Here is a 57576-nt window from a genome sequence, read left to right on the forward strand (position 1 = left end):
GAGCAGCCGGTGTTCTTCTCGTTCAACCGATTCGACGCGCATAACCCTGCGCCGGCCGATGAGCTGTTCCAGTCGTTCCCCAATCTGCATTTCATGCTGCCCGAGGTGGTGCTCATTGAGAACGAGCGCGGCGCATTTCTGCAGGTGAACTCTCTTGGCCCGGTGTACGCCGGCCGCGTCGAGCGTTTCGCGCGCCTTGCCCTGACGGCGCCGCGACGCACGCGACGCACCGTTTCGTACCAGCTGGAGCTTGATTCGCGGTCTGCCTGGGAACAGGCGGTGGGAAGCGGGCTTGACGCCATCAAGGAAGGCCGCGTGGAGAAGGTGGTGCTTTCCCGCCGCTTGAAGTTGCGCGCCGATGAGCCGTTCTCCTCGAAGGACCTGCTGGTGAACCTGATCGACGGCACTGCGCACGGAACCGTGCTGCTGTACCGATATGCCGACGTGTTCTTCTGTGGCTGCACTCCCGAGCTGCTCGTGCGGAAATCGGGTTGCGAGTTGGAAAGCATGTGCTTGGCCGGAACATGCCCGGCATCGCCCGATACCGCTGAGAACGAGCGTCTTGCACAAGGTTTGCTGAACGACGCGAAGAACCGCGCCGAGCATGACTACGTCGTGCGCTTCATCCGAGATGTGCTGGGCCGCACGTGCTATGCGGTCGATGTCCCGAAGCAGCCGACCATCATGCCGTTGACGCGTATCCAGCATCTGATGACGCCCGCGCACGCAAAACTGCTCGAAGGCGTTGACCTGTGGTCGATGATGGGCGATCTGCATCCCACGCCCGCGGTTTCGGGCACGCCGGTCGGCGAGGCGAAAATGCTCATCCGGCAGATCGAGGCCTATAACCGCGGTTTCTTCGCCGGCGCCTGCGGCTACGTGGATGCTGCGGGAGACGGCGAGTTCAGCGTGGCGCTGCGTACCGGCGTGTTCGACGGCGAGATCGGCTACGTGTACGCCGGATGCGGCATCGTCGACGGCAGCCGTGCGGCGGACGAATACGACGAGATCGCGCTGAAGCTGAAAACCGTGCTCTCGGCATTCGACGGCGAAGCCGGCGCCTCCTCGCCTGCCGCGCAAACCAGCCCGCAAACCACGACCGCAGGGGAAGGAGAAGCTCGATGACCGTCGCCGACCCGCGTGCAACCGCGCGCTTCCTGGGAGCCTTCTTCGACGAGCTTGCGAAATGGGGCGTGGAAAACGTGGTGATCAGCCCCGGATCGCGCTCTACCCCGCTGTCCATGACCGCCTACGAGCTGTCTTGCCGCGCTCCGCAGCGGATGAGCACGTACGTGGACATTGATGAGCGTGGTGCTGCCTTCCTGGCGCTGGGCATGGCGAAGGCATCCGGCCGTCCGGCGGCGCTGGTGTGCTCGTCGGGCACGGCCATAGCCAACTATTACCCAGCCATCCTTGAGGCGGAGTCGTCGCGTGTGCCCCTTATCGTGCTGACGGCAGATCGCCCGCCGCAGTTGCAGGGGCTGGGCGCTCCGCAAACCTGCGACCAATCGCATGCTTACGGTACGCACGTGCGCGCCTATCGCGGTATGCCTTTGCCCGCAGATGACGAAGGATCGCTGCGCTTCGCCCGCCAAGCCGCCCGCGAGGCGTGCATCGCCGCGCTCGGTTCGTGCGAGCTCCCGCAAAACCCTTCGTCGGCGGCGACCCACGTGTCCCAGCGCCTTGCCGGAACCTGTTTCGGCGGTCCGGTGCACCTGAACTTCCCGTTCGACGAGCCGCTCAAGCCCGACGTGACGCTGCCCGATCTGTTCGATGCCGGCATTCCCTGCACCGAGGCCGCTGCGGCTGGCGAAACCCTCGGGGCAAAACCCGCCCGCAAGCCGCTGCTTCCCGTCGGCATTGCGCAGGTGCTCGGAGGCATGGAAGGTGCCGCGGCGGCGCAGCTTGCCCGCGAGCTGCTCGCCAACAACGTGTTGCTGCTGGCAGGCGAAGGCTCCTGCGCCACGCATAAGGAGGCGCAGCGCGTGCTGGCCTTCGCGCGCGCATTCGCCATCCCTGTGCTCGCCGACCCGCTCTCGGGACTGCGTTCCCTCGACGACCCGCTGGTGATCGGCAACTACGACAGCGTGTTCCAGCCTGGCGGCATTTCGCCCGACGACAGCCTGAACCCGCAGGTCATCGTGCGCTTCGGTAGATATCCCGTGTCGAAGCGCGCGACGCAGTGGGCTCGTGCACGCGAGGATGCCGGCGTGCTGCAGGTTGTGGTCGATCCCCTGGAAACGCGCGACACCAACGCCGCTACCACGGTGTTCGTCCGCATGAAGCCCGCCGATTTCGCGCAAAGCATGGAGCGCGCGCTGCGCACGGAGGACGGTCCTGCGGCCGCGGACGCCAACGACCTGTCGTTCGCCAACGCATGGCAGCGGGTGGAGGAAGCCGCCGCGAAACGCATCGCTGCGGTGGATGCCGGCGAAGAATCCGGCGCCGACGGCTTCGAGGGCGCTTACGTTCGCCGCGTACTGGAGCTTGCCCCCGAAGGCTCGTGCCTGTTCGCGGCAAACTCCATGAGCGTGCGCGCCGTGGACACCTTCTACCTGAAGGGCGGCAAGCAGCTCACCGTGCTGGCGAACCGGGGTCTGAACGGCATCGACGGCACGGTTTCCACGGCCATCGGCGCCTCGCGTTACTTCGGTCGGACCACGCTGATCACCGGCGACCTGACCATGCAGCACGACCTGAACGCCTTGGCGCTGCAGCGCGAACTGCGCATGCAGCGGCAGCTGTCCGGCATCGCGAGCGGCGCAAACCGCACACCGGAGCAGGATGCCGAGTGCGATACCCGCGAAACAAACGCTGGCGTCCAGGGCATTACCATTGTGTTGCTGAACAACAACGGCGGTGCCATATTCGACATGCTGCCGCAGAAGTCGCAGGAAGCGTATTTCGAGCGCCTGTTCCTCACGCCTCAGGACGTGGACTTCCAAGCTGCTGTCGCCGCATTCGGCGTGCCCTACAGCAAAACGGCCACGCTGGCCGAGTTCGACCGGGCATATCGTGGATCGCTGGACGTGCCGGGCATCAGCTTCATCGAGGTGCCCGTGCCGCTGCAAGGCCTGCGCGAGCGTTACGCCGGTTATTGGTAGACGCCCAGCGCACCTTCATCGTAAGGCAAGGCTTCGTACCCTGACCTTGCGAGCATGCTGTGTTGTACGCAACGCATACAACAACGAAATCGCAATAGGACCGAGGAGGCGCTTATGCAAATGCTGAACGAGCAGTCGGAAACCGCCTGCTTCGACGTTGACGGAGTCCGATATCGTTACCTGTATATGAAGGAGGAAGATCCCGCCCGCGGCCGCCGCCGCTCTCTGGTGCTGTTCGTTCATGGATTCGCGCAAAACGCGCTGTCCTGGTTCCCTGCAAGCCGCATCATCTTCCTTGAGCGCGACGTGTACGGCATCGACCTTGTCGGCCACGGAGGGTCGGCGGTCCCGTTCCACCCCGCGCCGTACAGCTTGATCTCCATGGGCGAGGCGCTGCTTGCCCTTATCAAGCTGATTCCGGGAAAACCCCTGGTGGTTGGCTATTCCATGGGCGGGCGCGTTGCGCTTTCTGCGCTGCTCGAGGCAGGCCCCGCCGCTTTCGCCAAGCAAACGAGCGGTTTGCTGCTGGAAAGCGTGGGCATGGGGCCGAAAACGCAGGCGGAACGCGATGAGGCAATCGAGCGCGATGCCGATACGGCGCGGCGCCTGCGCGAGATGCCGCTCAAGGACTTCATGACCTATTGGGAGAACCTGCCGCTGTTCGCATCGCAGAAGGCGCTGCCGAAGAAGGTCCGCGCCGCGGTGCGCGCCAACAGGCTTGCCAACGATTCCGAGGCGTTGGCGAAATGCGTGGAGTGCGCCGGGCAGCATCGCATGCCCTCGTATCGCGAGACCACGGCGGCGCTGCGCGACCTTGGCCTGCGCGGCTACCCCGCCCTGTACCTGGCCGGCGAGAAGGACGTGAAGTACAGCAAGCTTGCGAGGGGCTTGCACGAGGATGGGATCATCAGAACGCGCATCGCGCCGAAGGTGGGGCATAACGTCCATCTGGAAGCCCCGGATGTTTTCGCCGCCTGCGTGCACAGCGTGGCGACGCGCTAGCAAGGGGTCAGCGGCCTAATCGGGAGGGCCCCTCCCAACCGCATCATGGGCGCTTGCCGCGAACGTCTTCCGAAACGCTTGCGGCAAGCGCCCCGTTTCGTTCGCTGCATCCCGCACCATGTTCCCGTGCATTGCCCGATCAAGCGGTTGACGTGGTGCGGCTTTGCTACAATACTCTCGCTGGAAACCAGCGTTCCCGCATATCCGAATCATCTCGAAACAGAGGCTCACCGGCTATGGACGACGACAAAAAGCAAGGTATCGAGCACCAAGATCAGCTACCCGATATGTCACGGGGCGAACTGGACGCGGAAATCGGTCGCTTGCTCGGGACCTACCCTGTTGTGCGCTTTCTCGATGAGGAGGACATCGAGAAAGAAGATTCCTGCCTTCTGTACGGCAGCTCGTGCGTCTGCATGCGCGGGGTGTGCAAGGATATCCTACGCAACGGGGGCTCCCGAACCGACAGGGTTCTCATGGGCGATCTGGTCTACCGCGCGTCGGCGCAGCATGTGAACGTCGACGGCAAGTCGGGCGTCCTTATGTGCGCTCAACCCATCGATGAGATCGCCGGCAGCATGCTCTCCGAAGAGCTGCTCTATCACGATGCTTTGTCGGGTGCTTACAACCGGCGTTTCTACGAGGACAACCTGCGCAACCAGCACATGTTCGCCGGCGTGGCGGTTTTGGACCTGGACGATTTCAAGCTGGTCAACGACACGCTGGGCCACCACGCGGGCGACGTCGCCATCAAAACGGCCGTGAGCGTGCTCAGAGGCTGCATCCGGTCCAGCGATATGCTCGTGCGCTACGGCGGCGACGAGTTCGTGCTGGTCATCCCCGGTATCTCCGCCGATGTGTTCGCGCGCAAGCTGCACGACATGGGCGATAAGCTGGCCGAAACGCCCGTTCCCGGGTATGAACGCCTCAACCTCACCGTCAGCATCGGCGGCGTGCTGTCCGAGGGGCGCACCGTCGAGGAGGCGGTACGCCAGGCCGACGGCCTCATGTACAAGGCGAAGGGCCGCAAGAACCTCGTCATCACCGATTCCGACGACCTCGATCCTTACGAGTTCCATAAACCGTTGCTGCTGGTGGTGGACGATTCCGAGATGAACCGCGCCATCTTGAGCGAGATGCTCAAAGAACAGTACGAGATCATCGAAGCGGATTGCGGCGAAGCGGGCATCGCGTGTTTGGAGCAGCATGGAAGCGGCATCTCCATCGTGCTGCTCGACATCGTCATGCCCGGCGCCGACGGCTTCGACGTGCTTTCCCTCATGTCGCGCAACGGCTGGATCGACGACATCCCCGTCATCATGATGTCCAGCGAGGATTCCGACGACTCGGTGCTGCGCGCCTATGAGCTGGGCGCTTCCGACTACATCAGCCGCCCCTTCGATTCGCGCATCGTGCGCCAACGCGTCAGCAACATCATGCGCCTGTACACCAAGCAGCGGCGTCTTTCCAGCATGCTCGCGCAACAGTTCTACGAGCGCGAACGCGAAAGCCGCATGCTCGTCGACATCATGGGCGGCGCCATGGAACTGCGCAACGGCGAAAGCGGGCCGCACGTGCAGCATGTGCGCAAACTCACCGAGATGATGCTGGAGCATCTGATGCGCAAGACGGATCGCTATCACATCAGCTCAAGCGAGCGTGCCACCATCGCCGCCGCTTCAACGCTGCATGACCTGGGGAAATTGTCCATTCCCGATAACATCTTGAACAAGCCGGGCCGGTTGACGCCCGAGGAGTTCGAGATCATGAAGACCCACACCACCATCGGCGCCGACATGCTGGAGGGCATGGTGCAGTACCGCGACAGCGCCCTGGTGCGCGCGGCGCGCGATATCTGCCGTTGGCATCACGAGCGCTACGACGGCGGCGGATACCCCGACGGGCTGAAGGGCGAGGCCATCCCCATTTCGGCGCAGGTCGTCTCGCTGGTGGACGTATACGACGCCCTTACCAGCGACCGCGTGTACAAAAAGGCGTTCTCGCATGAGAAGGCCATGCACATGATCTTGAACGGGGATTGCGGCGCGTTCAATCCGCTGCTGATCGATTGCCTTATCGATCTGCAGGACCGCATCGTCGCCGAGAAGGACGAGCAAGGTCCACCCCCCCCCTATTTCAGTGAATGACACGGAATGCGAATGATGATAACAACACGCCGGTAAGGAAAGGCTAGGTAGGCCATGAGTGCGATTGAGAACGCGTATAACCAGATAGGAGCAGATTTCGACGATGTGCTGCGTCGCTTCACCAGCGAGGAGCTCGTCGTGCGCTTCTCCGAGAAGTTCTTGGAGGACGGCAGCTTCGAGCAGCTGGGCGAGGCGCTGCGAAACGATGACGTGAACGCTGCGTTCCTTGCCTCCCATACGCTGAAGGGCATCGCACAGAACATGGGCTTCACCGGCCTGTACGAGCCGTCGAACGCGCTGACCGAGGAGCTGCGCGCCAACCCCGCCGATCTTACGCGGGCCAAGGAGCTGCTCGTTCCCGTAGAGGCCGAATACGGTAAGACCGCGCAGGCCCTGCGCGCAGCCCTATAGCAGACAGGTGCGCCGCTTGGCTGCGCACCGAACGAAGAACCGGCCCAGATGCTCCGTACGATGCTGATATCGTGCGGAGCGTGCTTATGTCGGGCGAATTCGTTACCATTGTTACGTACACGTAAAACTTCGCGCAAACCCTTGCGTTTTCGCGTAGCAGCGGAAGGAATCACATGAGCGACATCCAGTGGCAACCTGGAAAGCAGTACCGCGAGATCGTCTATGAAACGTACGAGGGCATCGCGAAGATCACCATCAACCGCCCTTCCAGGCGCAACGCCTTCACGCCTCTCACGGTGAACGAGATGTACGACGCGTTCTCCGTGGCGCGCGACGACGCCTCCGTCGGCGTCATCATCCTCACGGGCGCCAACCATGGCGGCCGTCATGAGGACGAGGCGTTCTGCAGCGGCGGCGACCAGAAGGTCCGCGGCAACGGCGGCTACGTCGGCGAGGACAACATCCCCCGCCTGAATGTGCTCGACCTGCAGCGCCTGATCCGCGTGGTGCCCAAGCCCGTCATCGCCATGGTCAACGGCTACGCCATCGGCGGCGGCCACGTGCTGCACATCCTGTGCGACCTGTCCATCGCCGCGGAAACGGCGAAGTTCGGCCAGACGGGCCCGAAGGTGGGCAGCTTCGACGCCGGTTACGGTGCGGGCTATCTGGCGGCCATGGTCGGCCAGAAGAAGGCGCGCGAGATCTGGTACCTGTGCCGTCAGTACACGGCTCAGGAGGCACTCGACATGGGCATGGTCAACAAGGTGGTGCCCTTCGAGCAGCTTGAAGAGGAAACGGTGCAGTGGGCGCGCGAGATGCTGCAGTTCAGCCCCACGGCGCTGCGCTTCATGAAGGCGTCCTTCAACGCCGCCACCGACGGCCTGGCCGGCCTGCAGCAGTTCGCCGGCGACGCAACGCTGCTGTACTACACCACCGCCGAGGCGATGGAGGGCCGCGACGCGTTCAAAGAGAAGCGCAAGCCCGATTTCTCCAAGTACCCGAAGTTCCCGTAAGTCGTTTCAGCAGTTCAAGGCAAAGGTAGGCGCAGAACCCTCATGATCGGCGTATTCGAAGGCATGGTGCGGCAGAACCCGCAGCGCACGTGCTTCACGTTTGTCGACAAGGAAGGGAACGTGGAAGCGTTCTCATATAGGGAAGCCCGCATGATGGCGGCGGGTCTGGCCAGCCTGTTGCGTCGAAGGGGCGTCGAGCCGGGCGATGCCGTGGTGGTCGATTTGCCGAACAACCCGGCCTTCGTCATCATGCTGCTTGCGGCAGCCTATGGCGGGTTCTCGCTCGTCACCATGAACACGCGTCTGACCGATGCCGAGAAGCAGGCGCGACTGCTCGACCTGCAGCGCTCCCGCGCCATGACCGTCGCCTACACCGTCGATACGGCGAATGCGGGTCGCCTGCTCCAAACCGTGGCCGACGAGGCCACCGGCACCGCCGAGACGGCTGCGCACGGTCGCGGCCATGCGCAGCGCACGGCCTTCGCGGCGCGCACCAACATCGCCACGGCCGAGGCCCGCACCACCCGCGCGCTCGGCCGCGCGGGCCACGGGCGCCAGGCGGCGGCGCGCCGTCGCGAGGACGTCGCCCGGCAGGACGCGGTGGAAAGCGTCATCCATTTCGCCGAACGCGGCGCGCACGTGTTCGACCATGGCGCCGTGGCGGTGGTCATGTTCACGTCCGGCACCACCGGCCGCTCGAAGGCCGTGCCCCTGACCTGGGACAACCTATGCAATTCGGCGGCGGTCTCGAACGCTGCGCTCAATCGCCGCGGCGAAGGGCTGTGGCAGGCGGCGCTTCCCCTGTACCATGTGGGCGGCCTGCAAATGGTGGTGCGCAGCTTCCTGAACGCGAACCCGTTCATCCTCTACGAGCGCTTCGATGCCCGCCGCGTGCTGGCCGATGCCGCCCGTCGCGGAGCCACCCACATCTCGGTGGTCGACAAGATGCTGCAGGACATGCTGGCGGCGCCGAACGCCGATCAGCTGCGCCGCTACGTGTGCATCCTGCTGGGCGGCGGCCCGCTGAACGCGCAAACGCTCGGCAGCGCTTTGGCCGCCCGCGCCCGCGTATACGCCAGCTACGGCATGACCGAGACGTCAAGCAATATCGCGAACTCCCTGGTGACGCCCGGTTTCACGGGCGGCATGCAGCTGCTTTCCGGCTACGAGGCCCGCATCGTGGACGCCGGGCCCGACGGGTTCGGCCGTCTTGCCGTGCGAGGCCCCGGGCTGTTCTCCGGCTATCTGAACGCGCGCGCCGCCTATACGGCCGACGGGTTCTTCCTCACCGGCGACACGGCGGCCATCGCGCCCGATGGCAAGCTGTACGTGAAGGAGCGCACCGACGACATGTTCGTCTCGGGCGGGGAGAACGTCTACCCCGCCGAGATCCGCGAGAAGCTGCTGCGCGTGCCCGGCGTGGCCGACGCGTACATCTTCGGCGCGCCCGACGAGAAGTGGGGTCGCCGCCCCGTCGGCTTCATCGAGCGCGACGCGGCCTTCGACCCGAGCAAGTCCATGCCCGCACCCATCGTGTCAGGCGTCGCTGGAAAGCGCGGCCGCACCGTTTCCGACCGCATGTTCGCCCAAGAGGCGGCGCGCAGCGTGGCCTCCCAGCTGTCGCGCGTGTACCAGCCGAAGCACCTGTTCGTGCTGGACAGCTTCCCGCGCACGGGCATCGGCAAGGTGGATCGCTCGGCCTTGCGCAGCCTTTACGACCAGCGCATCGAGGTCAAGCGCGTGAACCTGTACCGTATCCGCCTGCCGTTCCGCAAACCCTTCGCCACGGCGAAGGGGACGCTGTCGTTCCGCGAATCGCTGCTGGTGGAAGTGGTGGACCATGCCGGGCGCACGGGCTTGGGCGAGTGCGCTGCCTTCCCCACCGACTGGTATCTTCCCGAAACGCTCGATCAGGACCTTCGCATCCTGCAGGAGCAGCTCATACCCTTGGTGCTGAACACCGTGTTCCTGCACCCCTCCGAGGCCGATGGCCTGCTGGCGGCGTGCCCGGGCGCCGATGCGCTGCCCATGGCGCGCGGGGCCATCGAGCCGGCGCTGTGGGACCTGTACGGCAAGATCGTCGGCCAGCCGCTGTGGCGGCTCATCGGCGGGCAGGCGCCCGAAGACGGCCGGCCCGCCTCAACGTCGGCGGGCGCCGCAGTGCCCGTAGGCTCGGTTTCCGACACGCTGGCGGCCGTGCAGCGTTGCGTGGACGATGGATACACGCGCGTGAAGCTGAAGGTGACGCCGGGCACTGCGCCGTTTTGCGTGCAAGCGGTGCGCGAGGCGTTCCCCGACTTGGTCATATCGCTTGACGCGAACCAAAGCTTCACCGAGCGGGACCTCGACGTGCTGCGCGGGTTCGATGCGCTGGGCATCGCCTGGATCGAGGAGCCCCTCGACCCGCGGCGCGCGCCGGCAAACGGCCCGCACGACCTGTTCGCGCGCCTGGCCCAGCTGCAGCGCCGCATCCAAACGCCGGTGTGCCTGGACGAATCCATCTTCACCGCAAGCGATCTGGCGAAGGCGCTCAAGCACCAGGAGTTGAAGTGCTTTGCGCTCAAGATCGGGAAATTCGGCGGCATCCAGCCTGCGCTGCAGTTCGTCCGCATGGCGAACGCGCGCGGCATGAGCGTGTGGATGGGCGGCATGTACGATACCGGCATCTCGCGGCGCGTCCATTCCGCGTTCCAGATGCTGCCCGGCGTGATCGACGCGGGCGACGTCGGCGCCACCTCGCGCTATTTTGACGTCGATGTCACCGATCCGCCCTACACGGTGGAGCGCGGGACGGTCACGCTCGAACGTCGAGGTCACGAGCATGGTCTGGGCTGCGCGCTCGATCGGTCCGCCTTGTCGCGCGTGCTCATCGACCAGCAAACCTACGAATAACCTGCGCCGCTCCCGGCGGCGCTATAGCGGCTCGAGGCGGCATCGCGTTCTCGGGTTGCCGCGATTCCGGCGTCCGGCATCGCCTTCCGTATAAGCTGCCGCTTTGACGTGCGCGGCTTCCGTGATGCCGCCCGGCTTCGCGCTCCGTCCCGTCGTGTGAATCGCATCACGCAAAACCGCGCATACACCCGAGGCATTATTCATTTGCATCGGAAAATATCCCATACGAATCCTTTACAAAGCCATGTGTGGGGTATAGTGAAACGGACTGTTTTTTCCGATGAGGAGGGTTTGATGAACAACGCTAACGAAGCGGCAGGCGCTTCTATGGCCGCTTCCGGCACGGTGGCAACCGGGTCCGGCGCGCTGCATGATATGGAACATCACGGCAAGCTGGGCATCTTCCGTCTAGTAGCGTCGGTCATCACGCTGATCCTCGGCGCCGGAGTGTTCACGCTGTCCGGCGACCAGGCCGCCCATGGCGCCAGCGGCGCCGCCATCCTCACGGCTTGGGGCATCTCGGCGGTGGGCGTGCTGTGCCTGGTTATGACGTTTTTCGCGTTGTCGCGCCTTAAGCCCCAGCTCAAGGGTGGCATCTACAGCTATGCGGCCGCCGGCTTCGGCGACTTTTTGGGCTTCAACAGCGCTTGGGGCTACTGGATATCGGCCATCCTGTGCACCGTCAGCTTCTCCGCGCTCCTGTGCGGCGCCTTATCCTACTTCTTCCCCGTCTTCGGCGCGGGCAACAACTTGCCGTCCGTCATCGTGGCCAGCTGCATCATCTGGTTCTACGCGTTTCTGGTCAGCCGCGGCGTGAAGGAGGCTGCGGGCGTCAACCTGATCATCACCATCAGCAAGTTCGTCCCCATCTTCGTCGCGCTCACCGCCATCATCTTCTTCCAGAAGTTCGATGTGAACATCTTCATGGAGAACATGGCGCACGGCTCGATGGAAGGTATGACGTTCTTCGAGCAGGTCAGCGGCACCATGATGGTCACCATCTGGGTGTTCCTCGGCATCGAGGGCGCCGTGGCCATCTCCGGCCGCGCCAAGAAGGATAGCGACGTCGGCAAGGCCACCGTCATCGCCTTCGTCTGCGTGCTCACCATCTACCTGCTGGTCTCCACCCTGTCCATGGGCGTCATGCCGCTGTCCGAGCTGTCCGAGCTTTCCAACCCGGCGCTTGCCGGCGTCATGGAGCGCGCCGTGGGCCCGTGGGGCGCCACGCTCATCAACGGCGGCGTGGTGCTGTCCCTGGTGGGCGCCATGCTCGGCTACACCGTGCTCTCCGCCGAGTGCCCCTACGAGGCGGCAGCCCAGGGCGGCTTCGTGAAGGCGTTCGCCCGCGTGAACAAGAAGGGCGCGCCCATCGTCACGCTGGTCGTCACGAACCTGGTCATCGAGGCGTTCCTCGTCATCATGCTGTTCTCGGACAGCACGTACCAGTTCTTCTATGCGCTGTCCGCCGGCATGATCTTGCTGCCGTACCTGCTTTCGGCGGCGTATTTCGCGAAGGTCGCCTTCACCGAGGCCGGCTCCTTCAAAGGCAAGCTGGGCGTTCCCGTGCCCGTTTGGCGCGTGTTCGCCATCCTCGGCGTCATCTATAGCGTGTTCCTTGCGTGGGCAAGCGGCGCCGTCGGCGTTACGCTCATGTCCATCCTGTATGCTCCTGGCATCTTGGTATATATCAAGGGTAAGAAGGAGCGTAGCCAACCGTTCTTGGACAACACCCGCGATCGCGTGGTGGCCGGGGTCATCATCATCGCGGCCATCGTGTCGATCGGCCTGCTGGTCACGGGAACGGTTTCCATTTAACGCAAGCCGCATGATATAGATCGGAATCGGAAGAGGGACAAGACAGTGGAACTGCTTGAAGAGCGCATCAGGCGCGACGGTGTGGTGAAGTCGGAAGGCGTTCTGAAGGTTGACGGCTTTCTGAACCACCAGATGGACATCAACCTGTTCAACGAGATGGGCAAGGAGCTCAAGCGCCTGTTCGCCGACGCGCCCATCAACAAGATCCTCACCATCGAGGCGTCGGGCATCGGCATCGCCGCCGTGGTGGCGCAGCATTTCGACGTGCCGGTGGTGTTCGCGAAGAAAAGCCAGTCCATCAACCTTGACGGCGACGTGTACTCCACCAAGATCCAGTCGTTCACGCATCAGCGCATCTACGACGTCATCGTGTCGAAGAAGTTCCTGAGCGCCGACGACCACGTGCTGCTCATCGACGACTTCCTGGCCAACGGCTGCGCCCTGAACGGCCTTATCGACCTGGTCGAGGAAGCGGGCGCCACGGTCGAGGGCATCGGCATCGCCGTGGAGAAGGGCTTCCAGCCCGGCGGCGACGACCTGCGCCGTCGCGGCTACCATTTGGAGTCGCTGGCCATCGTGCAGTCCATGAACCCCGAAACCGGTGAGATCGAATTCCGTCGATGAACATGCGCATGAAGCCCTTCGACCACGACGAGCTGCTCAAGCTTGACGGCGATGTCCCGTTCGTCCGTTCCGTGCCGTACGGCATCCAGCATATCCTGGCCATGTTCGTGGCGAACCTGGTGCTGCCCCGGGATATGGAGGTCAAGGTCGCGGCTTCCCCAGAACCGCAGGACGGCTCCGAAAAGTAACGGTTCCGTAAAACGCGGCCTAACTTTTGGATATAGCGTAAAGGAACCCCGTGTATGCGTGTTCGCATGCCACAATAGAAGAGCTACGTGATTAGCAAGCCTCCGGCGCGCCGGAGGGCTGGGAGGCGGGCCAAGTGCCCGCTTCTTTGATATGCACCCAACATAAGGAGACCCGCTTTTATGCACATAGGCTTAAGCCTGATTCTTGTCGTTTTGTTCCTGGCTATGAACGCGTTTTTCGTTATCGCCGAATTCGCTTTGGTGCGCGTTCGAAAGTCCCAGCTCGAGCTGGCCGTCGAGCAAGGCAAGAAGGGTGCGAAAAGCGCCATGCACATTGCCGAGAACGTCAACCAGTACCTGTCCGCCTGTCAGCTGGGCATCACGTTGGCGTCGCTGGCATTGGGCTGGTTGGGCGAGCCCGCGTTCTCCGCGCTCATCCGCCCGCTGTTCGAGATGCTGCACCTGCCCGAGGCGCTGATCAGCGTGGTGGCCGTGGCCATCGGCTACTTCGTCATGACCACGCTGCACGTCGTGGTGGGCGAGCTCATCCCCAAGTCGTTCGCTATTTTCGCCACCGAGCGCTACGCGCTGTTCACGGCCGGCCCGCTCATGGCGTTCTATAGGGTCACCTATCCCGTCATGATCCTGTTCAACGGCATCACCAACGGCGTGGTGCGTCTGACGGGCCATGACCCGGCCAACGAGCGCGAGGTGTACACGGGCGACGAGATCAAGCTGCTCATCGACGAGTCCACGGAAAGCGGCCTGATCGACCCCGAGCAGAACGAGTTCGTGGACAACATCTTCGACTTGGGCGATAAGGACGCCGAGGCCATCATGACCCCGCGAACCGACTTGGTGTGCATCGACCTTGAGGACTCCCTGGAGGAGAACATGGCGCTGGTCACGCGCTACAAGTACACGCGCTACCCCGTGTGCCGCGAGACCAAGGACCGCATCGTGGGCTTCGTGCATGTGAAGGACCTGTACCTGATGCAGAAGGGCTCCACCATCGATGACCTGCCCGTGCGCACCATCGAGGCGGTGCCCGAGAGCATCCCTGTGGCGAAGCTGCTGCAGGTTCTGCAGGAAGGCGCCACGAAGATCGCTGTGGTGGTCGACGAGCACGGCGGCACGGCGGGCATCGTCACCATGACCGACATCATGGAGCAGATCGTGGGTCACGTCGACGACGAGTACCGCCACGCCGACAGCGAGTTGGTGAAGAAGCTCACCGACGACACCATGATGATCGACGGCGGCATGGCCGTGGGCGACTTCGTGGAGCTCATCGGCTTCGTGCCCGAGGACGCCGAGGACTGCGAGACGCTCGGTGGCCTGATCATGGACGTGCTCGACCGCATCCCCTCCGAGGGCGAAAGCCTGACGCTCGAGGGCAAGGAGGTCACGGCGAAGCTGACGGTGGTGCGCATGGACCGCCATCGCATCGACCGCGTGAAGCTGGTGCTCACCCCGAAGCCCAAGCAAGAAGTAGACGAATAGCGCGAAGGCCTCCCAACCGGGAGGCCTTCGTTTTGCTGTGCGTTCGCGAGTTCGGGCGCTGCTACTCGACCTTCACGCCGGAGAAACGCTCGGCGTTGTGCCACAAGATGTTCTCCAGCTCGTCGCCGGTGAAGCCGGCGGTGGCGAGCGTATGGAACTCCTCGGCGGGGTCCCACATGGGGAAATCGCTGCCGAACATGATGCGGTCGGTGCCCCACATGCGCGCGAGCTCCACCGTGCGGCGCTGTCCCAGGAAGAACTGCGAGCTGGACTCGTCGAGGAACACGCGGTCGTTCATGGCAACCTCGTGCAGGATGTCATAGCCCACATCGAAACGCGACCAGCAGCCGAAGTGCGCGGCGTCAACCACCAGATCGGGAAACGTGCGCAGGATGTTCACCAGGCGGCGCGGGTGCGAGTAGTCGTAGCGGTAGTCGCCCGTATGGATGACCACGGGAAGCCCCAGCTGCTCGCAGATGGCATACACCTCCATGAGCTTCGGGTCGTCCATGTTCACCTTTTGCGTGTCGGGATGGAGCTTCACGCCGTGCAGGCCCAGCTCAACGGCGCGCTGCAGCTCGGCTGCCGGGTCCTCGAAGTCCTGCTGCATGGTGGCGAAGCCGATGAACTCGGGGTGCTCTTGGCATTGCTGCGCGATGAAGTCGTTGATGGCGGTGACGGCGTGCGGGGTGGTTGCCACCGAATGCACGAGGAAGTGCGTGATGGGTGCGCGGTCCTTCGCCGAAAGCAAGCCATCGGCCGTGCCGTCGCCGAACATGTCCACGCTATAGAAGTCGCCAACGGCATCAACGGCCTTCGAGGCGATCTTGTCGGGGTAGATATGCGCATGCGCATCGATAATGGCCATATTGCAACTCCTTGTTTCGACAGTTTCCCCGATTGTACGGCAGCGCGCAGGTGGGTTCGCCGGGCATTTCGGGAAATCTGCCGGTATCGCAATCATGCTTTGGCTACCGGTCTGCTGCGCATCATGCGGACGCTGTCATACGAGTAGATCTTCTGGGCGGTTTTGCAGAAAAAAGGGTCGGATTTGCCCGTCCCTCCCGGACTTCTGGGCGGTTTGAAGGGGCTGTTTTGCTTCGCCGAAGGTAAAACCCCAGGTCACAATCATGCTGAAAACCAAATTACCTCGAAATCGCCTGCAAAACCGCCCAGAAGTTTGGAAGGTGCAGCCTCGAAACGCGCGCAGGGGGCGCGGCTGGTGCCGCGCCCCCCGCGCTTGCGGGTTGCGATCCACGCGAACCCGCTCATATCCGATTGCGGCCTAGTTCAGGCCGTACTCCGCCAGAAGCGCCTGGCCGCCCATGGTGGTGGGGGCGGCGTCGCCGGCCTCGCCCAGGAAGCAGGACGGGCGCACGATGGCCATGCGCTTGCCGTTCTCGCTCTTCACGCGCACCACCTGCATCTTCGTGCGCTCGGCCAGCTCCAGCTCGGCCTTGCTGAAGTGCGACAGCACCAGCAGGTGCTTGGCCTTCGCCACGCCGCCCATGAAGTCGCGGCGCTCGGAGTCCATGATGCGGTTGCGCTCGCCGTCGGTGCTGATCACCTCGAAGGCGTTGCGCTGCGGGAAGAAGCCATCGATGCAGCCGACCACGAACATGTTGTCGTACTCGGTGCCGCACAGGTTCTGCGGCAGGCAGATGTGCACGACGTGCGGGTCCTCGGTCCACACTGGGTCGGAGATGGCGGCCTGCTCGAGCTCGAGCAGGGTCTTCGCCGTCTCGTCGCCCACCATGTCGGCGGCGACGGCCTCGAACTCGCTGATGCCCTCGGCGCCGATAGCCTTCATAAGGCCGAAGCCGCGGCGCGTGGCGTTCTTCTCAAGGAAGTCCTGGCCGGAGCGCCATTTCTCGGCCAGCGTGCGGGCGCGCAGGAACGGCTCTTTCGCGCCGAAACCGGCGTTGCCGATCTGCTGAAGCGCCTGGTAGAGCGTGAGACCCTCGGCCTCGGCGAAGTCCTGCAGGCCCATCCAGGCGTCGGAGTTCGTCAGCGCGTTGTCGAAGCCGCACCAGCTGCGCCAGGCGATCGTGTCGGTGGGGTCGGCCAGCAGGGCCAGCTTCGTGTACGCCACAAGCGCGCGGGAGCGCGTGGAGTCGCGCGGGTCGCCCGCAAGCGTGCCGGCAGCGCCGGCGGCGGACACGTTGAAGCCGCGGCGGCGCAGCATCTTCTCCACCATGACGGCCCAGCGGCGGTTGGGGACGACGACGCAGGTGAGGGCCTCGCGCGCGTCTTCCTGGCCGTCCATCAGCTTGCGCAGGTACTTCGTCAGGCCGTTGAGCTCGTCCTCGGGCGTGTTCCACTTGATGGACTGCACGCCCTGCGGCAGGCCTTCGGCCCCGGCGGCGCGCTCGATGGGCGTGACGGTGCCGGCGATATAGGCGCTATCCATGTCGCCCTCGGTGCACAGCGCATCGGCCAGCGCGATGACCTGCGGGTTTCCGAACGCGCCCTGCAGGTGGAACACCTCCACGTCGCGGCGCACGGCCTCGAACTTCAGGAATCCCTCTACGTAGGGGTGGTTGCCGCGCTTGGACATCATCTGGTTGGGGTTGCCCGTCACCATGATCTGTTTGTCGGCCAGCAGGCACAGCACCGTCTGCTCGGCGTGGGAGAAGTTCTGGAAGTCATCGGCCAGCACATAGGCGAAGCTGCCGCGAGCACCCTCGCCGGCATCGCTTTTCAGGAAGTCGGCGGCCAGCATGGGGACCTCGCCAGCCAGCATGGCGCCGCGCAGCTTCAGGATGCGCGTGGCGTAGGCGAGCAGATTGTCCGCGGCGGTGCCGGCGTTCCATTCCTCGCGCGGCTCGTAGCCGGCCATCTTGCGGTCCAGGAAGCCCAGCATGCTGCGCAGCTTGCGCGGATGCTCGCCGATGGTCTTCAAATCCTCCAGGAAGAAGTTGTACTCCGCGCTGTTCAGGATGCGCGGCACGCGGCCGGTGGCCTCGCGGGCGGCGGGCTCGTCGAGCACCGACACGGCGGCGTCGAGTGCGGTGCTCACGCGCACCGACAGGGCGGCGCCGACGAGGTTTGCGGGAAGGGCGCGGCGCAGACGCTTGCGGAAGGCCTGCGCGGCGAAGTTGTTAGTGACCGCTACCAAGATGGATGCGGGAGCTTCCCCGTTCTGGATAAGGTGCGCGCAGCGCGCCACGAGCGCCTGCGTCTTGCCGCTGCGCTCGGCGCCCTCGACCTTGGCGAGGCGCCCATCGAATGCGGCGATGGTATCTATCATGTGAAACTCCCTTCGGTAGCGGCTATTTGGGGCCCCGTCGCCTGCGCGTAGCACGCGGCGGGGCGGTTTTCAAAAGGTGGCGAAGGCGTTGCCGCGCATGCGGCGCCTTCAGGGGAGCGCGGCGGTTCGGCGTCGGGGCGCGCTCGCGGGCCCCGCAAAAGGCCTTTAGGCCTCGAACACCTTGCTCGTGCCGTCAGTATACTCCACGGTCCACGTGCGGTACGTCGGCGTGAACGTAGGCTCATCAAGTTCGAACACAAGCTCCGGCGGCTCCATGCCGCCGCCGTCGACGGCGCCTTCGCCCGCAGCGGCGCGCGCGTCGGCCTCCACCAGCTCGGGCGACTCCAGGAACGCCTCGGCCGCGGCCTCCTCGGCGGCGGCGCGCTCGGCCTCGGCAGCTGCCTCGGCCTCGGCGGCGGCAGCCTCCTCGGCGGCCTTGCGCTCGGCGAACGCGGCGGCGCCGGCTTCCACCTGCGCGGCCCAATCGTCGTCGGAGGGCATGCTCACGCGGGCGATCGAGCCGGCATCGCCCAGCTTGCCCTCATTGTAGGCGTCGCGCACGAGCGAGAGCATGTCGGCGGCGTCCTCGGCGATGCCGCTCACGTCGTCCATATGCAGGCGCACGGGCAGTGTGCCGTTCTGCAGGTCCACCTCAAGCCACGTGAACGCAAGCTCGCTTCCGTCCTCCATCTCCTTCTGGCGCTTGTTGTAGATGAGCGCCTGGTTGCCAAGCTTGCGGAACTGGTTGCGGAACCAATCGCGCATCACGTCGTTCCACAGCTCATCGGAGCCTTCTTCGCCCGCCGCCAGGTACTGGCGCGTGCCCAGCTTCACCAGCATGCGCATGGTGTTCTCCACCGGGGCGCCCTCGCCTGCGGCGGCGTGCGTGCGCACCAGCGTCGACCCCACGTAGGCGTAGCTGCGGCCGATCTCCAGGCGCAGATCCTCGGAATCCACGCGCTCGTCCAGGTCCAATATCAGCGTCATCGAAGGCCTTGGTTTTGCCATGTCCTGTACCCCTAACTCTTCGTTCGGCGAATGCCCGGCGGGCTACCAGAATCGGGCCCGCCCCAGGTCATCCGCCTGTGTCCTCTTCGCTAAGCAAAGTATAAATGCCCTGTTCAGCGCAAAATCATCCCGCAAGGATGATATGCGCGCGCTCATACAATCCCACCCTTATGATTCCCGTCCGGCGCACCGCCGTACCATCGGATCATCGCATTGGGAACGCCGCGCCGTAGCCGCATCCGGCCCGGCCGCCACCTCCTCCCTCCCTTCCCCCTTGCAGGCGGAGGCAGGGTGCCGGCACGGCGCCGCGTTCCCAATGCGGGAGACGAAGGAGAAACGAATCAGAAAAGGAGAGGAGGGGCATATGGCGAAACTTTCTTTGACTCGCCGCAGCTTCCTGAAGGCGTCCGCTATGGCGGGTGCTGCCGCAACCGTGGGGTTCGCAGCAGCGCCGTCCGCGGCTCTGGCCGAGGGTGCTGATCCGACGGCCGGTGAAGTGAAGCGCATCCGTTCTTGCTGCCGCGCTTGCGGTAAAGTTGAGTGCGGTACGTGGGTTACCGTCCAGGACAACAAGGTGATCAAGGTTGAGGGCGACGAATCCAACGCTCACAGCCGCGGCCACTGCTGCGCGAAGTCTCAATCGTCGATGCTCGCACTGTACCATCCCGATCGTTTGCGCTACTGCTTGAAGCGCACGAAACCCAAGGGCGAGGACGATCCCGGTTGGGTCCGCATTTCCCTGGCCGATGCCTTTGACGAGGCTGGCGCCAAGTTCAACGAGATCGTCTCCAAGTACGGCGGCGAAGCCAACTTCGCCATGGGCGGCACGTCCCGCGTGTGGGCGCAGCCCCCGTACGGCACCCTGAAGTCCATCTTCCCGACCCCGAACGCCCACCTGGCGTACGAGATCTGCAAGGGCCCGCGCCACTTCGCCGGTATCCTGACCGACGAAATCGGTTCGCCCTGGATGGAAGTCGAGCAGGGTCCGCTCGTGTACGTGCAGTGGGGCACCGCAGCTGAGTATTCCAACTACGACTCCACGAACCGTACCGTTGTAGACTGCAGCCAGCGCGCTTACAAGCATATATTGGTTGACCCGCGCATGACGCCGCTGGGAAAGGAAGCCGACCTGTGGCTGCCGCTGCGTGTTGGTACCGACCTGTGCTTGTCGCTGACGTGGCTCAAGTGGATTCTGGACAACGAAGCTTACGACGATCTGTTCGTTCGCCGTTGGACCAACGCCCCGTTCCTGTGGAATCCTGAGAAGGACGGCCGCACGAAGAAGGGCTGGTTCCAGGAGATGAACGGCGGCATCGACATGGAGTCCCGTATCCTGACCGAGGCCGACGTTGACCGCGAATGGATCAGCCAGTGGTGGGAGCCGGCGCCGGAGCAGTACAGCTACCGCCGCTTCATCTGCTGGGATGAGAACAACAACAAGCCGACCTACTGGGACGCCGAGGCCTGCCAGTGGGAGGGCGAGAAGCACAAGATCCCGACCACCGGTACGTGGATCGAGCACCCCTACAAGCCCATCATCGCCGACGCGTGGCTGCCCGACCCGTCGCACTTCGCCGACCCGGCCGACCCCACGTACGACGCGTACTGGAACGAGGGCAACGAGGGCGGCAAGAAGTCCAACCCCATGGGTCTGCCGAAGAACCCCGCGCTGTTCCCCGGCGGCGTTGACATCAAGCTGAAGAACGGCACCACCATCAAGGCCGGCACCGTTTGGGAAGCTTTCTCCGACAGCCTTTCCGAGTACACGCCCGAGTACTGCGAGAGCGTGACCGAGGTTCCGGCTGAGAAGGTTGTCGAGGCCGTGAAGATCTATACCACGCGCCTGAACCCGCTGCATGGCAACGGCGGCATCCACTATCAGCTGGCTCCCGACCAAACGGGCCACGCGGTGCAGAACTCCCGCGCCCTGCAGATCATCGCCTGCATCACCGGCAACTCCGACGAGCCCGCCGGCAACCGCGGTTCTTCCAAGGCCGAGGTCGACGGCTGCTGCGGCCGCGCGAACATGCTGGTCACCGACCACGAGCCGCGCGACTGGGGCATCCGCGACGGTATTGGCACCATGGAGCTGGGCAACACCCCGCGCGACCTGTCCATCGAGGACCAGATCCCGCTGATCCAGAACTTTGTGCAGTACCTCATCGACGAGAAGTCCCCGCTGGCCGAGCGCTACGGCAACCATGTGCCCACGCACGACGAGGCGCACTGGATTGCAGAGCGCAAGGGCGGCGCGTATAAGAGCTCGCGTTCCTGGCCTGGTCTGAAGACCTCGTTCCAGAGCAACGAGAAGCAGATTTCCGCTGAGCGCTTCCCGCTGCTGCGCTACTGGAACCGCTGGGCTGACTCCGCAACCATTTGGGACTCCATCAACGGCATCGACACCCCGTACCAGATTCACGGCGGCGTGTGCATGTCCGGCGACTTCATGAACGAGTCCAACCTGCTTGAGGCTTGGGAAGCACTGACTCGCCTGGACTTCTGGCTGGACTTCAACCTGTGGAGCTGCCCGAACAACGGCTGCGCCGACATCGTCATCCCCGTCCTGCACTGGCTCGAGGTCAACACCGGCCGCGTGTCCCAGGGCGCCGGCGGTCTGTTCGGTGCTGGTCAGCGTGCTGTCGAGCCTATGGGCGACTGCATCTACGACCCGGTTGCCGTTATCTGCCTGTACAAGGCCATGGGCGTGGTGTGGAACAACCGCGACCCCGAGTACGACGAGTGGAATAACCTGGACTACAACAACTTCGTGCAAATGGGCGGCAACGTCACGTACGAAGAGCAGGAGTACCGCGTGCTCAAGGACGCCACCGACTGGTGGAAGACCGAAGAGTTCCCGGACGGCCCCGACTTCCCGCAGTACGCTGCGAAGTTCCAGAAGGAAGGCTGGTTCGACTGCCGCAAGTGGCATCCCGAGCGTTGGGGCACGTATCGCCGCTGGGAGATGGGCTACCGTCGTCAGCAGGGTGGTTACAACCTGTACGCCGCCGTCGACGAGAAGTGCGCGTTCATGACCCCGACCGCCAAGGTCGAGATCTGGTCCACCATCGCCGAGACGTACATCCCCGACAGCACGAAGACCTTCGCGGAAACCTGCAGCCCGGACCGCGCCGCCTACGACGGCAAGATCCCGGATATCGACAAGTTCCCGCACTGGTTCGAGCCGAAGAACTCCAAGGTGGAAGCTCCGCGCTACTACCACAAGGACCAGGCCGACCAGATCAAGACGAGCGACTCCTACATCAATGACAACTACAAGGGCGATCATTTGATGGAAGAGTACAAGGAGAACCTGCAGAAGTACGGCGACGACCACGCGTTCATCATGACCACTGGTTCCCGCCAGCCTGTGTACTTCCACTCCGAGCATCGTCAGCTGCCGTGGTGCCGCGAGTTGTGGCCGTCCCCGCGTGTTGAGATCAACCCGAAGGACGCTGCTCGCATGAACATCGAGCAGGGCGATTGGGTCTGGATCCGCACTCCGTGGGGCGCTGTCCGCGAGGTTGCCGACCTGTACTACGGCATCAAGGAAGGCACCATCAACGCGAACCACGCCTGGTGGTACCCCGAGATGGACACCGCAAGCCACGGCTTCGAGCTGGTCGGCATCAACTGCTGCATGGACAAGTACGCCCAGTGCTGGGTGTGCGGCGCCTCGCAGCTGCGCGGCATCCCTGCGCTGATCTACAAGGCCACGCCGGAGAACTCCCCGTTCAAGAACCCGGTGCCGTGCGATCCGAAGGGCAACCCCGCCATCACGAACGCCAACGACCCGCGTCTGAAGGAATGGCTGTCCAACGACCCGCGCTTGGCCGACGCCAAGGTGGAGCTGACGTTCGCCAACATGGATGCGAAGGGCTGCCAGCCGTCCATCCAATCCCCGGAGGCTCTGGTCACCGGCAAGCTGCCCAAGGGCGAGCGCGGAAGCGATGCCCTTGGCCAGTACAGCAATAAAGGCCAGCTGAGCGACAAACTCGGCTCTTACAAATAAGGAAAGGAGGTAACAACCCATGGCAAATTACGCGATCATCACCGACCTGAACCGTTGCACCGGCTGCCTGGCCTGCACGGTCGCCTGCAAGGCGATCAACGGCGTCGACGTCGGCAACTTCTGGATCAAGACGCTGCGCATCGGTCCGCACCCCATCGAGGGCGGCTCGGGCGATTACCCGGACGTGGAGATGTACTTCCTTCCGGTCCAGTGCCAGCACTGCAAGAACCCCGAGTGCGTGCGCGTGTGCCCGACGGGCGCATCCCACATCCGCGAGGACGGCACCGTGCAGATCGACAAGTCCAAGTGCATCGGCTGCCGTTTCTGCGCCCTGGCCTGCCCGTACGGCGTGCGTTACCTCAACGAGGAGGAGCGCGTCGTCGAGAAGTGCACCATGTGCGAGCAGCGCATCAGCCAAGGCGAGCTGCCGCAGTGCGTGGCCCAGTGCGGCGCCCGCGCCCGCTTCTTCGGCGACCTTGACAAGGGCGTCGACAACTTCGAGGGCCCGGCGCATCCGGACAGCCCCGGCTGCCAGTACGACGAGATGACCAAGACCCGCGTCAAGCTCAAGGACTACGTCGAGGCGTACAAGGAAAGCGATATCCATCATCTCAAGGATGCAGGCAACAAGCCCAAGCTGATGTACCTGCTCCGCGAGGGCCGAAAGTGGAGGGAGTAGACTCATGAATCCGGAATGGCCTCTAATCCTCTTCACCTTCTTCCTGTGCCTGTCCGGCGGCATCTTGGGCGCACAGGGCCTGCTCACCGTGCTCGGCAAGGGCAAGAAGATGCAGAACGTGGCGCTCATCGCCGCGCTGGCGACGCTTGTGATCGGCGGCATCTGCGTGTTCATGCACCTGCAGCATTGGGAGCGCATCTTCAACGCGTTCGGCGCGCTGCTCGCCGGTAACGGCTACGGCGTGTCCGGCATCACCCTCGAGCTGTGGGGCTGCGTCGTGGAGTTCATCGCGATCGTGCTGTTCTTCCTGTTCGCCCGCCGCGCCGAGGACGGCGTCGCCCCGAAGTGGGCCGGTATCCTGGCCATCATCGTGGGCCTGGCGCTTCCCATGGTCACCGGCGACTCCTACCTGATGCCGTCGCTGCCCACGTGGGACACCCCGCTTCTGATCGTGTACTACCTGACGAACACGGTCTTCATGGGCGGCCTGGCCGCGCTCGTGATCGCCGGCCTCACCGGCGACGTCGAAGCCCGCGACTTCATGGTCAAGACCGCTCTGGTCGGCGCCGTGGCCCAGCTGGTCATTGTGCTGGTGTACGCGATCGTGATCAACGGCTCCGCCGGCACGTACTCCGCCGACATCGCGTTCTACTTCGACCCGACGCTGCCTGACGTGCCCATGGTCGACCGCGCAGCCGTTGTCGGCAGCCTGCTGGCCGGTTCCAACGCCCTGATGTTCTGGCTGGGCGCCATCATCGTCGGCATCGTCGCCCCGGCCGCCATCCTGTGGTTCGGCAAGGCGAACGAAGGCCAGCAGCTGGCCATCTACGCCGGCGGTGCAGGCGTGTGCTGCATCATCGGCGGCATCATCTGGCGCGTGCTCCTGTACTCGGCGGCGGTGCATATCTTCGCCCTGTTCTAGGAAACGAAGGCGCAAGGCCGGTTCTGGTCGGCCGGCCTTGCGGGCGAGTTGGCGGGAAAACGCCAGCTCGCAAGCTGAAAAGGCGTGTTGGAGGGGGCTTACCTGAACGCCCCGCTTTCGGCAACGGAAGCCCCCTCATATACGCGTTTTCGCAAAGCCCCGACCGGGGCTTTCACGCATAGGAAGAGGAAACGGAAAGACACGGAGAGGGGTCTTCATGAGCGAAGAGAAGAAGGAGGGCGCGCAGCCCGCCGTGGCGAAGGACGTCGGCGCGGCCGATGCTGTGCCCGCGCAGCCTGCTGCGAAGAGGGCGAAGGAGCCGATGAGCGTTTCGCGCCGCTCGCTGCTCATCGGCGTGGGCAGCACGGCTGCGCTGCTTGGTTTGGGCGCCCTGCGCTATGCCGGGCACGTGCCGCTGAACCGTCCGCCGGGAGGTCAGGACGAGGCGCACTTGGTCAGCGCCTGCATCCGCTGCGAGAAATGCTACGAGGCGTGCCCGCGTCACGTCATCAAGCCGGCCAAGATCGAGGACGGCCTTCTGGGGATGCGCAGCCCGCAGCTGGACTTCAGCGCCGATTACTGCGACTTCTGCGCCGAGGAGAACGGCGGGGTGCCGCTGTGCGTGGCATCGTGCCCCACCGAGGCACTGCAGCTTCCCGCCGGCGCCGATGCGAACAACACCATCATCGGCCTGGCCGAGATCGATCCCAAGACGTGCCTGGCGTTCCGCGACACGGGTTGCCATTTCTGCTTCGACGCCTGCCGCGATGCCGGGTACGACGCCATTCAGCTCGATGGCAACGGCTACAGCCCGCGCCCGTACGTGATCGAGGACAAGTGCGTCGGCTGCGGCGCCTGCGAGAGCGTGTGCGTGTCGCTGCAGCAAGGCTCCATCGTCGCGGGAGCCACCGAGCGCGCCATCGTCGTCCGTCCTGCGTCCTCGCTGTAAGGGGGTTGTCATGAAATTGAGCAAGATCCGCACCATCGTGGCGGCCGCCGTGTTCTGCATCCTGGCCGTGTGCTTGATCGCGGGCATCAACATGGGAACGCTGTCCGGTTTCGGCTTCGATTCGTTCAGCGCGCTGTGCCCGCTCGGCGCGATCACCACCATGCTGGCCACTAAGACCCTGGTCCCGCGCGCCGTGTTCAGCATCGTCATCATGGCGCTGCTGGTGTTCCTGTTCGGCCGCGCGTTCTGCGGCTGGATCTGCCCCGTGCCCGTGCTGGGCAAGCTGCGCGCGTTCTTCCGTTCGCCGAAGAAGCGCCGCGAGCTTGAGCAGGCGAAACACGACGAGGCGCTCGATATCGCCAAGTTCGAGCTGGGCTGCGGCGGGAAGGGCGGTTGCGAGGGCTGCAGCGCATGCAAGCAGCAGCGCACCAAGCTGGACTCGCGCCATTACGTGCTGGGCGGCGCGCTGCTGTCCACGGCCATCTTCGGCTTCCCGGTGTTTTGCCTGGTATGCCCCATCGGCCTGACCTTCGCCACCGTGCTGGTGTTCTGGCGCCTGTTCGCCAACGCGGACATGACCGTTGCCGTGGTCCTTATCCCGTTGATGCTGATCATCGAGCTGGTGTTCCTGCGCAAATGGTGCACGCGCTTCTGTCCCATGGCCGGCCTCATGAACCTGATGGGCCGCTTCAGCCGCACGTTCAAGTCCGTCATCGACGACGCGAAGTGCCTGGAGACGTCGAAGGGCACGGCATGCAGCCGCTGTGCGATGGTGTGCGAGGCCGACATCAACCTGCGCCATCCGGACTACGGCGAGCGCACGCTGGCGGACTGCACGCGCTGCAACGCCTGCGTGGACGCGTGCCCGGCCAGCGCCATCACCATGCCGGTGGTCGCGAAGCGCGGGCAGAATGTGAAGCTGACGCCGAACGAGAAGTAACCATTCCGAAAGGCAAGCGTCCCTTGTGCATCCTCTTCGCGCCAAGGGGCGCTCTGCCGATCGCCGCGCGTTGGGCGCTCCCTCCCTCCAACATGCGGCGCCATCCGCCCCGGGCCTCATCGGACCGGGGCGGTTTTCTTTGTGGGAAAACCTGCAGGATCGCTAGGACGTGGCAAAATACGTTCCGTACCACGGGTAAGCGTGCTCAAGCCGTGCATTCGCGCATCCCGCGCCGCACGCGCCAGTTTGCCGGGGGTTCCAGAACACAATCGATATGCAGGGGTTTTGCCCGCGTGGGCCTCTGGGTTTTGTGCATATTTTCTCTGGCGCCGCTTCCGGTCCTTTGCATTCGATTGTCCGGTCAACGTGTGCGAAAGGATGCGGAATGCAAGGAAGATCATTGGTTGCGCTGTTGGTCGTTCTATACGCCAGCGCGTTTTTGGCAGGGTTCAACGAGAACCTGGTGAACATGGCGCTCATGTCCATCATGGGCGAGTACGGCGTCGATTCAGTTGCGGCGCAATGGTTGGTCACGGGCTATATGATCGTGGCCACCATCGTGGTCATGTGCATGGCGTTTATGTACCGCCGCTTCAAGTTGCGCCCCCTGTACTTCGCCGCGGCGGCGTTCACGCTGGTCGGCTCGCTCATGGGGCTGTTCGCCACAAGCTTCGAGCTGCTCATGGCGGCGCGTCTGGTGCAGGCCGCGGGCTCGGGCATCTTCATCCCGCTCATGATGAACACGGTGCTGGTGGTCGCGCCGAAGCACAAGCTGGGCACGTTCCTGTCCATCGGCGGCTGCATGATCACGTTCGGCCCCGCTCTGGCCCCGACGGTGTGCGGCGCGCTAGTCACCTCGTTCGGCTGGCATAGCGTGTTCGCGGTGCCCCTTGCCGCCATGGCCGTGCTCGCCTTGGTGGCGCTGTTCGCGGTCGAGAACATGGGCTTCTCCCCTGCTCACCTGGACATTCCGTCGACGGTGCTCTCGGCGGTGTTCCTGTGCGCGCTGAGCCTGGGTCTTGTCGAGCTGACCATCGACGTCGCGCTTGCGGTCGGGTCGCTTGCGGTGGCGGTGGTCACGGCGGTGCTGTTCGTGTTGCGCCAACTGCGCTGTGAGCACCCGCTCATCGACCTGACGCCCATGAAGAGCCGCGCGTTCTGGCCGTCGGTGGTGCTGACCACCATCGCCATGATGGGCAGCTTCAGCATGAGCGTGCTGCTGCCGCTGTACCTGGAAGGCGGCACGGGCCTGACGGCGTTCGCGGCCGGTTTGCTGATGCTGGTCCCGGTGTTGGCGAACGCGGGCACCACGCTTTTGGGCGGCCGCATCATGGACGCGCGCGGCGAGTGGCCGCTGCTCCCGGCGGGTTTCGCCGCCATCGCCGTGGGCTTCGCCGTGATGGCGGCGCTGGCCCCCACGTTGTCGCTGCCGGTGGCGTTCGTCGCGGCGTTGCTGATCATGGGCGGCACCGGTTTCATCTTCTCGCCCTCGCAGACGGCGGGCCTGCGCACCCTGCCTCAGGAGATGAACCCGTTCGGAGTTGCCATCTCCACCACGTTTGTGCAGATCGCGGCCTGTATCGGCCCTTCGCTGTACACGGGCATCATGTCCACCGCCCAGGCGGGCGCCTTGGCGGCGGGCGTCGATGAGGCGCTTGCGACCGCGCAAGGCTTCTCGATCGCCATGGTGGTTGCCGCGTGCATCGCCGCGGCAGGTTGTGCACTCGCGCTGGTTTATTCGCGTGCCGCGGTGAAACGCGATGCGAAACGCGCACGAAGCATGTAAAATAGACGTAAGCGAATCTGCGGCGCGCCTTCACGGGCGCGCCGCTTTAGCGTTAACACACGAAGAGAAATGAGCGCAATCCATGGCTATCACCGGCAAGCAGGTCCGTCAGCTGCGCAGCATGGCGAACAACTTGAAGCCCACCGTCATCGTCGGCAAGGAAGGCGTCACCGCCAACATCCTCAAGCAGGTCAACGAGGGTCTTGAGGCCCACGAGCTCATCAAGGTCAGCGTGCTGTGCGAAACGGGCAGCCAGGCCGCCGAGGCCGGCCGCGAGATCGCCGACCAGGCCGAGGCCGAGCTAGTGCAGGTCATCGGCAAGCGCGTGGTGCTCTACCGCGAGACCACCCGCGACGACATCGAGAAGATCCAGCTGGTCAAGTAAGCAAGCTGGCAAGCTAGCGAGTAAGCAGGCAGGCGAGCTGGCAAACCGGCAAGCTGGCAAGCGGGCAAGTTGGCGAGCTGGCTAGTGAGCTAGCAGGCAAGCTTTCCAACATCGTTGCGCGGCTCTCGGCTGCGCAAAGCAAATCGGGCCCCGGCAAACGCCGGGGCCCGATTGCGTTCAGGGAGCGGCGAAGCCGCACAGGTCCGATCGGCTCGCCGTATTCGGCGTGCCGATCGGACCTGGTACGACGTCGCGGTGCGCGCCACCCTGCGGCGGCCGTAACTCGTTATGAGCGCCGCTACGGTGCTTTGGTCTTGCCCCGACGTTGCAAGCCCCTGCTCCGAGGTATGCGCACCCCCTCTCTAGCGTCGTACGCCCTCGGGTTCTGGGGTCAGGACCCCGCTTCGGCGCCGCACCGCCGGGTTCTGGGCGGTTTCCCGCCGCGCGCTTCTCTCGGACGCCGCGCCCCTCAACTTCTGGGTCGTTTCGCAGGAAAACGGGCCCGAATTTGACGTCTCTCCGGAGTTCTGGGCGGTTTCCTTGGCCCTTCACTGCGATTCTCGCCGGCGACTGCAGCATAAACCCAGGTCAGGAGCACCCGCATCGTCGGCGTCTCGTTCCGCAGCCTACGAAACCGCCCAGAACTTTGCTCGCGCTATTGGGGCGGCATGTTTCGGCCTAACGACTCGGGGGAAACCGAGCTCGGGCAGCTTCCCGCCCAGCTTCGCAGCCTACGAAACCGCCCAGAACTTCGCTTGCGCGCTAGCTGCGAGATCCTTTAGCGCGTCCTACCCGATATGCGCGCGTTGCCGAGATGCGCCGTCTACTTCAGGCACCTGCACAGCCATTGGTTGCCGGTGTTGGCGGCGTGGGGGCAGTCGATGCAGGTGGGCGCATCGCATAGCTGCGCGCTTTCGGGTGCGCCGCAGAAATCCCGCAGATCAAGCGCGGGATTGGCGATCTCGGGTTGCGTTCCGGCGGTGATGCCTTCCAGCGCGCCCGCCGCATCTGCCAGCTGCATCGCGCGCACCACCATGCTGGCGAACTGGCGCATGCCCAGATTCGTGGGGTGCGTGCCCTCGAGCGAGTCGTAATCGCGACCGAACGCGCGCACATCGGCGATGCGGCAGCCTTCGGCCGCGGCAGCCTCGCGGATGGCGGCGTTGTATTCGTCCAGGTGATGGCCGCGCAGGCGGTAGCAGAACTCGGGATGGTCGACGCCGTGCGTGCGACCGGGCAGTAGCGTGATGCAATACACCGCGGCCGCGGGCGCCGCCTCATGGATGTTGCGCAGCATGGTGCGATACGCTGCGCCGAAACGCTCCACGGCGTCGGCGGGCGCGGCGCCGGCTACCTGCTCGGGAACGCTTGCCGGGTCTATGCAGCGCGGCATGGCGTGGCTGCGGCCGGCGGCCTGCGCCTCGGCGCCGCCCCAGCCGTAGTCGTTGATGCCGATGAACACGAGCACCGCATCGGGCGCCTGGCCGTTGGGCCCCAGCAGGGCGGCAGCGCGTTCGGGGGTGCTGGCGGCGGGGAAGCCCGCGCCCTCGACCATGCTGCCTGACCAGGCGCTATCGGCAAGCACGGTGCCGCCGAGCGCGCGCACCGCGTGCGACCACCAAGTGTCCTCGGGACACAGCACGCCTGATCGCTCCAAGCGCTCATCGTTGTAGAACAGCGTGTAGCCATCGGGTACGCACCCCTCGAAAGTGCTGATGGAATCGCCCATGATGGAGAACGTTTTCGCGGGCATGCCCGACCGCCTTCCTTACATCATTCGTTTTTGCGCCTCGGCGCCGTGCGTCGGGCTGTTTTCGTCCAGTAGCACATGGTAGCAAAACCTCGCGCACGCTCTGTTAACAGTCTATGTAAGCTCGAATCTTAGGCTGGCTCCTCCAGCCTTTTGCCAACGCCGTATTCGCTATCAGAATAACCCCAGGTGAACCGCATAAAAACTTATGTGCAACCAGTGAATGCCGCCGTCTGTCCACTTGACGTTGTACGCAAAACGTTGTACAATAATACGAACCACGCACTCACACAAGTTGCGCCGGCGGAGCCCGGCGCAACGCTGGTAAACGCTGCGGGAAACAATGGCCGGCCAAGCGGCCGTCCGCCCGTTTCCCTGTGCAGCGAAGCGGGACGATCGGAGGTTGCAATGGGCGAGGCAATGGTCACCGGCCGCATGGCGCTCGGCAAGAAGCGCCGCGGCGGCCTTGTGCTGCAGCGGGAAGGCCTCACGGCCTCCCAGGCCATCAACCGCATGTACGACAAGCTCATCGAGAACGGCGACGCGTCGTTTCTCACGGGCATCGTGGCGGCGGAGGACGAAGCGGCCTGGGATAACGCCGTGGAGTTCGTCGATTCCCTCTCCGAACCCGTATCCGACGGCGCATCCGACGCCGCCGATGAAGCGCCATCGGCGCTGGCCGACCGCGCCTTCGAGCACGGCGACCTGCCGGCCGACGGCCCGGACCTTGCGGCCATCGCCCGCGCCGCGCGATTCTCCTCACGGGGGGTGATCTAGCATGCCTCAGGCCCGTGTCCTGCTTGGTACCGAAGTCGTCATGGACTTCATGAACGAGCGCCAACCGTTCTATCAGCAAACGCGCATGCTCATGGTGGCCGGCCGCGTGGGCGAGTTCGACCTGTGGGTAACCGCCCCGCAGGTGGTCGACCTCGTCTACCTGCTCTCCGAAGGCGGCAAGCCCGAGCTGCTGCCGCGCGCCATGGAGCGCATCCGCGGCCTGCGCACCTTCGTGCAGGTGGCGGACCTCACCGCGGCAAACGTCGACCGCATGCTGGCCTCGTCGGGGCAAAACCCCGAGGGTCAGCTCATGGTCAACGCCGCCATCGACCTGCGGGCGGATTTCCTGCTCACGCACGAACCTGACGGCCTGGAAAACGGCCTGGTCAAGGTCACGAACGTGCCGGGTATGTTCGAATGGCTGTGCGAGAATCGCGATCTGGACTACACGCAAATCGAGATTTAGCGAAGCCTTTTCGCTGTCACCTTCCTGTCACTTGACACTCTCAAGCGCCAGACTACAATCGAAATTAGCACTCAAGCTGTGAGACTGCTAACGCGCCCCGCACCTGCGGGGCGTTTCATTCGCTGGGGCATGCACGGCTCGGCGCTCCGCCTGCGGGCGGGCGTCGCAAACCGACATCGCCGCAGGTGAGCGAAGCGCCCCTCGCGCCGCGCGACAGGTCCCGCAGCGCCAAGCACGAACGGAAAGGAAGCGCCGCACCTATGCGCAAGTTCAAGACAGAGAGCAAGAAGTTGCTCGACCTGATGATCAACTCCATCTACACCAACCGCGAGATCTTCCTGCGCGAGCTCATCTCCAACGCGTCGGACGCCGTCGACAAGCTGTACTTCAAAAGCCTCACCGACTCCAGCATCCAGCTGACGAAGGACCAGCTGGGCATCGACGTCGCCTTCGACAAGGACGCCCGCACCATCACCGTGTCCGACAACGGCATCGGCATGACGCAGGAGGACCTGGACCGCAACCTGGGCACCATCGCCCATTCCGACTCCATGGCCTTCAAGCAGGAGAACGCCGAGCAGCAGGGTGACGACGTCGACATCATCGGCCAGTTCGGCGTGGGCTTCTACAGCGCGTTCATGGTGGCCAAGTCCGTGCGCGTGGTGTCGAAGGCCTACGGCAGCGACCAGGCCTGGGCCTGGGAATCCGACGGCGTCGAGGGCTACACCATCGAGGAGGCCCAGCGCGAGGGCAACGGCACCGACATCATCCTGACCTTGAAGGACAACACCGACGAGGAGAACTTCGACCAGTTCCTCAGCGAGTACGGCCTGAAGGACCTCATCAAGCGCTACAGCAATTACGTGCGCTACCCCGTGCGCATGGAGGTTTCGAAGTCCCGCCAGAAGCCCAAGCCCGAGGACGCCGGCGACGACTACAAGCCCGAGTACGAGCAGTACACCGAGGTCGAGACCATCAACTCCATGGTGCCGATCTGGAAGCGCAGCAAGTCCGACGTACAACAGGAAGAGTACAACGAGTTCTACAAGCAGACCTTCCACGACTTCACCGACCCGGCTGCCACGTTCTCCATCCACGCCGAGGGCGCGCTGTCCTACGACGCGCTGCTGTTCATCCCCGGCCGCGCGCCGTACGACCTGTACAGCAAGGACTACAAGAAGGGCCTGGAGCTGTACAGCTCCAACGTGCTGATCATGGAGAAGTGCGAGGACCTGCTGCCCGACCACTACAACTTCGTCCGCGGCGTCGTAGACAGCCAGGACCTCACGCTCAACATCTCGCGTGAGACGCTGCAGCAGAACAACCAGCTGCACGCCATCGCGCGCAAGGTGGAGAAGAAGGTCACCAGCGAGCTGAAGAAGATGCTGAAGAGCGACCGCGCCGCCTACGAGAAGTTCTTCGAGGACTTCGGCCGCGGCCTTGAGTACGGCATCTACACCAGCTACGGCATGCTGAAGGACGAGCTGGCCGACCTGCTGCTGTTCTACAGCGCCAAGGAGCAGAAGATGGTCACGCTGGCCGAGTACCTCGAGGCCATGCCCGCCGACCAGAAGTCCATCTACTACGCTGCCGGCGACAGCATCGACCGTCTGGCCAAGCTGCCCATCGTGAACACGGTGCTCGGCAAGGGCTATGACGTGCTGCTGTGCGCGAAGGACGTCGACGAGTTCTGCTTCCAGTCCATGATGACCTACGGCCCCGAGGCTGAGCAGGACGCCGAGGGCAAGGACATCGAGGGAACCGGCCCCAAGGAGCTCAAGAACGTGGCGTCGGGCGACTTGGACTTCGCCTCCGAGGAGGAGAAGAAGGAGGCCGAGGAAGCCGAGAAGGACAACGAGGCCCTGCTCGCCGCCATGAAGGAGCAGCTCGGCGACGCGGTCACGAAGGTGGCCGTGTCCACGCGCCTGACCGACGCGCCGTCGGCTGTCACCACCGAAGGCCCCGTGTCGCTTGAGATGGAGCGCCTCATGTCGCAGATGCCCGACGGCATGGGCGAGGTGAAGTCGCAGCGCGTGCTCGAGCTGAACGCGAAGCACCCGGTGTTCCAGGTGCTCAAGGACGCACAGTCCGCCGGCGACGCCGAGAAGGTGAAGCTCTACACGGAGATCCTGTACGACCAGGCGCTCATCGTCGAGGGCATGCCCATCGCCGATCCGGTCGCCTATGCGAACGCGGTCACAAAGCTGATGGCCTAAGCGCCCGCGTCGCCCGACGGTCCGCGGCCTGCGGGCTCTTCGTCCCGAGCAGCGCCCCGCCAGCAGTCGACGTCCGCCTGCCACCTGCCGAAACCCATTCCGAATGTGAAGCCTGCCGGCCCTCAACAGGGCCGGCAGGCTTTTTGTATTATGATGTTCACGCTATGCAGAAGAACATTCACGACATATTGCAGATGATCGAAACGCCGCTTATCAGCTTCACGGTGGTGGTGCTGAGCTGCGCGTGCTTTCTGCTGTCGCTGTGGGTCATCATGATCATGGTTAGGCTCGTGGTGGGATGAGCTTGCAACGGCACATCTCGCGCGTCGGGCGGCGGGGGTAGGCACCGCTATGTGGCAGCGCTTCACTTGGTATGACGTCAGGGTCATCGGCCATTATCTGGGCATGCTGGTGCTTTTCTCGTCCGTGGCGCTTATCGTGCCGTTGGTCACCGCCATCGTGTTCCGCGAATGGGTCCCCGCAAGCCATTACCTGCTTTCCATAGGATTGTCGCTCATAGTCGGCTCGGCGTTGCGCTTTTTGCGTATCGAGCCCGGTCGACTGAACCGCCAGCAGGCGCTGGTGGTCACGGGCTTGGCGTGGGTGGTCCTGGCGTTCATGGCCACCATCCCGCTGTATCTTTCGGGCCACTACAACACGTTTTTGGACGCCATGTTCGACGGCGTCTCAGGCATCACCACCACAGGGGCCAGCATCATCTCCGACCTCGACCATCTGTCCTATGCCGACAGCATGTGGCGCTTCATCATGATCTTGCTGGGCGGCTTGGGCCTGGTAGTGGTGGCGCTGTCGTTCGGCCTGTTCGGCAAGCGCTCGGGCGCCAGCCTGTACATGTCCGAGGGCCGCAGCGAGCACGTGGTCCCCAACATCGTGCAAACCGCCCAGTTCATCGCAAAGCTATCGCTGGGCTTCATCTGCGTGGCCACCGCCGTGCTGGCCGTCATGTGCGCGTTCGCCGGCATGGAGGCGCCGCGCGCGTTCCTCAACGGCCTGTGGCTGGCAATCTCCAGCTTCTGCACCGGCGGCTTCACGCCCATGAGCACGTCCATCCTGTACTACCACTCGTTCCCCATCGAAGTGGTGCTCATGGTGCTCATGATCATCGGGTCCGTGAACTTCGTGCTGCATTCCGAGCTGTGGAAGGGGCACCTGAACGTGTACTTCCGCGACATGGAGATCCGCACCATGTTCATCTGGATCGCCGTGATGACCCTGGTGTTCGCCGCATCGGTTTCGGCAAGCTCGGACTTCTCGAACCTGGCAACCATGATGCGCCGCGGCGTGTTCCTGATCGTGTCGGCGTTCTCTACCACGGGTTTCCAAAACGTCACCACCAACCAGCTGACCACATCGCTGACTTCCGGCGCGTTCTTGGTCATCGCCGCGCTCATGTGCGTGGGCGGTGGCGCCGGCTCCACGTCGGGCGGCATCAAGTTCAACCGCATGGGCCTGATCATCAAGTCGCTCGTGGCCACGGTGAAGGAGACGCTGGCGCCCGACTCGGCGCGCGTGGTGGTCTCGTACTACCATTTGGGAAGGCGCATCCTGTCGCCCGAGGTGGTCAAGCAGGCCATGACCGTGTTCGTGCTGTACGTGGTCACTTACGCCGTGGGCGCGCTCGTGGGCATCGCGCACGGCTACGACGCCACGCAGTCCATCTTCGAATCGGTGGCCATGGCCTCCAACGGCGGTATCTCGTCGGGCGTGTGCTCCCAGGGCATGCCCGCGTCGCTCGAGCTGTTCTACATGCTGGAGATGTGGGCCGGCCGTCTGGAGTTCCTCACGTTGATCGCGCTCATCGTCGAGGTCGTGGTGACGCTCGATCCCCGCAGGGTGGTAAGGAACAGGCTGGTGAGGCGCTCATGATGCGAAAGGGAATGGCCGCTGCTGCGCTGGCGTTCGCGTTGGCGCTTCCTGCGTTCGCGTGTCCGCAGGCCGCGTTCGCCGACGAGCCCGCCGAAGGTGACAACGCCGTCAACGTCGCGCAGCTGCCCGACAGCTCGTTCATCTACGACACGTCCATCACGGACCTGAGCACGGCGGACACCTATTACGACAAGCAAACGGTGCAGGTCACCGGCGAAGTGGTGGGCGACCGCATCAACGCAGGCGACGGCCGCCACTGCTGGCTGCAGCTGGCATCGCCCTCCGATTCGTCCACGGCGTCGGTCTACCTTACCAACGAATCCGCCGACAAGGTGGACACGTATGGCGCCTACGACCGCAAGGGCACCACGCTGCAGGTGCGCGGCACGTTCAACTTGGCGTGCTCTGACCACGACGGCGCATCCGACCTGCACGCGCAGGTGGTGACGGTCACGGAGAAGGGCAAGGCCACCCCCGACGAGTTCGACATCAACGCGTTCATCCCGGGTATGGTGACCGTCATGATCGGCCTGGCCATGATGGTGGTGTTCTATCTGCTGCGCGAACGCCAGCGATAAGGCTACAAGGAGGAGAGCTTGCAGAGAGCGCAGGTTGTGAAACTGGACCGCGGGTATCCGCTCGTGCGATGCGAGGATGGGCGCCTTGTGCGCTGCGAACACGCAACGGCCCTGGTCAAAGGGGAGAAAGTGCGCGCCGTCATCGGCGATTACGTCGAGGTGAACGCGCCGGAGGGCCACGACAAGGGCATCATCGAGTCCATCTGCCCGCGCGAGCGCGCCTTCGTGCGCAAAGACCCCACCGAGCGTGCCGTCCCTCAGGTGCTGGCGGCGAACTTCGACCGCGTCATCCTGGCCCAGCCGCTGGCTGAGGTGAACCTGCGCCGCCTGGAGCGCGAGCTGGTGCTGGCCTACGAGACCGGTGCCGCCGTCACGGTGGTGCTCACGAAGGCCGACCTGGCAGAAAGCGAGGCGCAGGTGGAGCAGGTGGCCGACCGCGTCCGCGCGCTGGCGGGCCCGGACGTGCGCACGCTGGTGGTGTCGGACGGCAACGCCGAGAGCGTGGAGGCAGTGCGCGCCCTCATGGCCCCCGGCACCACCACGGTGCTGGTGGGGAAATCGGGCGTGGGGAAGTCCAGCCTGGTCAACATGCTTGTTGGCGAAGAGGTGCAGGAAACGGGCACGGTCCGCGAGGGCGACGGCAAGGGCCGTCACACCACGGTCAGCCGCGAGATGGTGGCCATCCCCGGCGGCGGGTACGTGGTGGATATGCCCGGCGTGCGCGGCCTGGGGCTGTGGGACGCCGATACGGGCATCGGCGCGGCGTTCGCCGACATCGAGCAAGCGGCGCAGCAGTGCCGCTTCCGCGACTGCAAGCACGAAAACGAACCGGGGTGCGCCGTGCGCGCCGCCGTCGAGTCCGGCGAGATAGCCCCCGAGCGTTTCGCCAGCTACCAGGCCCTGAAGCAGGAGACGGCCACGTTGCGCGATCGTCGCGAGGAGGCCCGCCGCATGCGCGGCGAGAAGGCCAGCGACAAGAAGCGCGGCGGCCAAAGAGGTCGCGCGGGCCGCGGCAAGCGCCGCCGCTAGCGCCTGCGGGCAAGCGTGGGGCGGGCATCTCCGCCGTGCGCGATTGACGGCGGGCGAGGGGCGCTCGTCCTTGCGCCGCAACCGCAACGCCGTCCTCTCCCAGCTTGCGGGCCTATTTCGCTCCCCTGCGCCCTTGCGCCGCGCATAGCGTCTCCATCCGGTTGCCGGGCCGTTTCGCGTTCGCTTGCCAAAAACGCTACAATATAAGGGTTAACCGAAAGCAACGCGCACGTCGGCGTGCGGGTTCCGCGCCCGGTCCATGGCCGCGGCCCGGCAACCCGCATTCGGCGTAAACGGACCCGAAACAAAGGACGTGCATGAATCCGGTCATCGTAATCCCGACGTTCGTGTCGCCGCGCCGCCGAAAGGATTCCGGCAGCGTGATCGCCACGTACGACCACACCACCCCGCTGAGCAATCCCGGCGAGCTGCCGCGTCTGCTCACGTCTTTGCAGAAGGTTCGCGGCATCGGGCAGATCATCGTGCTGGTCGCCGCCGAGCCCGCCATCTCCGATCAAGCCGCCGAGAAGGTGCAAGACATCGTCTCGCGCTTCCCCAGCCTCAACATCGCCATCATCGGCGCCGACGAGTGCAGCCTGGTGCAGCAGCGCATGGAGCAGCTGGGCCTGGGCAAGCTGTCGAAGGAGATCGGCCTTGCCGGCTACGGTGCCATCCGCAACTTGGGATTGGTGCTCGCCAACGTCATGGGCTTCGACTCCATCGTGTTCCTCGACGACGACGAGGTCATCGACGACGCCGACTTCCTGCAGAAGGGCGTCTACGGCCTGGGCAAGCTCACGCGCAAGGGCGTGCCCATCCTGGCGAAGACCGGCTACTACCTGAACTCCGAGGGCTCGTACCTGTCGAAGAGTCAGGACAGGTGGTACAACCATTTCTGGCAGCAGGGCAAAGCGTTCAACAAGTGGATCACGAAGGCCATGCGCGGCCCGCGCCTGTCGCGCAGCAACCATGTGTGCGGCGGCTGCCTGGCCATTCACAAGGAGGCGTTTAAGCGCCTGTCGTTCGACCCGTGGGTCGCTCGCGGCGAGGACCTGGACTACATGCTGAACCTGCGCATGTACGGCAGCGACATCTGGTTCGACAACCAGTGGAGCCTGCGCCACCTGCCGCCGGCGTCCACCAGCGAGGGCACGCGCTTTCGCCAGGATATCTACCGCTGGCTCTACGAGTATCGCAAGATGGAGTACAGCCGCACGCAGATCGACTTGATGCAGGTCAAGCCGCAGTCCCTTGAGCCTTATCCGGGCCCGTTCCTGGAGCCGGGCATCACGAAGCGCATCCGTATCACGGCCATCCTGCGCAGCCTTGCCCGCAAGGACAAGAAGGCGTACCGCCAGGCCGCCAAGGCCGCGCGCACCGAGGCCGTCATGTACGCGCAGCGCAACTGCTCGAAGTACTTCGAGTTCCAGTTCGTGTGGCCCGAGCTCATGGCGCGCATGGACAGCGACCAGATCCTGCACACGGCCATCGTGCAGTCTGTGGCACGTCGCCAGGCGGCGGCGAACATGGCGGCGGCGTTCCCCGTGGCGGGAGCCGGCGCGGGCGTCGATCCGGGCGTGACCAGCGAGATCCGCCTGAACATAGCCGAATAGGGAAGGTGACGCGGCGCAATGGACGTGTTCGCGGCCTTCATCGCGCCCGCTTTTGCGGGCGTGTTCGTCGGCGTGATGTCGGGGCTTCTCGGCGTGGGCGGCGGCACCATCATGGTGCCCATCTTCCGCCTGGCGTTCGGTATGAGCCCGCTGGCCAGCACGGCTACCAGCCTGTTCGCCATCATCCCCACGTCCATCTCGGGCGTGGTCGCGCATACCCGTGCGAAAACCTGCGTACCCAAACTCGGCCTGGCGCTCGGCGTGGGCGGCGCTATCATGTCGCCGGTGGGCGTGTGGCTGGCAAGCGTCTCGCCCGGCTGGCTGGTCATCTGCGTGGCGGCGCTAGTCATCGGGTTCAGCGCGTTCAAGATGTTCAAGAAGGCCGTGAAGTGCGCGCCCGCGCCCCGCGCGGGGCAGGCGGGCGGCAGCGCGAAGGCAGCGGGTTCGAGCAACGTCGCATCCGCGGGTTCGAGCGCCGAATCCGCGAACCCGGGCGCCGCGCCGGCAGCATGCGCGAGCAACGCTGCGCCCGCAAGCTCGAGCGCCGCGGCATCGCAGGCAGCATGCACGGGTGCCGCCTCCGCCCGTTCAGCAACCCCCAAACCCGTTCCCGACCAGCCCGTTCTCTCTCGCAAGCAGTACCTGCAGGGCGCGTGCATCGGCTTGGTGGCCGGCCTGGCCTCGGGTTACGTGGGTGTGGGCGGCGGCTTCATCATGGTGCCGCTTATGCTGGCCGTTCTGGACATCCCCATGAGCCTGGCCTCGGGAACGTCGCTTATCGCCATCATGATCTTGGCCATCCCCGGCGTCATCGAGCAGGGCCTGCTCGGCAACATCGACTATCTGGCGGGCATCGCCATCGTGGTGGGCAGCATCCCCGGCGCCCTGGTGGGCGCGCGGCTGGTGCGCGTGGTGCCCGAGCGACAGCTGCGGTTCATCTTCGGCGGCTTTCTGCTGGTGGCGGCCGTCATGCTCATGCTCAACGAATTCGGTATACTTGGCTGACGCCGCACGCGGGCCTTTTCGGCCGGCCCGTCGTGCCCGATAAGGAAGGAGTCGGCGTATGAACGTCGATATGGAGGACAATCGCGCAAGGCTTCCGCGTTATTTCACGCTCGAGATGCTCATGTCGGTGATGGTGGCGCTGTCGGGTCTTGTGCTCATCTGGAACCTGGTGTCGCCCGTCGTCAGCGTGTTGGCGCTGTTCATCGCGGGTATGGTGTTCACGTTGTCCATCACCGTGCTCATCCGCCTGCTCATGGATCCCGACTCCGTGCGCGCTCGCCAATCCAGCAACGTGCTGCAGTTGGCAAGCCAAACGCTCGAGGCCATGGGCGAGGAGGGCTTGGACAGCAAATCCGCCCAGCGCATCTGCAGCCTGCTTCTACCCTCCACCGCGGCCATCGCTATCGCCATCACCGACGATCGCTTCATTTTGGGTTACGCCGGCTACGAGGAATCGCACAACCTCTCGGGCAGCATCATCCGCACGCATGCCACGTATTCCACGCTGTCCGACGGCAAGACGCGCGTGCTGTTCACCCCCGAGGAGATCGGCTTCCCCAAGGGCACCCACGGCATCAACGCCGCCATCATCGTGCCGCTGACCGTGGGCAAGGACGTGAAGGGCACGCTGAAGTTCTACTATCGCCGTGCCAACCACATCAGCGAAACCCAAAAATCCATCGCCACCGGCTTCGGCCAGCTGCTGTCCACGCAGATGGCGGCATCGGCGCTCGAGGAGCAGACGGCCCTGGCCACCAAGATGGAGCTCAAGATGCTCCAAAGCCAGATCAACCCGCATTTCCTGTTCAACACCATCAACACCATCGCGTCGTTCACGCGCACCGATCCCGCGCGCGCCCGCACGCTGCTGCGCGAGTTCGCGAAGTTCTACCGCAGCACGCTCGAGGATTCCGGCGACCTGATCGAGTTCCGCCGCGAGCTCGAGCAGACCCAGCGTTATTTCATGTTCGAGCTGGCGCGCTTCGGCGAGGACCGCTTGGAGCTGGTCTGCGACGTGGAGCCCGAGGTCGAGGACATGATGGTGCCGCCGTTCTTGATCCAGCCCCTGGTGGAGAACGCGGTACGCCACGCCATGCCCTCCGAGGGCAAGCTGACCATTCGCGTGGAGGGCGTGCGCCAGGGCGACGACGTTATCGTCTCCGTCATCGACGACGGCAACGGCATGACGCAGGAGGCGTGCAACAACATCCTTCATCCCGGTTCAACGACGGGTTGCGGCATTGCCGTGGGCAATGTGCACGATCGTATCTGCGGCTATTTCGGCCCGGGCACGCATTTGGAAGCGGAGAGCGAGCTGGGTCAAGGCACCACGATCCGCTTGGTGCTGATCGAAGGCGGTTTGAGACAGTATTAGGAAATGAAAACGGCCCCGCGGATGCGGGGCCGTTGATTACGAATGGTGCCCGAGGCGAGAGTCGAACTCGCACGTCTTTCGACAACGGTTTTTGAGACCGCCGCGTCTGCCATTCCGCCACTCGGGCATTGAGCTTTACCATTGTACCGGATGATTCGGGTCCGCACAACAGGAAATGGAGATGACTTCATGGTTGAGAACGCAGCATTGACGGAAATGCCGTCGGACGAGCTGCTTGAGCAGTGCATCGACCGCTACCTTGAGGAGCACTGGGAGGATATCGTCGCCGACATCGACAAGCTCGTGCGCATCCCCAGCTTCGAGGATCTCGGCGCGGCGGCCGAGGGCGCGCCGTACGGGCCCGGCCCGCGCAAGGCGCTCGACGCCGCACTCGCTATGGCGCGCGACATGGGTTTCGAGGTCCACGACGACGCCGGCCATGTCGGCTACGCCGATCTTGCCGGCGCCTCCGAGGAACAGCTTGGCATCATCGGCCACATCGATGTGGTGCCGGCGGGCCCAGGCTGGCATTTCGAGCCGTACCAGGTCACGCGCAAGGACGGCTACCTGCTGGGTCGCGGCGTCATCGACGACAAGGGCCCGAGCGTGGTGGCGCTGCACGCCATGAGCCTGTGGCGCCGCATGCAGCTCGACGGCCAGGCGCCGCAGCTTCCCTACACGCTGCGCTTCATCTTCGGCGTGAACGAGGAAACGCGCATGGATGACGTCCATTACTACCGCGCCCATCACGCCGACCCGGCGTTCCTGTTCACGCCCGACGCCGAGTTTCCCGTGTGCTACGGCGAGAAGGGCATCTACCACAGCCTTATGACCAGCTCCGATGTGCTCGTCGAGCAGCGCACGGTGCTTTCGTTCGAAGGCGGCACGGCGGTGAACGCGGTGCCGGGACATGCGCAGGCGGTCGTGCGCGCGGGGGCATGCGAGCTTCCGGCGACGCAGGGTATCGAGGTGGAGTTGCTCGACGAGCGCGATGCCGCGGCGGCTTTGGAAGCTGCCGGCGCACATGCCGACGCGGCCGGGTGCCGCCTGGCGCGCATCGCGGCCACGGGCCGCAGCGCGCACGCGAGCCTGCCGCAAGGCGGCGTGAGCGCCATCGGGCTGCTGATCGGCTACTTGTTGGAGAACGATCTGGTCGGCGAAGGGGAGCGCGCCTTCTTCCAGACGGTGGCGCTCATCGCGGCGGCTACGGACGGCAGCACGGTCGACCTTGCCTGCTCCGACGCCGACTTCGGCGAGCTCACCATCGTGGCGGGCCGCGCCGCCATGCAGGGCGGCTGCTTCACGCAGACCATCGACGTACGCTACCCCACCACCATCACGGGCGACGAGGTGCACGCGAAGCTGGAGGCGCTGGCAAAGGCGGCGGGCGGCGCGTGCGAGAAGACGCGCGACGACGCGCCGTTTTTGCTCGACCCGCAAGGCCCGGCCATCCAGGCGCTGCTGGCATCGTACAACCAGGCAACGGGCGAGGATGCCAAGCCCTTCACTATGGGCGGCGGCACGTATGCGCGCGAGTTCTCCCGCGCGGCAAGCTTCGGTCCCGAGAAACCGTGGGAGCAGGCGCCCGAGTGGGTGGGCGGCATGCACGGTCCCGACGAGGGCGTGAGCGAGCAGTTGCTGAAGGAGGCCTTCCGCATCTACGCGCTCACCATCGGCAAGCTCATGCAGCTCGACTTGTAAGGCAAGCGCGGTCTTGTCAAGCATGCGTGTGAAAACAGCCGTTTACCGCTGAAATCGACCGCTCATACCCCTAACTCGACCGTTCGCAGCGCAAATTCTTGGGAAAAACGGTCTGCTTTGCGTAAGGGAACGCCCCAGCGCGTTGCCGTATGCTACACTGCAGGAAGCAATGATTCTCAGATTCGCCATCTGATAAAAGGAAAGCAAGGAGGCCCTACTTATGTTGAAAGCGATGATCGTCGACGACGAGGCCCCTGCGCGCTCCGAACTGAAGTTCCTGCTCGACGAACTGGGTCAAACGGAGGTCGTCGCCGAGGCGGCAAGCGTGCGCGAGGCCATCGAGAAGCTGAAGGAATATCCCTGCGATGTCATGTTCCTTGACGTGAACATGCCCGAGGCAACCGGCTTGCAGCTTGCCGAGGCCCTGCAGCACCTGAAGTTCCCGCCCGCGGTGGTGTTCGTCACCGCCTATAGCGAGTTCGCGATCGACGCGTTCAAGGTCAACGCCATCGATTACCTGGTGAAGCCGGTTGAAACCGACCGCCTGTCCCAGGCCATCGCCCGCGTCCGCGAGCACGTGCAGCTGCATGCGCAGGCCCAGAAGTCCGAGCGTATCCCGGTTGAGAAGGCCGGCAAGAAGATTCTCATCAGCATCGACAAGATCCGCTTCGTCATGGCGCGCGATGACTACGCGTATCTGCAAACCGACACGGACCGCTACTTCAGCACCGTCAGCCTGGCGCAGCTGGAGAAGCGTCTGGACGGCCACGGGTTCTTCCGCGTGCACCGCGGCTACCTGGTGAACCTGTCCATGGTCGAGGAGATCGAGCCCGTCGCCGGCGGCACCCTGCTGCTCACGCTCAACGGCGTGGACGAGAAGATCCCCGTCAGCCGCCGCCGCGTCTCCGCGCTGAAGAAGGCCCTGGGCCTGTAAGGTGTGGAGCAGCCGAGCTGAGCTATCAAGGTTAATCGGATCGGCAAGGCGCTAGGCAAGCGCGTAAAACGATTGCCGCTAATGGAAGCATGGCGATTTAAGGGTCGATGCCGCACGGCATCGACCCTTTTGCTGCTCGGCGAGCCCGAGCTTCCCGGCGGCAGGCGTCGGTTCATTGCCTCAAGAAGCACCGATCTTCTCGCCGATATGCTTGCGGCGTTGAGCCGGATCGCGGGCGGGATAGCGGCTCGCCGCCATAATGAGAAGGGAATCGGTAAGTTGCTGCCAAAAATCGCGCGAGTGCGTTCTTTTGTGATCGATTAGGGTCGCGGTAGTGCGGAAAAGGGCATCTAAGGTGTGGCCGTAAGCCGTTTTCGGCGAAAATGGCTTTGCTTGGGACTGTTTTGGCTTGCAGATACACGCACTCGTGCACTTTTTGGCAGCAATTCATTGATACCGTGCCAAAAGCCGGGTGCTTTCGATCGTGCGCCGAAAGTGGCTGCATAGGCGGCATTGAAGCGGCGGCCATAATCGTATGCCGAAGGTGGTCGCCATGGGCCGCTTTGAGGCATCGGAGGTCATAATCGCATGTCGAAGGTTGATGCCCCAGATCGCTGCTATCTTAAAGCGGTATCAACAGCTACCTTCGACGCGCTCGTTGCCGCTGCTAAAAGAAAGGGCATGTCAGGTGCAAAAAGAGATAAGGACACCAGCGGGCGGAGTTGCGGTCTTCGCTGCTTTCGTCGCCGTGTTGATTGGATCGTTTGCGGTCATGAATGCACTGCCGGCGGTTGGGCTGCCGGCTGCGTTGCTGCAGGAAGCGGTGTTGGCGTTGGTGGCGGTTGTGACAGTGCGGCTAGCTACCCCTGACGCGCTTAAGCGTTGTACGTATATTGTGCAACAACAGGACCTGATTCATTTTGTGGTCGGCTCGCTGGTCTTAGTCGGCTTTGTCGGTGGTGCGATTTCCTTTGCGACCTGGAATATTAATCACGCTGGCGCAATCAACGGCCTGGCGTTTTCTCAGCTGCCTTCGGCTAGCGAGATTGCGCAAAACCTGTTGCTCCTGTTAGGAATCTGCCTGCTCGCTGGCCTGTACGAGGAATCGTTCATGCACGTGCTGGGCATAGAGGCGTTCGAGCGCGCATTCGGGCAAGGCAGAGCCGCTTCCGGACGCGCTATCGGCGAACGCGATGTCTGCCCTGCTGCCTCCAAGCACGTTGCCGGTGGACGCTCTGCCCATCCTGTCGCCTCCGGATACGCAGCTGGCGGACGCGTTGGCGTCTCTGGCGAAATCGGGCACGGTGCCGTTAAATCGCCTATCTCTTTCGATCCCGCCGCAAAGCGTGCCATCCTGGTTTCCGCTTTGTTGTTCGCGCTGTTGCATGTGGGCGTGCCCGATGCATCGGCCGATCAAATGGTGCTTATGCAATCAGTCTTGAAGTTCGCGCAGGCGCTGCTGTTCAGCGTGATCTTGGGCGTGTTGTACACGCAAACGCGTCGGCTATGGCTCTGTGCGTTCATCCATGCCGGCTTCGATGTGCTGTATCTGGCCCCAAACGTGCTCCTAACAGGCACGATGCCCGCAACATACGCATCGGGAGCGGTAGGCGACACCGTGCTGCTTGCGGTAACGGTGCTTATGCTCGTGGGCATTGTTATAAAAATAAGCAAAGAAATTGCGCGATAGTGCTTGCATGTGTCCGTTTAAACGTGTAATATACATCTTCGCATTGAGAAATCAAGCGCCAATTCGCGGGCGTGGCGGAATTGGCAGACGCGTACGGTTCAGGTCCGTATGGGGGCAACCCCATGGAGGTTCAAGTCCTCTCGCCCGCACCATTCGAAATCGAAAGACCCGCTTCGGCGGGTCTTTTTGCGTCTAGGAAGGTGCGCTGCTTTCTGCCCATGGTATGGCTGAAGACAAGGAGCTCCAGCCAGCGCTTTGGTCCTGATGCTTCGAGTTCGTCCGCATCTTGACCGGATATTTCAAACCCTATCTTGCGCAATGGAAGGACTGTCGTTCATTGGGCCCTGCATCTTGATTCGAATGTCCCGATGCTCGTCTGCGCCTTAGTTGAAAGCCTTGAGTTTCGTTTTTTATAATGGTGTGATCATTTCATATCCCGCCTTGCGTTTTGTCTCCGAACGCTCTGCAATCCAGCTCGGAAAGTTCGTTCCTCTGTACTGCAAGAAGGACGCAAGATGATTTTGAAATTCACTCTTGCATATGACAGACAAATGACGTAATATACCTTCTTGCCTTATTAAGGTGCCAATTCGCGGGCGTGGCGGAATTGGCAGACGCGTACGGTTCAGGTCCGTATGGGGGCAACCCCATGGAGGTTCAAGTCCTCTCGCCCGCACCATTCGAAATCGAAAGACCCGCTTCGGCGGGTCTTTTTCGTATGCAGGGACAATTGCGGCGCTTTGCCATTCGTTCCGCAAACCTACCCGTTTCGCTGTGAAACGCTGTGCTTCATTCTTGTTGATGCAGCGTTGCTTTCTTCGGGCCTGGCCGGCTTGCTACTATAGTGCGGAAACCTTAAACCGTGGCGAAGATTCCCGAAGGAAGTATGCTTATGGAAATGCTCGAGTTCGTGTTGCTGTTGTTGGCGGCGGTGCTTGTCTCCGCCGTGCTCGACCAGGTCACCCCGCGCGTGTCGCTGCCGCTTGTGCAGATCGCGCTGGGCGCCGTCATCATCTTGCTGGTGGGCACGCCCGTCGACGTGGCGATCGATCCTGAGCTGTTCTTGGTGCTGTTTATCGCTCCCTTGCTGTTCGACGAATCGCGGCATGCAAGTAAACGCGGGCTGTGGGACAACAAGGGGGCCATCGTGTCCCTTGCCGTCGGCCTGGTGCTCGCCACGGTTCTGGTGGTCGGCTTCGTGCTGAATTGGTTGGAGCCTTCTATCCCGCTTGCGGCGGCATTCGCCCTGGGCGCGGCGTTGGGGCCCACCGACGCGGTGGCTGTTTCGGCGCTTGGTAAGGACATCCATCTGTCCAGCCGCCAGAAATCCCTGCTCTCCGGCGAGGCGCTCATCAATGACGCATCGGGCGTCGTGTCATTCCAGTTCGCAATAGCCGCGGCAATCACGGGTTCGTTCTCGCTGGCAAACGCGGCGCAAAGCTTCGCTATCAGCTTTTTCGGGGGTATTGCGGTCGGCCTGGTGGTGGGCCTGCTGGCGGTGCTGGCGCTCGGTGCCATCCGTAGCTACGGCTACGAGAGCATCACGGTGCACGTGGTGTTCGAGGTGTTCACGCCCTTCATCACGTTCCTGACGGCCGAGCATTTCGGCACGAGCGGCATCCTGGCCGTGGTGGCCGCCGGCCTGTTGATCGCGCTGATGCCGCACAAGCCCACGCCCGCCGCCGCGCGTCTGAAGATCGCATCGAACAGCGTGTGGGAAGCGCTTGTGTTCGTCATCAACGGTGTGGTGTTCGTCATGCTGGGCATGCAGCTGCCAAGGGCCGTTATGCCGTCGTGGCATAGCAGCGAGACCAGCTCGCTTCTGCTGTGCGCCCTGGTGCTGCTCGTCACGGTGCTGGTGGTGGGCGTCCGTTTCCTGTGGGTACTCGTCATGGAGCGCGTGCACCGCAGCTCCAAGCCGCGCACCGGCGGGCAGCTGGTGCGCGATGCCCTGGTCACCACGCTTTCGGGCCCGAAGGGCGCCATCACGCTGTCCATCATCATGACCATCCCGTTTACCCTCTCGACGGGCGAGGCGTTCCCTCAGCGCGACAACCTGATCTTCCTGGCATCGGGCGTCATCCTGTGCACGCTGCTTTTGGCGAACTTCGTGGTGCCGCTGCTTGCTCCGAAGGAGCAGGCTGACGAGCAGGACGAACAAGCGGTGAATGCGGCGAACATCGAGATTCTCAAACGCGTCATCCGCCAAATGCGCGAGCAGAAGACGCCGACCAACGAGGCCTCCACGCAGATCGTCATCCGGCAATACAGCGAGCGCATCAAGCGGTTGCGCCGCAAGAACACCTCCGCCCCGTGTTTGCTCGAGCTTCGCGCTACGGCCATCGAGCAACAGAAGGACCAGGTCGACAAATATATCCGCGAAGGGCGCATCTCCCGTGCCGAGGGCGAACGCGAGATCGAACGCTTGGAGAGCTCTCGCCGCACGCTCCTGCGTGCGCATACGCGTCGCCAGGCGTTGGGCGAGGTGTGGAGCCGCTTGAAAGTGGGCGCCGTGCACACCGCGCGTCGCGTCGACCGCGCGGTTCGCCATGTGGTGGACGACGAGGCGCAGATCGAACGGCATCGCCAGCTGCGTATCGAGCTGGAGGAATGCGCGCTTGCCTACTACAACCTTCGCATGAGCGATGAGAACCTCGAGATCGCTGACGGCGCAGGCGTGCTTGCGGCCGAGTGCCGCTCCACGCTGGCGTTCCTGCGCGCGGTAAACGAGCCGGAGAAGCTGGCGAGCGCCAACGTTGCGGGCAGCGTGGTCGGCGTGGACGCCGGCGGCATGCGCGGCGCGCTCGAGGGCATGGACACGCAGAAGATCCAGGTGATCAAGGCCCGTGTGTCCGACGTTGAGGCCGAGGCCCTGCGCATCGAGCTCGAGGAAATCCAGGCGATGCGCGATGAGGGCTCCATCAGCCGCGAGACTGCGCGCAACCTGCGCGAAGAAGTATACTTGCTTCAAATGGCCATCGGAGAATAGGAATCGAATGAGCTCGTACACCACCATCGAGGGGCGTGCCGTCGCCGAGATCGAGGAGAAGAAAAGCCGTTTCATCGCCAGCCTGGCCCACGTGGAGACCGAGGAAGAGGCGCTGGCGTTCCTCGAGGAGATCCGTGCGGCGAACCGCATGGCGCGCCACAACGTGTACGCGTACATCCTGCGCTCGGGCGGCGCGGGCGCTGCAGGGCGCGTTCGCTATTCCGACGATGGCGAGCCTCAGAAAACCGCGGGCCTGCCTACCCTTGAGGTGCTGCAGCATGCGGGGCTGACCGATGTGGTGTGCGTGGTCACGCGCTATTTCGGTGGGGTGCTTCTGGGCACGGGCGGCCTGGTGCGCGCATATACGCAGTCGACCCAGGCGGGCATCGATGCCGCGCAGCTGGTGGTGGTGTCGCGCTGCGTTGACCTGCGCATCCGCATAGCGTATCCGCGTTACGAGCAGCTCATGCGCTTGGCGGAAGACCACGGCGCCAAGGTGCTGTCCACCGACTTCGCCGATGCGGTCACCATGAACCTGCGCATGCTCGACGGTACGCAGCAGCCCCTGCTCGATGCTCTGACGGCGCTGGAGCGCGGCCAAGAGGACGTAGAGGTAAGCGACCCCATCGACGCAGCGTTTTAGGACGTGTACTGATCCATGAAGTCCAGGATTTCCTGGCGGGAGTGCAGACCTGTTTTCGCGTAGATGCGCTTGATGTGGGCGTGCGCGGTGCTGGGGCTGATGTAAAGCTCCTCGGCGACGCGCTTCTGCGTCCAACCCAGCGCGTAAAACGCAAGCACCTCTACCTCGCGATCGGAGAGCAGGAACTGCTTGCCCATCTGTTCGGCGTTGCTTCGCATGGTGGCCTTGCGGATGTCGGCTATAGAATCGCCCTCGTCAAGGCCCATCAGGCGCACGAGCCTCATCCCGTGCACGGAATCGGGCTGCGCGGCACTGCTTTCGTCCGCTGTTTCATCCGGTTCCGTGTTCTCGACAGGCGTTATCCCCGCGCATTGCAGGGGGCTTGCGGTGCCGGCGCCCACGGGCGTCGTATTCGCGCATGCGGCGCATTCGCTGTACCCGCCTGCGTTGTCTTTCAGAATCGTGAGCGCCTCAACGTTTGCTTGCGCCCGTGCCAGCTGCTTCTCCAGGCGCTCCATGCGGCGCACGTGCAAATCATGGCGCTCGTCGGCTTCCATCTGGGAAACCTTGAGGAACTGCCCGAGCGCGACCTGCGTCGAGATCACCACGCAGGTGCCCATGACGGCGTTGATGAGCAGGTCGTTTGAGGAAAGCGATTGCACGTTGATCAGCGTGACGCGCGCGATGGCACGGCAGCCGAGCCATACGATCCAGCCGCCCAGGGCGTAGTAGTACGGGTCGCGCCAGCCGAAGCTCATGAACGCGATGATGATGTACCAGGTAAACGCCACCAGCAGCGCGTTGAGCGTGGTGGTGAACACCGCGCCGATGTCCGGCATGCCGGGGAAGGCCGCGTACAGCACCAGCGCGGCGCACGCGAACAGCTCCAAGAGGATGAACATGCCCACGGTCATCACGCTTTTGCGCTTGCGCATCATCATGGAGATGATGATGCAGCAAATGGCTATGGTGAGCAGGCCATATGCAACACGGGTGACGGGATGGAACGCGATGGGCGTGCCATCGGGGTAGCCGCGCAAAAAGCCGTCTACGATGGAGAGCACGCCGATGCTCGTGGCCGTTGCCGTGAGGAAGCGCTTGCTCGACAGCAGCGTGGTGGCGAAGCCGAAGAAGTCGTCGTTGGGCGTGAACGACTCGATATCGTTCGCCAGCTTGTTCTTGCGTGCGCTTAGCATGCAGGGGAACTGCAGAAGCGTGAGCGCGGCGGCGAGGTAGAAGCCGTACGTGCCGATAAGCGAGCAGATGTAGATTTCCACCTCGCTGATGGCAAGGGCGCTGAACACGTACAACACGGCGGTGGTGCTGCCGCATCCGCGGGCGCGGCGCAGCCAGTAGAAGATAGCGAACGACCCGAAGAGCGTGACGGCGACGCAAAGCCAGTAGTGCACGTTCGGCGAGAAGGCTCCTGCAAGGTGGACCAGGGGCAAGGCGAGGACGCATGCCGTTTCCAGTACGATGCACGTGCGCATGATGCGGTTGGTGGTGCGTTTCTTCAGGCGGATCTTCCGCGTTCCGATGACCGGCAGGATAACGGCCATGATGGAAAGCGCCACAAGCATGGCGCCATCGGTGAATATGCCCTCGTCGGTGTGGGTGTAGCTGCCGTAGCCGGCGACGATGAGGCCGGCGCGCGCGAAGCACAGGCCCAGGATAGAGGGGACGAGCGGGATGTACAGGCTGAGCAATTTCATGCCGGTTGGCATGGGGTGGGCAGCGTCATCGGGCACAAGGTGATTCGTGCGCGTTCGAGCGCTCGGCTTCGCACCGGCGGCGCTTGAGGCGCTTGCCGGTTGTCCCGAGGCCGATATCCCTCCCTGCCCTTGTACGCGCTGAGCGATCGAATCGCCCGCTTCGTTGATCCTCACTGATCCTCCTGGTGTATGCGGCGCGTTTTGCCAGGTGACCGACCCTCTCCCCAAAAAGCCGGCTTACTTATCCGCAAATTCCCTCAAAGAGGGTATGCGCGAAACGCCATGTTCGCCATCATACCATATGGGAAATAATGCATCGTAACAGCAACGTTAACAGTAGGGGGTATCGAAATGGCGAACGAGCAGGAAATCACGTTCGATGAGCCGGATGAGGGCCGTGATATCTATCACGAGCCGGACGACCGCGCGCTCATCCGCACGAAGGACGTGTATCAGACCGAGCTGGACAACGGTGTGGAAGGCTACTCGGAAACGATGCTCGCCATCGTGGCGAACTTCAAGAACGCGGGCAAGCCCGAAGGCTTCAACGTGCAGAGCATGGTGGGCAAGTCCAAGCGCGGCGAAGTGGCGCTGCGCCTGTTCGCGGTGGTCGACGACTCCGTTGCCGACCCGGTGTTCGTGAAGGTGGGCTTCAAGAGCCGCGGATGCCTGGCCATGACCGGCTGCGCAAGCGCCATCTGCTCCATGATCGAGGGAAAGACGTTCTCGCAGGCGCTCGAGCTGACGCCTAAAGATGTGGAAGCCGCGGTCGACGGTGTGCCGAAGGGCAAGGGGCATACCACCTTGTTCGCCATCGAGGCCGTGCGCGGCCTGGTGGGCGACTGGATGTACCGTTGCGGCATGTCGCTGGCGGAGATGGACGAGAAGCTGCCGTGCGACGAGATGTCGGTGGCATGCCTGATGTGCGAGCATTGCAGCCTGCGCGACACACGCGTTGAGATGAGGGTTAACGAGGCAATCGCGAAGCAGAAGGCCGGCGAGGCGAAATGAGCGAGCAGATGAAGACCGCCGAAGAGGCTGTGGGCCAGGATATCGTTTCAGAAGCCGTGGAATCGGATGCGGGGGAGACGGCTGCCGAGCAGGGTGCCGCAAGCGCCGCTGATGCGGAAGCCGCCGCAGCCGACGTCGACGAGGCGCCCGATGGGGAAGCGGCCGACGAGCCCACGGAGGAGGAGCTTGCGGCGGCGCGCGAGCTGGCGGAGAACAACGCGCTCGCCGACGTGTTCGACGACGTGCGCAAGCAGTCGGCTGACAGCCATCTGGTCACGCCCGAGCGCTGGCCCGAGATCGGCCTGGTGCCTGACCATATGACGGCCGAGGACTTCGAGATGTTCGTGTACGAATGGCTCGAGGATTACCAGGCGGAGCACAAGGACGAGATCGAGGCGGAACGCGCCGCCGAGCGCGAGAAGGCTGCCGCGGTGCGTTCGGCCACCCGAGCGGTGGGAGTGCCTCCGAAAATCCCGAACCGCCGCTTGGCGCAGATCGAGGCCGACAACGAGGAGAAGGCGGCCGAGGCCGCCGATAAGGCGCCGGAAGCCGCTGACCAGGGCCTCGCCGAAGTTGGACCCGCCACGGCCGATGCCTCCACGCAGTCCGGCAACGTCGCGCAAGCCGCCGTCGCCGCCGTCGCTGCAGCGCCCGCAGCCTCCGAGCCCGCCCCGGTTTCTCCCGACGAAGCAGAAGCCAACGACGAGCAACCCGTCGAGGACGATAGGAGCCCCTTCGCCGGCCTGCGCATTCCCGAAGGCTATCGCCTCGAGCAGATCGAGGGCGAATGGGTGCTCGTGGAGGACGAGAACGCGGTGCCCGTGCGCAAGGAGATCAAGTGCAACCGCATCAAGGTGCTCATGGGCATGCACAGCTACTATCTGTATGACGAGACGCTCATGACCGCCAGCTATGCGCGCTGGGCGTTCCTTGCCGCCGAGGACAACCCGGTGGTCACGTTCGTCGAGTGCGTGCGCGAGGATTCGCGCGTGTACCCGCGTCCTTATGCCGCCGAGTGCCTGAAGAACCCGCCCTTCCGCATGACCGACGAGCAGATCGAGGAAACGTGGCAGGCTGTGCGCGATTCCGGCAACTATCCGGACATCGAGCGCACCGAGGCGTCCAACGGCGATGTGTACTACTATTCCACGCAGTATCTCGAGTCCGGCTATGCGGCATCGTTGGCCGAATACGACGCGGTGGAGCGTCCCGCTGACGTGTAGAGCCTGATGAGGGCCTAACGCGCAGCAGCCATACATAACGCAATGCGCCCCGAGCGGTTTCGCCCGGGGCGCATTTTTTCGCTAGCCCTAGAACGCAAAAAACGCCCCCCGCTGTCTGCGCAACGGGGGGCGTATGCGATTCAGGCTTGCTTTGCCGGTCTAGCTTGCCAGCTTAGCGTTTACGGCAGCAGGTTCAGGCTCTGCAGCTCGGCCTTGACGTCGTCCATGCCGTAGTAGTCCAGGCAGTCGGCCGTCGGGCAGCCCTTCTCGGAATCCCAGCCAAACTTCTCGTACAGCATGGTCAGGCCCTTCTGGAAGTCTTCCTTCTCCATCTTGTCGGTGCCCTTGGTGAACGGCTCCTTGTCCGGGTCCTTCGTGAACGGCCACTGGGTGATGACGTCGTGGATGGTGCGGCAGTCGTTGCAGCCGATCTTGCCGTCCTTGTCGGTCATGCCGCGCACAGTGTTGGCGCGCTGCAGCGTCATGATCTTAGCGGCGCGCTTGTACAGCTCGTCGGTGGTGACGTCCTCGCCGGTGACGGCCTTGTAGAACTTGGCCTCCAGGTCGAGGTCGCCGCGGTAGTTGCGGCTCTTCGACGGGGACTGGGCCATCGGCCACACCCAGTTGCACAGCGTCAACGAGTCATGCAGCACGTCGGTGACGATGGACCACCAGCAGAAGTTCGCCTTGTGCTCGTTCATCGGCTTGTAGTCCTTGGCGTCGTCCAGAGCGTCCTCGCCGCCCCACAGCTCGGCAGCGATCTGCTGCTTCAGCTCATGCGGAAGGCCGCACTGCAGCATGTTCTGATGCGAGTGGATCATGGGGTCGCGGTTGAACACCATGTTCAGCAGGCCGCCGACCTGGCCGTAGGACTCGATTGCGTGGTGCACCGGCCAGCCGCGGTAGTTGATTAGGCAGCTAGCGGTGGTGTCGAACCACTCCATGTCGTCCCAGCGCGGGCACCACACGAGCGGGCCGTGGCCAAGGTAGGACATCTCGTTGTCGTTCTGGGCGATGTGCTTGAGCAGCTCGACCATGATGGTCGGGTCGTTCTTCTCGAACTTCTCCCAGTCGAACATGTTGTACTCGGCCTCGGGCAGCACCTTCTTGAAGATGCCCTTTGCCACGCAGTGGGCGATGTCGCGGTAGATCTGAGCGTAGTTGCACCACATGCCCAGGTCGTCCATCGTGCCGCCGACAACCTGGTCCCAGATCAGGCCGTCCTCGGTGGAAGCCTTGACGGGGGTGTGGTCGCCCAGGATCTTCACCATGTAGATGGAGAACGGGAAGTTCGGCACGCAGGTGTTGCCGGTGATCTCGAAGCCGCCGTTCTTCTTAGCGTTCGGCACGCGCATGTCGGAGTAGCAGTGGATCGGGCAGCTGTGGCAGCCGTTCATCTTGATGGTGTACTTCTCGGCCTCGGGACCCTCGTCCTTGGTGGTCTTCATGCAGCGGTAGCCGACGGTGTTGATCTCGCCAGGCTTCGGCTCGCCGGTCTCGATCGGCTCGCCCTCGGCGTCGGCCCAGTACAGGCCCTTCTTGGCGGTCCAACGGGTGCCCTTGTCGTAGTACTCGGCCCATTCCTGCTGGGTGGACGGCACGACATGGTTGTTGTTGGAGCCGACGATCTCGCGCAGCATGTAGTCGGACAGCTCGGCCAGGGCCTTCGGGTCCTTGACGTTCACGCTGCCGTTGCCCTCGACGACCAGGGCCTTGAGCTTTTTGGAGCCCATGATGCAGCCCAAGCCGGCGCCGGCGGAGTGGTTACGGGAGTTCATCATGACGGCGTAGGGCAGCAGGTTCTCGCCGGCAGGGCCGATGGTGGCCACGCAGGCGCGGTTGCCCTCGAGGCGGTTCAGGGCCTCGGTGGTGGAACGGGTGCCCATGCCCCAGACGAAGGAGGCATCCTTGATCTCGACCTGATCATCCTTGATGTGCAGGTACACCGGCTTGTCGGACTTGCCCTCGACGATGATGGCATCGTAGCCGGCCAGCTTGATGCGGGCGCCGATCATGCCGCCGCAGTGGGCGTCGACGACCAGATGGTCCTTGCTGAACGTGGACAGGAAGCTGATGGTGGTACGGCCAGCAAGCGGCACGCCGGAGGCGGTCAGCGGGCCGACGGCGTAGACGATCTTGGATTCCTCGGACAGAGGATCGGTACCAGCGGGCACCTCGTCGTACATGATCTTGTTAGCAAGGCCCATGCCGCCGATGTATTCCTTATAAGGTGCGGTGGACTCGGTGGTGATGCTGCCCGTCGTCAGATTGACGCGCAGGATCTTGCCGGCCCAGCCGTATGACTTCTCGTCAGCCATGTTGCATCTCCAAATCTCTTCTCGATACATGCGTTGCGTGACATGTCGGGCGATTCGGGTGCAGACGACAATTCGTCACTGGGCAGTGTTGCGCACCTTGTGAAACGGGCATCCCCTCTTTGAGGGTAATTTATGGAAATGGCCTGGTAAACGGCGAACGGAAGCGAATTTTCGGCGAATGAGGGGATAAAAGCGGCGGCATTGACCCCCAAAGAGGGGATACCGAAAAACTGATGAGCCGCATACTACTTACTGTTGCGTGACCCGGAAAGGGCGAAGAGTGTGCGCCGGAAATCAGAAGGGACGAGGCGGACGAGGCCTCGGCTGAGGGAGGAACCGGCGCAAGGTAGCGACTCACCAATATATGTGAGGGGGAGTACTGAGAATGTCAGATACGAATACAAGCGGCAGCGCCCCGGTCAAGAAGAACATCACCCGCCGCGACGTGCTGGCCATGGCCGGCTGCGGCGTTGCAGGCCTGGTCGTCGGCGGCGCGCTGGCCAGCTGGGGCGTCACCCAGGAGTCCATCGCGTCCGGCCGCATCGAGCTGCGCACCACGCCCACCAAGATGATCGTCACCGACCGCGCCCGCTGCTCGGGCTGCCAGCGCTGCGAGATGATGTGCACGCTGAAGAACGACGGCCGCGTGTGCCAGCACATCGCCCGCGTGCGTGTGTGGGATAACTATTATTGGGGCACTTCCGCCGACACCGGCGAGGGCTCCTTCGGTGAGGGCAAGCACGGCGCTTGCGAGTTCACCGTCGAGCACTGCAAGCAGTGCGCCGACCCGCAGTGCGTGAAGTACTGCCCGGTCCACGCCATCTACGCCGACGAGAAGACCGGCGCCCGCACGGTCGACACCAAGAAGTGCATCGGCTGCGGCATGTGCAGCCAGGCGTGCCCCTGGAACATGCCCCGCGTCGACACCGAGACCGGCGTGTCCACGAAGTGCATCTCCTGCGGCCGCTGCGCCGAGCAGTGCCCCAACGGCGCCATCCAGTTCATCGATTGGCAGGATATCGCGCAGAAGATCATCGACGAGGGCATCGTTCGCACGACGACCGCGGTCACCGCGTAATCGTTTCGGGGCGATACACCCCGCATGATGCGAACGCCCGCGCGGCAAGCGCGGGATGTGCAAGGTTGCATACCTTATAACCGCGACCAAGGAAAGGAGTGAGCGCGAGATGATGGACGACGCAGCGGTGTTCTCGGTGCTTTCGAAGTGCTTCGGTTCCGTTGAGAAGGACGAATGGAGGCGCCTGACGCGCAGCGCGACCTGGGCCGAGTTCACGGACGGCGTTCGCCGTCTTCTGCAAGACGATACGCGTTTCGGCAAGCAGGCAAGCCCCATCGAGCGCATGCATGTGCGCGTGCCCATGCAGGAATTCCTTTCCAGCAACGAGGTGGACGAGCTGTTCTGCCCTCCGCTTTTCGACGAGAAGCAGGGTTTTGCGGCGCGTCACTTCACCGGCGGGCTTCCCCAGTCGGCGATTCCCGTGGAGTCGCTGTACACGGATTGGAACACCCCCGGCAACGTGAATCCGCTTATCGGCAAGCAGAAGGGCCTGTACCTGGGCGCTTCGGCGCGCTACATGCGGGCGTTGATCGAGCAGCTGGGCCTTGAGGTGCCGGCGGAATACGCCGACTGCCCCGATCACCTGGCGTTGGAGCTCGATCTGGTGGCAGTTCTGCTGCGAAGCGGCATGGACGCCGAAGCTCGACGGTTCGTGGCCGAGCGCTTCGATTGGCTGACCGACTACCGGTTGAAGCTGCTCAAGCTTGACGATGACGCGCGGTTCTACATCAGCCTGGTCGACGTGATCTTGGGCATCTGCGCGGAACAGCGCGCGGAGTCCGAGTTCGGCCAGACGGCTTGATGGCGGTTCGCATCATGGATGAAACGATGACGCAGGATGCATATAGAGAGGAATCAGCAATGTCAGAAAACGCTATTACCAGGCGAAGCTTTCTGGCCGGCAGCGCCGGGGTCGCAGCAGTAGCGGCCGGCGCGGGCTTCATGAGCTTCGGC

General features: G+C 63.8%; 44 protein-coding genes and 3 tRNA genes. 40 read left to right on the forward strand and 7 right to left on the reverse strand.

Features of this window, described 5'->3' with window-relative positions:
• The 11 genes from Q0D52_RS07080 to Q0D52_RS07130 form a co-directional block, all read left to right on the forward strand.
• Positions 1–1125: isochorismate synthase MenF (locus Q0D52_RS07080; RefSeq protein ID WP_294381316.1), on the forward strand; the 1125-nt coding region annotated here is incomplete at its 5' end.
• A complete protein-coding gene (gene menD, locus Q0D52_RS07085; protein WP_294381319.1) occupies positions 1122–3104 on the forward strand; it encodes a 2-succinyl-5-enolpyruvyl-6-hydroxy-3-cyclohexene-1-carboxylic-acid synthase in 1983 nt (660 codons plus the stop codon). The genes Q0D52_RS07080 and menD, both read left to right, overlap by 4 nt.
• A 114-nt stretch (positions 3105–3218) precedes the next feature.
• Positions 3219–4106: an alpha/beta fold hydrolase gene (locus Q0D52_RS07090; protein ID WP_294381322.1), complete on the forward strand. Its 888-nt coding sequence runs from the start codon at positions 3219–3221 to the stop codon at positions 4104–4106.
• A gap of 236 nt (positions 4107–4342) precedes the next feature.
• Complete coding sequence (locus Q0D52_RS07095; protein WP_294381323.1) at positions 4343–6253, forward strand: diguanylate cyclase; 1911 nt, start codon at positions 4343–4345, stop codon at positions 6251–6253.
• Between the two features lie 54 nt (positions 6254–6307).
• On the forward strand, positions 6308–6664 hold the full coding sequence (locus tag Q0D52_RS07100) for an Hpt domain-containing protein (RefSeq protein ID WP_294381326.1): 357 nt from the start codon (positions 6308–6310) through the stop codon (positions 6662–6664).
• 173 nt (positions 6665–6837) lie between these two features.
• On the forward strand, positions 6838–7677 hold the full coding sequence (gene menB, locus Q0D52_RS07105; protein WP_294362003.1) for a 1,4-dihydroxy-2-naphthoyl-CoA synthase: 840 nt from the start codon (positions 6838–6840) through the stop codon (positions 7675–7677).
• A 42-nt stretch (positions 7678–7719) separates the two neighbouring features.
• Positions 7720–10569 carry an o-succinylbenzoate synthase gene (menC, locus tag Q0D52_RS07110; RefSeq protein ID WP_294381328.1) on the forward strand — a complete coding sequence of 950 codons (2850 nt, stop codon included), beginning with the start codon at positions 7720–7722 and terminating at the stop codon, positions 10567–10569.
• 294 nt (positions 10570–10863) lie between these two features.
• Positions 10864–12384 carry a basic amino acid/polyamine antiporter gene (locus tag Q0D52_RS07115; protein WP_294362001.1) on the forward strand — a complete coding sequence of 507 codons (1521 nt, stop codon included), beginning with the start codon at positions 10864–10866 and terminating at the stop codon, positions 12382–12384.
• Positions 12385–12429: 45 nt separating this feature from the next.
• Positions 12430–13008, forward strand: coding sequence for a xanthine phosphoribosyltransferase (locus tag Q0D52_RS07120; RefSeq protein ID WP_294362000.1), 579 nt, complete (start codon positions 12430–12432; stop codon positions 13006–13008).
• The gene (locus Q0D52_RS07125) at positions 13005–13196 is read left to right on the forward strand and encodes a hypothetical protein (RefSeq protein ID WP_294381330.1); all 192 of its coding nucleotides are present in this window, start codon (positions 13005–13007) and stop codon (positions 13194–13196) included. Before Q0D52_RS07120 ends, Q0D52_RS07125 begins: the two co-directional genes overlap by 4 nt.
• Before the next feature lie 180 nt (positions 13197–13376).
• Complete coding sequence (locus Q0D52_RS07130; protein ID WP_294381332.1) at positions 13377–14699, forward strand: hemolysin family protein; 1323 nt, start codon at positions 13377–13379, stop codon at positions 14697–14699.
• Positions 14700–14760: 61 nt separating this feature from the next.
• On the opposite strand, the gene Q0D52_RS07135 is transcribed toward Q0D52_RS07130, so the two are convergent.
• The 3 genes from Q0D52_RS07135 to Q0D52_RS07145 form a co-directional block, all read right to left on the reverse strand.
• Complete coding sequence (locus Q0D52_RS07135) at positions 14761–15567, reverse strand: amidohydrolase family protein (RefSeq protein WP_294381333.1); 807 nt, start codon at positions 15565–15567, stop codon at positions 14761–14763.
• A gap of 417 nt (positions 15568–15984) precedes the next feature.
• Entirely contained in the window at positions 15985–17949 is a 1965-nt protein-coding gene (locus Q0D52_RS07140; RefSeq protein WP_294381335.1) for a UvrD-helicase domain-containing protein, read from the reverse strand.
• Between the two features lie 165 nt (positions 17950–18114).
• Positions 18115–18936 carry a hypothetical protein gene (locus Q0D52_RS07145; protein WP_294381338.1) on the reverse strand — a complete coding sequence of 274 codons (822 nt, stop codon included), beginning with the start codon at positions 18934–18936 and terminating at the stop codon, positions 18115–18117.
• Positions 18937–19321: 385 nt separating this feature from the next.
• On the opposite strand from Q0D52_RS07145, the gene Q0D52_RS07150 reads away from it, so the two are divergent.
• The 7 genes from Q0D52_RS07150 (at position 19322) to yhbY (ending at position 28627) form a co-directional block, all read left to right on the forward strand.
• Positions 19322–22966, forward strand: a complete 3645-nt coding sequence (locus Q0D52_RS07150) for a molybdopterin dinucleotide binding domain-containing protein (RefSeq protein ID WP_294381339.1) — start codon at positions 19322–19324, stop codon at positions 22964–22966.
• A gap of 19 nt (positions 22967–22985) precedes the next feature.
• Complete coding sequence (locus Q0D52_RS07155; RefSeq protein ID WP_294381341.1) at positions 22986–23645, forward strand: 4Fe-4S dicluster domain-containing protein; 660 nt, start codon at positions 22986–22988, stop codon at positions 23643–23645.
• 4 nt (positions 23646–23649) lie between these two features.
• Positions 23650–24567: a DmsC/YnfH family molybdoenzyme membrane anchor subunit gene (locus Q0D52_RS07160; protein ID WP_294381344.1), complete on the forward strand. Its 918-nt coding sequence runs from the start codon at positions 23650–23652 to the stop codon at positions 24565–24567.
• Between the two features lie 217 nt (positions 24568–24784).
• Positions 24785–25516, forward strand: a complete 732-nt coding sequence (locus Q0D52_RS07165) for a 4Fe-4S dicluster domain-containing protein (protein WP_294381346.1) — start codon at positions 24785–24787, stop codon at positions 25514–25516.
• A 10-nt stretch (positions 25517–25526) separates the two neighbouring features.
• Positions 25527–26456 (forward strand): 4Fe-4S binding protein, encoded by a 930-nt coding sequence (locus Q0D52_RS07170; RefSeq protein WP_294381349.1) that lies wholly within the window; start codon positions 25527–25529, stop codon positions 26454–26456.
• 385 nt (positions 26457–26841) lie between these two features.
• Positions 26842–28242 (forward strand): MFS transporter, encoded by a 1401-nt coding sequence (locus Q0D52_RS07175; RefSeq protein WP_294381352.1) that lies wholly within the window; start codon positions 26842–26844, stop codon positions 28240–28242.
• A gap of 82 nt (positions 28243–28324) precedes the next feature.
• The gene (yhbY, locus tag Q0D52_RS07180) at positions 28325–28627 is read left to right on the forward strand and encodes a ribosome assembly RNA-binding protein YhbY (protein WP_042432390.1); all 303 of its coding nucleotides are present in this window, start codon (positions 28325–28327) and stop codon (positions 28625–28627) included.
• 823 nt (positions 28628–29450) lie between these two features.
• On the opposite strand, the gene Q0D52_RS07185 is transcribed toward yhbY, so the two are convergent.
• The gene (locus Q0D52_RS07185; RefSeq protein ID WP_294381355.1) at positions 29451–30380 is read right to left on the reverse strand and encodes an SGNH/GDSL hydrolase family protein; all 930 of its coding nucleotides are present in this window, start codon (positions 30378–30380) and stop codon (positions 29451–29453) included.
• A gap of 405 nt (positions 30381–30785) precedes the next feature.
• Here Q0D52_RS07185 and Q0D52_RS07190 point away from each other — a divergent pair, with 405 nt between their 5' ends.
• The 10 genes from Q0D52_RS07190 (at position 30786) to Q0D52_RS07235 (ending at position 41323) form a co-directional block, all read left to right on the forward strand.
• A complete protein-coding gene (locus tag Q0D52_RS07190; RefSeq protein WP_294381357.1) occupies positions 30786–31154 on the forward strand; it encodes a hypothetical protein in 369 nt (122 codons plus the stop codon).
• Between the two features lies 1 nt (position 31155).
• Positions 31156–31620, forward strand: coding sequence for a PIN domain-containing protein (locus tag Q0D52_RS07195; RefSeq protein WP_147269310.1), 465 nt, complete (start codon positions 31156–31158; stop codon positions 31618–31620).
• 260 nt (positions 31621–31880) lie between these two features.
• Positions 31881–33836: a molecular chaperone HtpG gene (gene htpG / locus Q0D52_RS07200; RefSeq protein ID WP_294381364.1), complete on the forward strand. Its 1956-nt coding sequence runs from the start codon at positions 31881–31883 to the stop codon at positions 33834–33836.
• A gap of 164 nt (positions 33837–34000) precedes the next feature.
• Positions 34001–34138, forward strand: a complete 138-nt coding sequence (locus tag Q0D52_RS07205) for a hypothetical protein (RefSeq protein ID WP_294381367.1) — start codon at positions 34001–34003, stop codon at positions 34136–34138.
• A gap of 49 nt (positions 34139–34187) precedes the next feature.
• Entirely contained in the window at positions 34188–35723 is a 1536-nt protein-coding gene (locus Q0D52_RS07210; RefSeq protein ID WP_294381372.1) for a potassium transporter TrkG, read from the forward strand.
• On the forward strand, positions 35720–36301 hold the full coding sequence (locus tag Q0D52_RS07215) for a hypothetical protein (RefSeq protein WP_294381375.1): 582 nt from the start codon (positions 35720–35722) through the stop codon (positions 36299–36301). Before Q0D52_RS07210 ends, Q0D52_RS07215 begins: the two co-directional genes overlap by 4 nt.
• 18 nt (positions 36302–36319) lie before the next feature.
• The gene (gene rsgA / locus Q0D52_RS07220) at positions 36320–37330 is read left to right on the forward strand and encodes a ribosome small subunit-dependent GTPase A (protein ID WP_294381378.1); all 1011 of its coding nucleotides are present in this window, start codon (positions 36320–36322) and stop codon (positions 37328–37330) included.
• A gap of 317 nt (positions 37331–37647) precedes the next feature.
• A complete protein-coding gene (locus Q0D52_RS07225) occupies positions 37648–38943 on the forward strand; it encodes a hypothetical protein (RefSeq protein WP_294381382.1) in 1296 nt (431 codons plus the stop codon).
• Positions 38944–38961: 18 nt separating this feature from the next.
• Positions 38962–39948, forward strand: a complete 987-nt coding sequence (locus Q0D52_RS07230; RefSeq protein WP_294381385.1) for a sulfite exporter TauE/SafE family protein — start codon at positions 38962–38964, stop codon at positions 39946–39948.
• A gap of 58 nt (positions 39949–40006) precedes the next feature.
• Complete coding sequence (locus tag Q0D52_RS07235; protein ID WP_294381388.1) at positions 40007–41323, forward strand: histidine kinase; 1317 nt, start codon at positions 40007–40009, stop codon at positions 41321–41323.
• Positions 41324–41366: 43 nt separating this feature from the next.
• Here Q0D52_RS07235 and Q0D52_RS07240 read toward each other — a convergent pair.
• Positions 41367–41450 (reverse strand) — tRNA-Leu (locus Q0D52_RS07240).
• Positions 41451–41512: 62 nt separating this feature from the next.
• Between Q0D52_RS07240 and Q0D52_RS07245 the strand changes: the two genes are divergently transcribed.
• The 7 genes from Q0D52_RS07245 to Q0D52_RS07275 all read left to right on the forward strand — a co-directional run bounded on the left by Q0D52_RS07245 (position 41513) and on the right by Q0D52_RS07275 (position 49280).
• Positions 41513–43024, forward strand: coding sequence for a Sapep family Mn(2+)-dependent dipeptidase (locus Q0D52_RS07245; RefSeq protein ID WP_294381392.1), 1512 nt, complete (start codon positions 41513–41515; stop codon positions 43022–43024).
• A 220-nt stretch (positions 43025–43244) separates the two neighbouring features.
• On the forward strand, positions 43245–43958 hold the full coding sequence (locus tag Q0D52_RS07250; RefSeq protein WP_294161592.1) for a LytTR family DNA-binding domain-containing protein: 714 nt from the start codon (positions 43245–43247) through the stop codon (positions 43956–43958).
• 553 nt (positions 43959–44511) lie between these two features.
• Positions 44512–45648 (forward strand): CPBP family intramembrane glutamic endopeptidase, encoded by a 1137-nt coding sequence (locus Q0D52_RS07255; RefSeq protein ID WP_294381393.1) that lies wholly within the window; start codon positions 44512–44514, stop codon positions 45646–45648.
• Positions 45649–45713: 65 nt separating this feature from the next.
• A tRNA-Leu gene (locus Q0D52_RS07260) sits at positions 45714–45800 on the forward strand.
• 440 nt (positions 45801–46240) lie between these two features.
• Positions 46241–46327: transfer RNA gene (locus Q0D52_RS07265), tRNA-Leu, on the forward strand.
• A 213-nt stretch (positions 46328–46540) separates the two neighbouring features.
• A complete protein-coding gene (locus tag Q0D52_RS07270; protein WP_294381395.1) occupies positions 46541–48637 on the forward strand; it encodes a Na+/H+ antiporter in 2097 nt (698 codons plus the stop codon).
• Between the two features lie 7 nt (positions 48638–48644).
• Positions 48645–49280, forward strand: coding sequence for a YigZ family protein (locus Q0D52_RS07275; RefSeq protein WP_294381399.1), 636 nt, complete (start codon positions 48645–48647; stop codon positions 49278–49280).
• Here the strand turns inward: Q0D52_RS07275 and Q0D52_RS07280 are convergent.
• Positions 49277–51166: a LuxR C-terminal-related transcriptional regulator gene (locus Q0D52_RS07280; RefSeq protein WP_294381402.1), complete on the reverse strand. Its 1890-nt coding sequence runs from the start codon at positions 51164–51166 to the stop codon at positions 49277–49279. The two genes, Q0D52_RS07275 and Q0D52_RS07280, sit on opposite strands and share 4 nt — an antisense overlap.
• A 177-nt stretch (positions 51167–51343) precedes the next feature.
• Between Q0D52_RS07280 and Q0D52_RS07285 the strand changes: the two genes are divergently transcribed.
• Both Q0D52_RS07285 and Q0D52_RS07290 read left to right on the forward strand, forming a co-directional pair.
• Positions 51344–52003 (forward strand): iron-sulfur cluster assembly scaffold protein, encoded by a 660-nt coding sequence (locus Q0D52_RS07285; protein WP_294381405.1) that lies wholly within the window; start codon positions 51344–51346, stop codon positions 52001–52003.
• Positions 52000–53226, forward strand: coding sequence for a hypothetical protein (locus Q0D52_RS07290; protein ID WP_294381407.1), 1227 nt, complete (start codon positions 52000–52002; stop codon positions 53224–53226). Before Q0D52_RS07285 ends, Q0D52_RS07290 begins: the two co-directional genes overlap by 4 nt.
• A gap of 179 nt (positions 53227–53405) precedes the next feature.
• On the opposite strand, the gene Q0D52_RS07295 is transcribed toward Q0D52_RS07290, so the two are convergent.
• A complete protein-coding gene (locus Q0D52_RS07295; RefSeq protein WP_294381411.1) occupies positions 53406–55544 on the reverse strand; it encodes an aldehyde ferredoxin oxidoreductase in 2139 nt (712 codons plus the stop codon).
• Between the two features lie 385 nt (positions 55545–55929).
• Between Q0D52_RS07295 and Q0D52_RS07300 the strand changes: the two genes are divergently transcribed.
• From Q0D52_RS07300 to Q0D52_RS10115, 3 genes are all read left to right on the forward strand, one after another.
• Positions 55930–56622: a ferredoxin-like protein gene (locus Q0D52_RS07300; protein ID WP_294381414.1), complete on the forward strand. Its 693-nt coding sequence runs from the start codon at positions 55930–55932 to the stop codon at positions 56620–56622.
• A gap of 109 nt (positions 56623–56731) precedes the next feature.
• The gene (locus tag Q0D52_RS07305) at positions 56732–57424 is read left to right on the forward strand and encodes a molecular chaperone TorD family protein (protein ID WP_294381417.1); all 693 of its coding nucleotides are present in this window, start codon (positions 56732–56734) and stop codon (positions 57422–57424) included.
• Positions 57425–57483: 59 nt separating this feature from the next.
• Positions 57484–57576: twin-arginine translocation signal domain-containing protein (locus Q0D52_RS10115; RefSeq protein WP_366930334.1), on the forward strand; the 93-nt coding region annotated here is incomplete at its 3' end.

It is taken from the genome of uncultured Senegalimassilia sp. (genome assembly GCF_934630535.1).
Lineage (GTDB): Bacteria > Actinomycetota > Coriobacteriia > Coriobacteriales > Eggerthellaceae > Senegalimassilia.

Coding starts and splice junctions, on each gene's coding strand:
- Q0D52_RS07225 (WP_294381382.1), top strand. CDS start 37,648: ATGAATCCGGTCATCGTAATCCCGACGTTCGTGTCGCCGCGCCGCCGA.
- Q0D52_RS07215 (WP_294381375.1), top strand. CDS start 35,720: ATGATGCGAAAGGGAATGGCCGCTGCTGCGCTGGCGTTCGCGTTGGCG.
- Q0D52_RS07160 (WP_294381344.1), top strand. CDS start 23,650: ATGAATCCGGAATGGCCTCTAATCCTCTTCACCTTCTTCCTGTGCCTG.
- Q0D52_RS07270 (WP_294381395.1), top strand. CDS start 46,541: ATGGAAATGCTCGAGTTCGTGTTGCTGTTGTTGGCGGCGGTGCTTGTC.
- Q0D52_RS07230 (WP_294381385.1), top strand. CDS start 38,962: ATGGACGTGTTCGCGGCCTTCATCGCGCCCGCTTTTGCGGGCGTGTTC.
- Q0D52_RS07210 (WP_294381372.1), top strand. CDS start 34,188: ATGTGGCAGCGCTTCACTTGGTATGACGTCAGGGTCATCGGCCATTAT.
- Q0D52_RS07135 (WP_294381333.1), bottom strand. CDS start 15,567: ATGGCCATTATCGATGCGCATGCGCATATCTACCCCGACAAGATCGCC.
- Q0D52_RS07100 (WP_294381326.1), top strand. CDS start 6,308: ATGAGTGCGATTGAGAACGCGTATAACCAGATAGGAGCAGATTTCGAC.
- Q0D52_RS07195 (WP_147269310.1), top strand. CDS start 31,156: ATGCCTCAGGCCCGTGTCCTGCTTGGTACCGAAGTCGTCATGGACTTC.
- htpG (WP_294381364.1), top strand. CDS start 31,881: ATGCGCAAGTTCAAGACAGAGAGCAAGAAGTTGCTCGACCTGATGATC.
- Q0D52_RS07125 (WP_294381330.1), top strand. CDS start 13,005: ATGAACATGCGCATGAAGCCCTTCGACCACGACGAGCTGCTCAAGCTT.
- Q0D52_RS07245 (WP_294381392.1), top strand. CDS start 41,513: ATGGTTGAGAACGCAGCATTGACGGAAATGCCGTCGGACGAGCTGCTT.
- Q0D52_RS07165 (WP_294381346.1), top strand. CDS start 24,785: ATGAGCGAAGAGAAGAAGGAGGGCGCGCAGCCCGCCGTGGCGAAGGAC.
- menD (WP_294381319.1), top strand. CDS start 1,122: ATGACCGTCGCCGACCCGCGTGCAACCGCGCGCTTCCTGGGAGCCTTC.
- Q0D52_RS07285 (WP_294381405.1), top strand. CDS start 51,344: ATGGCGAACGAGCAGGAAATCACGTTCGATGAGCCGGATGAGGGCCGT.
- menB (WP_294362003.1), top strand. CDS start 6,838: ATGAGCGACATCCAGTGGCAACCTGGAAAGCAGTACCGCGAGATCGTC.
- Q0D52_RS07115 (WP_294362001.1), top strand. CDS start 10,864: ATGAACAACGCTAACGAAGCGGCAGGCGCTTCTATGGCCGCTTCCGGC.
- Q0D52_RS07250 (WP_294161592.1), top strand. CDS start 43,245: ATGTTGAAAGCGATGATCGTCGACGACGAGGCCCCTGCGCGCTCCGAA.
- Q0D52_RS07145 (WP_294381338.1), bottom strand. CDS start 18,936: ATGACGCTGATATTGGACCTGGACGAGCGCGTGGATTCCGAGGATCTG.
- Q0D52_RS07130 (WP_294381332.1), top strand. CDS start 13,377: ATGCACATAGGCTTAAGCCTGATTCTTGTCGTTTTGTTCCTGGCTATG.
- Q0D52_RS07275 (WP_294381399.1), top strand. CDS start 48,645: ATGAGCTCGTACACCACCATCGAGGGGCGTGCCGTCGCCGAGATCGAG.
- Q0D52_RS07175 (WP_294381352.1), top strand. CDS start 26,842: ATGCAAGGAAGATCATTGGTTGCGCTGTTGGTCGTTCTATACGCCAGC.
- menC (WP_294381328.1), top strand. CDS start 7,720: ATGATCGGCGTATTCGAAGGCATGGTGCGGCAGAACCCGCAGCGCACG.
- Q0D52_RS07290 (WP_294381407.1), top strand. CDS start 52,000: ATGAGCGAGCAGATGAAGACCGCCGAAGAGGCTGTGGGCCAGGATATC.
- Q0D52_RS07170 (WP_294381349.1), top strand. CDS start 25,527: ATGAAATTGAGCAAGATCCGCACCATCGTGGCGGCCGCCGTGTTCTGC.
- Q0D52_RS07090 (WP_294381322.1), top strand. CDS start 3,219: ATGCAAATGCTGAACGAGCAGTCGGAAACCGCCTGCTTCGACGTTGAC.
- Q0D52_RS07300 (WP_294381414.1), top strand. CDS start 55,930: ATGTCAGATACGAATACAAGCGGCAGCGCCCCGGTCAAGAAGAACATC.
- Q0D52_RS07150 (WP_294381339.1), top strand. CDS start 19,322: ATGGCGAAACTTTCTTTGACTCGCCGCAGCTTCCTGAAGGCGTCCGCT.
- Q0D52_RS07140 (WP_294381335.1), bottom strand. CDS start 17,949: ATGATAGATACCATCGCCGCATTCGATGGGCGCCTCGCCAAGGTCGAG.
- Q0D52_RS07255 (WP_294381393.1), top strand. CDS start 44,512: ATGGGCCGCTTTGAGGCATCGGAGGTCATAATCGCATGTCGAAGGTTG.
- Q0D52_RS07095 (WP_294381323.1), top strand. CDS start 4,343: ATGGACGACGACAAAAAGCAAGGTATCGAGCACCAAGATCAGCTACCC.
- Q0D52_RS07305 (WP_294381417.1), top strand. CDS start 56,732: ATGATGGACGACGCAGCGGTGTTCTCGGTGCTTTCGAAGTGCTTCGGT.
- Q0D52_RS07185 (WP_294381355.1), bottom strand. CDS start 30,380: ATGCCCGCGAAAACGTTCTCCATCATGGGCGATTCCATCAGCACTTTC.
- Q0D52_RS07155 (WP_294381341.1), top strand. CDS start 22,986: ATGGCAAATTACGCGATCATCACCGACCTGAACCGTTGCACCGGCTGC.
- Q0D52_RS07205 (WP_294381367.1), top strand. CDS start 34,001: ATGCAGAAGAACATTCACGACATATTGCAGATGATCGAAACGCCGCTT.
- yhbY (WP_042432390.1), top strand. CDS start 28,325: ATGGCTATCACCGGCAAGCAGGTCCGTCAGCTGCGCAGCATGGCGAAC.
- Q0D52_RS07190 (WP_294381357.1), top strand. CDS start 30,786: ATGGGCGAGGCAATGGTCACCGGCCGCATGGCGCTCGGCAAGAAGCGC.
- Q0D52_RS07295 (WP_294381411.1), bottom strand. CDS start 55,544: ATGGCTGACGAGAAGTCATACGGCTGGGCCGGCAAGATCCTGCGCGTC.
- Q0D52_RS07235 (WP_294381388.1), top strand. CDS start 40,007: ATGAACGTCGATATGGAGGACAATCGCGCAAGGCTTCCGCGTTATTTC.